Here is a 57,671-nt window from a genome sequence, read left to right as displayed (position 1 = left end):
CCTTTGCTCAGCGATAGCTTTATTTCCTGAGCAGAAATAGAAAGACCGGTTGCGATTAGTGCTGCAATAATCAGTTGTGATTTTCTCATACAATAGTAGTTTTGATTTTTCCTAAAATTGTAATGATAACAAAAACTTGTGTTTAAATGTTTTTGACTGTTATCGTAGCTTATCATTAATTAAAGTGCTAATACCAGCGTCAACGTTCATTTCTCAATATGTAATTTGTTGATATAAAGTTTTTTATTCTGTCTTCGGCACTGTAGTATATTGCTGAAAGTAACTTCCTGCAATATTGAGTCTGGAATGGGTTTGCTATATTTTATCCCCATTTGTAATGAGTCCAGCCCTAAATTTTACCTACTTTCTGCGGTTGTAGTCACTTTTTTGCACACCTACCTTTGCAGCACAAATTTATAATAACTCTACAAAATGAAAAAGATACAAACAGTTGTTTTGATAAGTGGATTATTTCTATCCACGCTGAATGCTTTTACTCTACACGCCGAAAACAATACTCCGGCTATTGGTGAGCGTAAATTTTCGATGGGTGATTCTCTCAGTTCCTACGAGCTGAACGAGGTTGCCGTTATTGCGAAAAGTAAAAAGAATCTTGCGGTAGGTAAAATGAATGTCAACGAGATGGATTTACCACAGGCTCTGACAGTGATAGACGAAAATGCCCTGAAGGTTCAACAAATAAACAATATAACTGATTTGCTGAAAAACGTAAACGGTATGTACATAATGGGTACTACCGGAGGATATCAGGAAGAAATAGCTTCGCGCGGAACAAACCTGACCACCAGCAACACCTTTAAAAACGGAATTCGCTATTACGGAGGTATGAAAACTGAAATGAGTGGTGTTGAGAAAGCCGAAATTCTGAAAGGAAATTCTGCTTTGCTGTTTGGTAATGTAGCTGCAGGCGGTGTTCTGAATCTGGTTACTAAAAAACCAAAATTCGACTTTGGCGGCAATGTTGCAATGACTTACGGAAGCTTCGATCGTTTCAAACCTCAGTTCGACATTTATGGTTCGTTGAACAAGCAAAAGACGATAGCATTCAGATTGGATGGTTCGTACGAACAAGCCAACAGTTTCAGGAAATTCGTAGAATCGAAAACGTATTACATAAATCCGTCGTTGATTTTTCAACTAACTCCTAAAACAACCATTTTGCTTGAAGGCGATTATACCAATAACAAAACTACTCCCGACTTTGGAACAGGCATTGTCAATTACCAACTGGTAGATATACCCAGAGACAGGTTTACAGGCGTGTCGTGGGGGAAATATAAGGCCGAGCAATCGTTTATGTCTGCAAAAATTACCCATGAGTTCAACGATAAATTAAGCCTCTCGTCGCTGACCGGATTGAGATATTATAATACCGACCTGTTTAGCAATGCCCGTCCGAACACCAGCGGAAGTACGATAGCTCAAAACGGTGACTGGAAAAGAAATATTCAGCGTAGTGCGGTGGACGACAATTATTTTATTGAACAAATAGACCTGAATGCCAATTTCAAAACAGGAGCTGTAAGACATCAGGCGTTGGTAGGATTTGATATTGAATCGTCTGAAACACGCACCACCGCTTATAATCCGTTTACAAACTACGATCAGATTAATATCTTCAATGAATACAATCCTTCGTTGGAGCCCACCATTCCTACACTTACTGAAAATACGCTGACTAAGAATCCTCTCGACCGCTATGGAATTTATGCACAGGATTTGATTAGTTTGCAGAAATATGTCAAATTATTGTTGGGTGGTAGGTACTCAAATATCAAATCGACAAGCAATGTTTATACCTATTCTACTCAAAAAACAACGGAAACAAAATCCAACGATAACGTATTTTCGCCTAAAATAGGTTTAACGCTGCAACCCACCAGACAACAATCATTGTTTGCTTCTTACTCAAACTCTTTTGCTTTGAACACCGGAGTAGACATCAACGGTAATGCGCTGGATCCTTCAATTATAGACCAATATGAAATTGGAATTAAAAATAAACTGTTGAACAGTAAACTTTCGGTCAATGCTACTGTTTATCAAATAAACAACAGTAATCTGGCACAGACTTCGCTCGAAAACGGTAATACCAACAGCAACGTAAAGGAGCTGGCCGGAGCTACCAAAACACAGGGTGCGGAACTGGACATGGAATATCTGCCGTTTAATAATCTGAGAATAATGGGAGGATACAGCTTTACAAAGACCACTTACACAAAAAGTAATACCTACGTAGTGGGTAGTGAGTTGAAATACAATCCTAAAAACACAGCCAACCTGAGTGCAACTTACACATTTGATAAAGGCGCATTAAAAAATCTGCAGTTAGGGTTTATTTCTTCTTATGTGGGCGAGCGCTTTGCCGGACGATCTACCCGGGTAACCGTTCAGAACGATGCTTATAAGCTTATTCCGCTTTCGGCTTATTTCACACACGATATTACCCTGGGCTACGATGTAAATAGATGGAACTTCAAAGCCAAGTTCAGCAATATAACCAATACGCTCAGTTATAACGTGCACGATGACAATAGTCTGAATCCGATTGCTCCGTTCAACTTTAGTATTAATGCTCAATACAATTTCAACTAATGATCAACAGAAAGAAAATCAGAAATCTCCATGCCAATCTGGGCTACTTTTATGTCGGGCTAATCATTTCTTTTGCCCTGTCGGGTATATTTATGAACCACCGGCAGTCGTGGCATCCCGACAAATACACCACTGCTAAAAAGGAAATTATGCTTGCTCAGCCTATCGAAGAATCGGCCATCAATGAAGACTTTGTGGCGGAATTGGTCAAGAAACAAGGCATAGACGACAAGGTAAAAAGACACAATGTTCGCAAAGGCGAGTTGAGAATATCCTGCACAAACTGTGATATTGATATAGACCTTAAAACAGGCAAAGGCGAGATTACCGAATTCATAAAAACGCCCGTTATTGGGCACATCATGGATTTGCACAAAAATATCTCCCAATGGTGGATTTATTACTCTGATATTTTTGGTCTGTCGCTTATAATTATAGCAGTCACGGGTTTGATGATGAAATCGCCGTCGCCTGCCGTGAAAAAGAAAATCTGGTTATTAGCCATTTCCGGATTGTTATTTCCTCTTTTGTTTATGTTTGTACTTAGTAGTATTTAGTTTTTACCAAACCTTAATTAAACGAAAACACCTTTGCCCTAAACCGGCAGAGGTGTTTCTTTTTATGGAATAGACTTATGACTCTGATTTGCTGATGTTTGTGGTTGTTTTGTGCACTGTGTATCGGGGCTTAGGTTTTCAGCCTGTCAATACCGAGGCTTTCGGTGTGTCTGAAACGAGGCTTTCATAATCGAACGATCTGAGTATGCTATCTATTCAATTGTACTTTCATTAAACTCCTTCAAAAAAGGCATATCAACATGCAGTTTTTCTCCACACTCAATTATGTCTTCAAGCATTTTTTTCATTTCAGTGGGAGAATGCTTGGTATGTCCATCAAACATAATGGACAATGCTTCATTAGCGTAAATCTTTTTAGCAATAGACACACTAATAAACAGGGGCAAATAATATAGTTTGTTCGCTTTTTCTGTTTTAGGGTTAATTCCTCTTTTTAAACAAACCTCAAGTCCTTCGCGGATAGATTTTATTGTTTCTCTGATAATTTTTGAATTACCGGCAAAAGCTTTACTACCTCCTGCTTTTATTATTCCGGCCGACAGACCTGCTGCAATGGCATAATGAGTAATAAGCCAAACCTTGATTTGAGTTGAAATTACAGGCTTAAGATTTGCTTCTTCCAATGCTTTCGCCATTTTATGTACACGAGCTGTCGTTTTTCCGTTCAATTCTCCGAGTGGAGTGTGAGAGTATTTTAAACCGGAAATTGCGCTGCAAATACTTTTGCTATCCCGACCTCCTCCGACCATAAAAGGAAAACCAAAGAAGTATTGTTCTGGAGAAAGATAGTTGGCTATTTCGTCAAAATCGTTCCACATATTTTGGAAGAATAGAATATGTGCTTTCCCTGCCGATTGACTTAATACTGGTAATATTTCCCTTAAACAAAGGTTATTGGTCGATACGATAATGTATTCAAAATCATTTTGCGAGGATAGTTCCTCAATCACATTGGGGCGGAAAATGATTTGTTTTATCTGTTTCTGACCCCCTCTGAAATCGGCACAATGTATAGCAATCCCATCTTTATCTGCTTGCTCTTTCTTTTCTTTCCGCACTAAAACAGTTACATCATGACCGGCTTCGGATAGCTGCCAACCGTAGGTACAACCAACTATTCCTGCACCGTAAATTAAAATCTTCATACTGAATAAATTTAATGATTATCCTTCGTAATATCTAATTGATATAGCTAAGATTGCTAATGACCGACCTCGTCCAGTGAGCCGAAAAACAAGTGAAGATGGCGTTGAAAATCTTCCTTGCTTGAGCGACGAAGGAGTGAGTTTGGAAGATTTTAGCCATCGAACGTCCGTTTTTCGAGTGAACTGGGCGCAGTCTTGAACTTTTTTGCTTCGTTTTTTGGTTCAAGCCAAAAAATGAAGTGGGGTTTAGGGGCGAAGCCCTTTTAAAACTAGCTTTATCTTCATACTAAATCTACTTTAATTGATACTTTGTATCGATGAAAAATGTTTGAAATAACGACATGTAGTCGGAGTAAGGATCGCAATTGGCGATAAACTCTGTTGGTTTATATCCTGAGAATGTTTTGAAATCTTTGATTAAATGAGACCGATCATAATACCCCTGTTTGTAAGCTAAGTCATCTAAACTAATTAGCGGTTGGGTTTGAAGTGTGTGAGTGGTTTTTGAAAAACGGGCGATTTGTAAGAACTCCTTCGGGTTTAAGCCGACATAGTCTGTAAAAATGCGTTTGAATTGTTTTTGGCTCAAGCAAGCCTCATGTGCCAGTGTGGAAACATTATTTCCGCTATAATTGATAGTTCCGATAGCCGATGTAAGTCGTTTATAGTTGTAAGCTTCAAACCGATAAAGACGATTCAACAAGAACCGTTCAATCTGATGGACGCAAGTTTGATTGTCTGCAATAGCCATTAAGCGATCTTCCAATTCCATAATTTGAGAGTCGCTCAAAGCATCAATCTCTACATTCTGTCCTCTCAATTCGTCCATTGGCATGCTAAAAAATACTTTAGCTCCAATAGGTTGAAATACAACTATAATCAGATCAAGCTTTTCAAAATACATATCAGCATAAGTTGTTGATTGTCCAAAGAGATGTGATCTGGGCTGAAAACCTTTTTCGAATGATGAGTATATTTTGTCTCCACGATTAAAAACAAGTCCCATGCTTCCGCATGGAATAGCACGTTGCGATCCGTTCGCAACGCTATCCACCCATAAAAACCAATATTGCTTAACATAAGGTGCAAGCAACGCGGAAGGTTGTATGATTTGAAACTTATCCATCTTTAGTTATGCAAAAATAAAGATATTGTTTCGTTTGAAGCGTGTAAAAAAAGGACATTTTAATTCAATCGCTGAATAATAAAAAAACACGACCCTGCATAAGCAGAGTCGTGATTGCATGTTTTGTGTCGTAAGTTTAATTTATTGCTTATTTCGAATTCATCTTATAAGTGCAGGCTACAGAGCTGCACAAGCAGGTGATGCGTCTTTTTTGATTTGTTCGCAATCAGTTTCAGTCTCTTTACGGTTTTGGTAGAGCTGATACGAGTTGTACACATTGTGCCAGATACTATAAAAACCACCGGCCATAGAAGTCACCGGACTCATAAAAGTGGCACCTAACCAAATGGAGAAAACGGTGCTTTTCTGTCCAAGACTTTGTCCACCTCCAATTCGGTCATCGTATTGTAATCCGATTTTTTGTCCAAGGGCAAACTGAACTATACAAGTGATAAGTGAAGCCACGGCAATACCAACGAGTAAAGTAATAGCTACATCAGTGTGAACAATGCTTCGTACAGTAACTCCTACAGCTATGGCCAAAGCTACAGCCCATAAGTAGAATGCCAGATCTTTGAAAGTAAGCAGTTTCGCGTGTAGTTTAGGTAAATATACACGAACTCCCCAAGCAGCTACGAACGGAAGCATAAGCAATGGAAACACTCTGCGCAGGATAAGCAGGAACGATGGAAAAAAACTCAATGATGGATTGGGATGCACCATGGGTAATGCCAACGGTATGACAATGGCAGAAACCATGTTGATAATGATGGTGTAACTTACCAGCGATTGCGTATTTCCGCCCAGTTTGCCTGTAATGACGGCTGCGGCAGTGGCGGTGGGAGTAATCATACAAATCATGGCTCCTTCGAGTACAACACGATATTCGGTGTCGGGAAAGAAAACGAGCGGTAAGCCCAATAGACAAAAGGCACCTACCTGAATAAGCAACATCCACAAATGCATGCGGGTGGGATGCAAATCACGCGGATTGACCTTACAAAAGGTGACGAAAAGCATCAGAAAAATCAACGTAGGTTGCGCGAGGTTGATAAATTCGTTGGCAAATGGTTTAACGGGTGCCAACATCGGAATGTTCACAAAAATGAAGTAGGCAAGCGCACCGGTGATCATGGATAGCGGAAGCGTCCAGTTCTTGATAAATCTTATCAGTTGCATGTGTAAATAAATGTTTTTTAGTTGCAGGCAAACTTCTCATAGTTTTAGTATCGTTGTTATACTTTGACTCTTGATGGTTTCCTATTGTTTCTTGTTTCGGGTGCAAAGTTAGTGTGTTCATTTCAACCGATTCTTATTTTTATTAGGGATAAAATCTATGAATTAATCGGTATTACCTATCGATTGTAATATGTGCTAACTAAAAAGTTTCGATTGTGTTTTCAGCCTCAAGATGAATGCCGTATCTTTGTGAAATAAATCCCTGTATATGGAAATAAGACAATTGAAATATTTTATAAAATCGGCAGAATTGTTGAATTTTACGGAAGCAGCAAAGGCTTCTAATATTGCAGAAAGCACACTTTCACAGCAAATTAAACAATTGGAGATAGAGCTGGATATATTGTTGTTTAAGAGGATAAAAAAGCGCATTGAACTGACCGAGGCCGGTGAAATGTTGCTGCCGTATGCCCGAAGAACAGTGGCGGGGTCGGAGGATGCGATACAACGGATGAAAGATTTGCAGAACCTGCATACCGGAACGTTGCGTATTGGCGGTACGTTCAGTCTCTGCTCATTACTGACGGATACGTTGTTGAAATTCTCCCAGAAATATCCCAACATAAAAGTTTCGGTAGAATGTCAGACGGCCAACAAACTATTGGAGCACCTGAAAGATCATAAACTGGATTTGGCACTTTGTTTTGAATCACCACTGCCGTTTGAATCGGTTGAAAGCGAGTATTTGTTTGATTCCCCCATGTGTGTAATTATGCATCAGTATCATCCGTTGGCTGCTTTGAAAGAAATACCCTTGGTGAAATTGAACGATTATCCATTGGCACTTACCATCAAAGAGATGCATGCCCGGGCTATTTTCGATAATTTCTTGCTGGCGAACAAACAGAAGGTGGAACCACAGTTGGAGTTGAACGATATCAATATCATGTTTCAGCTCGTCAAAACCAAGCATTGGGTTACTATTTTACCAAAGTCGACGATTATCAATGAAAAAGAATTGAAAGCTGTACCTATAGCCGAAAAGGGTTTGAATATGCGGGCTGCTCTTATGTGGCTCAAGGATAATTATCAGAAAAAAGCAGTTACCGAGTTCTCACAAATGTTATTGAAGAATCTGAAAGGATAAAAAAATCACGACCCTGCTTAAGCTGAGTCGTGATTACATGTTTTTTGCTGTCTATTCATGATTTAAGACGAATATATGTCGGTGAGCTGCACCTATTTTATTTCTTTTCAACAATATTCTACAAAGAGTTTGGTGCTCTGCACCTTACATTTCGGAGCATTCAAAGGGACAGAGTCCCGAACTATTTGTAGAAACGTAATGATTATTGAATCCTGAGGTGCAGCGCACCGATATATTTTTTTCGGATAATTTATATGCTTAAGGATGAACCTTAAAATATTTTTACCTGTAGCCTCAAGAAAATAGCTGTATTAAGCTATTGCTTTAGCAACAACTTCTGCCAACGGTGTTGTAGGGCGACCAATAAGTTTTGAAAGTACATGCGAATCGTCAAACAATCCACCTTTCGATGCGCCTGTGTCCGAATCGGCCAACATTTTGGCTAAGCCTTCGGGCAAACCAAAGCTTTTCAGAATATCTGTATATTGCGCTTCGGTCAGATTGTTGTAAGGAACGGTTTTTCCGGTTTGCTTCGATATTTCTGCTGCCAGTTCTGTGAGCGTATAGGCTTCGTCACCGGCCAGTTCGTAGGTTTTGTTTTCGTGACCTTCACCCGCCAATACCACAACTGCCGCTTCGGCATAGTCTGCACGTGCTGCAGAAGCAATTTTACCATCACCGGCATTTCCAATGAATGCTCCGGCACTAATGGCACCTTTGGCTGAGCCGGTATAGTTTTCGGTGTACCAGCCATTACGAAGAATGGTGTAAGTTAGTCCTGATTCTTTTAGGGCAACTTCGGTTCCTAAATGCTCTACTGTCAACGAAAGCGGCGAGCTGTCGGCATGTAAAAGGCTTGTATACACAATTTGTTTCACGCCCGCTTGTTTGGCAGCGGCAATCACAGCTTTGTGTTGCGGTAAACGTTGTCCGATTTCGTTACCCGAAATCAGTAACAATTTATCAACTCCTTGCAACGAAGCTGCCAAGGTTTCTGCTTGTGAATAGTCAAATGCACGTGTTTCCACCCCTAAATCAGCGGCTTTTGCCGGGTTCCGAACTAAAGCTACTATTGTTTCGGCAGCTACTTTTTGTTTCAAACCTTCAATCACTAAGCGACCTAATTGACCTGTCGCACCTGTTACTCCAATTTTCATTTTTTTTGTTTCCTTTCTTTATTATAACCGATTTGTATATTAATTTCCAAACTCAAAGTATAAAACAAAATATAGCGTATTTTGATTGATTTGAAATGATTAAATATTGAATGATATTTAATTTATCGAAACACGCTATTGATATTATTCTTACTTTTGTTACGCAAAGTAACTAATAATAGTTTATATAAGAAACAGGTTACTTTCTTGTAACCAATAAAATAGTAGTAACCTACAAGTAACTAATATGGCAAGATTAAAAGAAAAGACTCTCTGTCCGGTAACTGCAACACTTCAACTGATAGGTGGAAGGTGGAAAACCATCATATTGTACTCACTTTCCAACGGCACAAAACGGTTTGGTGAAATAGCCGTTCGTATTCCCGATATATCCCGCAAGGTTCTCACCGAACAGCTTAAAGAATTGGAAGAAGATGGACTTATTCTAAGGGAGCAATTCAAGGAAATACCTCCACGTGTAGAATATTCACTTACCGATATGGGCAGAAGCCTTTCGCCGGTAATTAATGAATTGGAAAAATGGGGATTGGAAAATGTTTTGGCAAGCTGATTTGAGTTTGTATAAAAAAAGTCACGGCCTCACTTATGTGAAGCCGTGATTCTATAATTAAGGACTACCTACTACTTACTAGCAATCGTCTTTTCTACCCATTTCCGGGCATTTACAAACGCTTCCACCCATGGAGTGATCTGGTCGTTGTTTTTGCGGTCGGCAGGGTAATGAGCCCATTGCCAAGGGAACACGGCACGTTCAGGGTGTGGCATCATAGCCAGGTGACGACCATCTGCAGAACAAATACCGGCTACACCGTAGTCAGAACCATTCGGGTTAGCTGGATAGCTTGCATACGAGTATTTAGCAATGATGTTGTATTCGCTTTCCGGTTTTGGAAGGTAGAATTTTCCTTCACCGTGAGCCACCCAAACACCGAGTTTGCTGTTGGATAATGAACCCAGCATTACCGAATTGTTTTCTGGAATAGTTAAGCCCACGAATGCAGATTCAAATTTATGAGAATCATTGTGCAACATGCGTGGTTTCACATCGTGTTCCTGATTTACCAATCCAAGTTCTATCATCAACTGACAACCGTTACAAATACCCAAACTCAGGGTGTCTTGTCGGCTGTAGAATTTATCCAATGCTGATTTTGCTTTTTCGTTGAAAAGGAAACCACCTGCCCAACCTTTGGCTGAACCAAGAACGTCGGAGTTAGAGAATCCACCACAGAACACAATCATATTTACGTCTTCCAGCGTTTCACGACCTGTTGCAAGGTCGGTCATGTGAACGTCTTTTACGTCGAAACCTGCAAGGTAAAGTGCATAAGCCATTTCGCGGTCACCGTTTGTTCCTTTTTCGCGGATAATGGCTGCTTTCACGCCACTAGGTTTGCGATCTTGTGATATGTTGAATTGCGAGAATTTGCCTTTGAAACTATCGGTAAATGCAAATTCCAACGGTTGATTTTTGTAGTTGTTGAAACGAGCCGAAGCGCAGATTTCGCCACTTTGTTTGCGATCAAGCAAGTAAGACGAGCGGAACCAGATATCGCGCAGTTCGTTGATGGAGAATGAATAGGAAGCTGATTTCTTCTTGATTTCCAAACGACGTTCGGCAATAGGAGTAGCTATACGGGCATAACCAACTCCATTTTCTTCAAGCACTTTCTCTACTACTTTGCGATCTTTTACCTGAATCAATACACCCGGATTTTCAGCAAACAAAATGTTTACCAACGATGTTTCGGCGATTCCTTCGAGGTTTACACTTAAACCACCATTTGCATTAGCAAAACACATTTCGAGCAATGCGGTAATCATACCACCTTCCGAAATATCGTGTCCTGCCAGAATCAAACCTTTGTTGATTAATTCCTGAATGCTGTCAAAAGCTGCCTTGAAGTATTCCGCATCTTGCACAGTGGGTACTTCGTCGCCTAACTTGTTAAGTGTTTGTCCCAATACCGAACCACCAAGTTTATGGTTGTCAAAAGAGAAGTCAACGTAATAAATTGCCGATTTAGGGTCGTTTACCACTACCTGACTTACAGTTTTCTTTACGTCCGATACTTCAGCGCCGGCCGAGATAATCACCGTTCCGGGTGAGAATACTTTGTCGTCGCCATATTTTTGAGTCATCGAAAGTGAGTCTTTTCCGGTAGGGATATTGATGCCCAATGAGCAGCAGAAATCGCTACAAGCTTCAACGGCTTTGTAAAGACGGGCATCCTCGCCGGGATTGTTACAAGGCCACATCCAGTTGGCACTCAACGATACGCTGTCCAGTCCGTCGGTCAATGGTGCCCAAACGATATTGGTCAATGCTTCAGCTACAGCCAGTAACGAACCTGCTTCAGGATCTACCATAGCTGCCAGCGGTGCATGGCCGATAGAAGTAGCTATACCTGCATTACCACGATAATCAAGTGCTACAACTCCAAGGTCACTCAATGGCAATTGAATTTCGCCTGCAGTTTGTTGGCGGGCAATTTTACCTGTAATAGAGCGGTCTACTTTATTTGTCAACCAGTCTTTACAAGCTACCGATTCTACCTGCAATACGTTTTGAATATATTCCTGTAATTTTTCTTCGCTGATTTCAACCGGAGCAAATTTTTCTTCAATGGTGCTGTCGGTCATAATCGTACGTGGCGGTTTACCAATCATATAATCCAGACGCAGGTCGATAGGTTTTTCGCCATCGGCTTGTTCGAATACAAATTTCATATCGCCGGTAGTTTCACCCACTACATACATCGGAGCACGTTCGCGTTCGGCAATTCGCTTCACCGATTCGATAGCCGATTCAGGAAGTACAAATCCCATACGCTCCTGACTTTCATTACCCACAATTTCTTTGGCACTCAAGGTTGGGTCACCGACAGGAAGTGCAGATAAATCAATTTTACCTCCGGTCGATTCTACCAATTCTGATAAACAGTTCAGGTGTCCGCCTGCACCGTGGTCGTGGATAGAAACGATAGGGTTTGTGTCGGCTTCAGCCAATGTACGAATTACGTTCGAAACGCGTTTCTGCATTTCCGGGTTGGCACGTTGTACGGCATTTAACTCAATGGCGTTGTCGTATTCGCCTGTCTGAACAGACGATACAGCAGCACCTCCCATACCAATGCGGTAGTTGTCACCACCCATTACCACCACTTTTTCGCCAGCTTCTACTTCGCCTTTCAAAGCATCGCGCATGGTCCCGAAACCAACACCACCGGCCAACATAATTACTTTGTCGTAACCGAATTTCTTGTTGTTTTCTTCGTGCTCAAAAGTCAGCAACGAACCACAAATAAGCGGTTGACCAAATTTATTTCCGAAATCCGAAGCTCCGTTCGAAGCCTTGATAAGAATTTGTTCAGGTGTTTGGTACAACCATTTGCGTGGATTGATAGCATTTTCCCAGCTGCGCGAATTGTCGTTGCGAGCGTATGAAGTCATGTAAACCGCTGTTCCGGCAATTGGCAAACTGGCTTTTCCACCACCGAGGCGGTCGCGAATTTCACCACCGGCTCCGGTAGCTGCACCGTTGAAAGGTTCAACGGTCGTAGGGAAGTTATGTGTTTCGGCTTTCAATGAAATAACCGATTCAATTTCTTTGATTTGGAAATAATCTGGTTTGTCACCGCTTGCCGGAGCAAATTGCTCAATTTTAGGACCGGCGTTGAAAGCCACGTTGTCTTTGTAGGCCGAAACCAGTTTATTTGGATTTTCTTCTGATGTTTTGCGAATCATTTTGAACAGGCTCAGTTCTTTTTCTTCGCCATCGATAACAAACTGTCCGTTGAAGATTTTATGACGGCAGTGTTCCGAGTTTACCTGCGAAAATCCGAAAACCTCACTGTCAGTCAGTTTTCTTCCAATTTTTTCGGCAATTCCGTTTAGATATTCAATTTCATCCGGACTTAATGCCAATCCTTCTTGCGCATTATAAGCAGCAATATCATCGATGTAAATAATAGCATCAGGCTGCTTATTTACAGTAAAAATTTCTTGGTCCAGACCTGTGTATATCCGCTGAAGCATAGGATCATATTCAAGACCTCCTTTAGCAGATGGGGTACTTGGAACCAGACTATACTCTTCTATACGAATAATGCCGGAAATTCCCATATTTTGGGTGATTTCAACGGCATTCGTACTCCATGGGGTAATCATTTCGCGGCGCGGACCGACGTAATTTCCTTCGACAGTTTCGGTTTCGAGCAACTTAGCTTCACCAAAAAGCCATTCTAACTTTCGTACATCGTCAGCCGCTATAGGATGACTGGATTGTACTGCGTAAAGATGTTGGGCGGGAGTTCGGAAAAATTGAATCATTGTTTTATTTTGAAGTTATAGAAGTTTCTTGTTGACTTTAAATGACAGATTCATAAGTGCTTGTGATGCGTTTGAATCTTTCTCCAATTCGAACGCAAAGATAGTCTTTTTATGCGGTTTCTGAAATACATTATTGACTAAAAAGTAGTTGGTAATGGAAAATAACAACCGTTGAAATTATGAATCTTATCGTTTGATTTTAGTGTAAAAATGGAGCTTTTTGTTTGATTCAAATGATGGGTAAATGTAGTTTTTTTGAGTCTGTAGCTCTAAAAATAGAAGTAATTCTTTGAAATATTGCATTTTTTTATAAGTAAATATCTTGTATATCAAAAATATATACTACATTTGTACAATATTAAAGTTGTATTTTAAAATTGTACAGAATGTGGGTAGACAGAGAAATAAAAACAGAATTAGTTGATTTGGCTTTGCACTATCCGGTGGTAATGATAACCGGACCTCGTCAGGCTGGTAAAACTTCATTGGCTCGTCAGGTTTTTCCGGATAAGCCTTATTATTCTTTCGAAAATCCTGACGTGCGTCAACAAATTTTATCCGATCCTCGTGCTTTTTTTACAGCCAATCCTGATGGAGCCATTATAGATGAATTTCAGCGTTATCCCGAAATACTCTCGTATATACAAGGAATTGTAGACGAAAAGAAGCAAAATGGTCAATTTATTTTAACGGGAAGTAATAATGTTTCCATGTTGAGTAAAGTGACTCAAAGTTTGGCGGGTAGAGTGGCATTGTTGAAGTTGCTTCCATTCTCTATAGCTGAACTTGATGCTTTTGGGAAAAATTATTCGGTTAATGATTATCTATTGAATGGCTTTTATCCACGGGTGTATGCAGATAATCTGAATCCTACGAAAGCTTATCGGAATTATTATGAAACCTACGTTGAAAGAGACATTCGTCAAATTTTGCAGGTAAAGGATGTTTCACTATTTCAAAAATTTATGAAATTGTGCGCCGGTCGTGTGGGGCAACTTTTTAATGCAAATAATTTAGCGACAGAAGTTGGTGTTTCATCTATGACTATTCAAGCGTGGCTTTCGGCTTTGCAGGCAACTTATATTGTTTTTTTAGTGCAACCCTGGTCGGCTAATATCAGTAAACGGTTGGTTAAGACTCCTAAGCTTTATTTCTACGACGTGGGGTTGGCGGCTTATCTGTTGGGAATTGAAAACACCTCGCATGTTGAGACGCATCCGTTGCGAGGTTCGCTGTTTGAAAATATGGTAACGCTCGAATTACTTAAAAAGCGGTATAATTCAGGATTAGATAACAATCTATATTTCTATCGCGATAATCACGGTAATGAAGTTGATATTATGCAGGAAGCCGGTTATCAATTGAATTTATTTGAAATAAAATCAGCTGAAACGTTTACACCTCATTTTCTAAAAGGGTTGGATTATTTAAAAAAGATTGTACCCGATCGGGTAGGCAAATCGAATTTGGTTTATGCCGGTAGTGACGAAATGACTATCAAAGAACACCGCATTGTCAACTATAAAAATTTATTCAGCTAAGTTTTACGCTCACACTTTTTTAGGCAGAATAAAACAAATAACAAGAATCGGTTGTTATGTTCTACTCAAATTGAATTAATAAAAAGTAGAACGGGCAAATGTTAGAGAATAGAATTGACAGACGAATTTTAAAAGAAAACCTTCATAACGAGTCATTTAAACGACAAACAATTTCATTTTACAAGTATTTTGAGATAAACAATCCTACTGAATTTCGTAACCAGGTTTATGAGCAATGGTTTGCACTGAATTGCTTCGGGCGGATTTATGTAGCGCACGAAGGCATTAATGCTCAAATGAGTGTACCCGAAGATAATATGGCAGAGTTTTTAAAGCAACTGTACGCCATTCCACAACTTACCAATGTGCCAATTAAACAGGCGATTGAAGATGATGGAAAGTCATTCTACAAACTAACCATCAAAGTGCGTCCGAAAATTGTAGCAGACGGGTTGCCTGACAACACTTACGATTTATCAAAAGTGGGCAAACACCTAACTGCACTTGAGTTTCACGAAGCCATCGAAGAGCCGGAAGCGATTGTTGTAGATATGCGTAACCATTACGAAAGTGAAATCGGGCATTTTAAAAATGCTTTTTGCCCTGATGCAGATACTTTTCGCGAAGAAATTCTGATGGTGCTGGAAAAATATAAGGATGAGAAAGACAAGCCTTTTTTATTGTATTGCACTGGGGGTATCCGTTGCGAAAAGGCAAGTTCATTCCTGATTAACAACGGTTTTGAAAATGTGTCGCAACTCTATGGAGGCATTATCGAATATGCACAGCAAATAAAAAAGCTCGGCATTGAATCGAAATTTTATGGAAAGAATTTTGTTTTCGATCAAAGATTGGGGGAATCTGTAGATGGTCAAGTGATTTCTCATTGTCACCAATGCGGAAAACCTGCTGATACACATACCAATTGTGCCAATGATGATTGTCATTTGCTTTTTATCCAGTGCGATGACTGCAAAACGAAATATGAAGGTTGCTGTTGCGACGATTGCAAAACGGTTATTCAACTTCCACTCGAAGACCGTAAGAAATTGCGCGTTCAGCATCATCAAAAATACGCTGATAGCAAGATTTTTAAAAGCAGATTGCGCCCCAAATTAAAGGCAGATATTTAGCCTGTAGCTGATATTTACTCACTTCGTTCGCGATATTTGCTTCGAAAATAATAAATAGAATTGTAAATATGTTGAATTTCTGGCAATCTCTCCAAAAACCCATCATTGCGCTGGCACCTATGGAGGATGTGACTGATACCGTTTTCAGAGAGGTGATCCGTTCGGTCTCTGAATCGGATGCGTTGCATGTGATGTTTACGGAGTTTACTTCCGCCGATGGGCTTTGCAATGAGAAAGGACGGGAGTTTGTAGCTACCAGACTGCATGTGAGCGAAACAGAACGTGAGTTGCTCAAAGCTACAAACACTAAACTCGTTGCTCAGATTTGGGGATCCGATCCGGTGAAATTTCACGAAAGTGCAAAGTTGATTTCCGCTATGGGACTGTTTGATGGCATTGATATAAACATGGGCTGCCCGGTGAAAAAGGTTGTGAAAAACCATAGCTGTTCCGATTTGATTAATCATCCCGAAATGGCAAAACAAATCGTCGTAGCTACTCGCGAAGGGACTAACTTGCCTGTGAGTGTAAAAACCCGTATTGGATTTAGTTCTATAGTTACCGAAGAATGGATAGGGCAGTTGCTCGAAGTGCATCCGGCAGCCATTACTATTCATGGCCGAACGCGATCTATGATGTCAAACGGTTTAGCGTTGTGGGACGAGATTGGCAAAGCCGTTCAGCTTCGAAATCAGTCAAAAAGTTCTACTCTGATACTGGGGAATGGCGATGTAGATAGTCATGCTACCGCTTTAGCCAAGGTTCGAGACTTTGGAGTGGATGGAGTGATGGTGGGTAGAGGTGTTTTTAAAAATCCATGGATGTTCAATGCTGTTGACAAAGAAATAAGCAGACAAATGCGTATTGATTTAGTTGTAAAGCACATACAGCTTTATGATACAACATGGAAAGAGAAAGGGAATTTCAATGTGCTGAAGCGTTTCTTCAAAATTTATCTCAATGGTTTCGATGGAGCCGCTCAATGGCGCGATCAATTAATGCATTGTAAAAATTGTGGGGAAGCCTTGAACATAATTGAAAAAATGTAGTGTTCCTGATTAAAACCACAATCCCCTTAAGTTGATTGATCAATTTAAGGGGATTTGTTTGAATTTCTTTCTGATAGTTATTTTCCAAAGAACCACTTATGTAATTCTCCGTAATGTTGTTGGTACATTTTATAACTATTATTTAAAATTTCCATTGCCGTCTCTTTATCAAAGAATTTTTCAACTACAACAGTTTTGTTTTCCAACTTAGTATAGTCTTCAAAAAAGCTCATTATTTCAGTTGTCATGTGAGGTGGGAGCTCGGATATGTCATTGTAGTGAGTGACACTTGGGTCGCCGGCTGCTACAGCAATAATTTTATCATCAGCTTCGCCGTTATCCAACATTCTCATTACACCAATCACTTTGGCTTCGACTATACATAAAGGCACCACTTCTATTTGTGAAAGAATAAGGATATCCAGCGGGTCATGGTCATCGCAATAACTTTGTGGTATAAATCCGTAATTATGAGGATAATACATGGATGAAAACAATACTCTGTCTAAACGAAGAAGACCACTTTCTTTATCGAGTTCGTATTTAGCCCGGTTACCTTTGGGAATTTCAATAATACCTTTTACAACATCATTTGCATCAGTATGAGGAGTAACCTGATGCCAGGGATTAAAATTATTACGCATTTAGATTTGCTTTTTTAGTTATGATTTAAATTTTGTGTTTTTTGAGCGTGCAAAAGTAAAAAATAAAACTTACTTACGAACTGAAAGTACAATTTATTTTTATACATATTTTTCTGCGCTTTCTTTGTAATTATAATTGAAATAATCAGTTTACTCTTTATTTAGGTCTAAATTTCAAGAAGCTTTTCAAGATAATGTTTTTCAATACCATAAAGTTCTTTTATTGCACTAATATTTTTAAAAATATCTTGTTTGTTCCGTGGAAACCCTTTGGTTTTACGACCTACGATCATAACATTTTTAGGTGTGTGTTCCAATGAAATGAACTCAAAAACATTGGTTTTATAACCATATGCTTCTAAAATCATTGCTCGCAATGTGTCGGTTATGATTTCAGCCTGTCTTTCTTTAAGTATACCAAATCGGGTGACATTTGCAAGTTCATTCTGTACATGCATAGCTTTTCGAATCTGTTTATGGCAACAAGGGGCACAAACAATTAATTCGGCTTCCGATTTGATACCTCTGAAAATAGCATCGTCGGTGGCAGTATCGCAGGCATGCAGCGCAATGAGTATATCTATTTTATGGAGTTCAGCTTGTTCAATTGTTCCTTTCGTGAAACTAAGACCCGATAAATCGGCTTTTTGTGCAATATTATTGCAAGTATCTACTAATTCCTGACGAAACTCAACTCCGGTAGTTTTAATGTTCACTTTCAGTCTGTTAGTTACATAATCATAAAGGGTAAATGTTAAATAACCTTTACCGGAACCCATATCGGCAATGTGGAACTCATCAGTCAGTTCAAGTTCATTCAAATAGGGGGAAAGAAGCTCTATATACTGGTTTATTTGTTTAAACTTATCGCTCATCTCGCGACGAACATCTCCATTAATATTTGTAATACCCAATTCACGCAGGTAAATGTTGTCTTTCGTGTCAATCAGACGTTCTTTAGGTTTATCGTGAGTAAATGTGAGGTTTGTTGTCATTGTTGGTTTGTTGAATTTCAACAATGTTTTACCATTGGGTAGAGTAGACAAATTAATGTTCTCTTTTGCTGAAAACAAATCGGCATTTAGAAAATCATTTTCTAACAATTTTAGCAGCAGATCAATACCTTCGGTAATTTCAAAATTCTTTGTAATATCTTTTGTGTTATGTCGATAAACGAAATTCAGATAATAACCTTTTTTCAATTCTACAGGACTTACAATTAGTTTTTTGAGATCAGAATTCTTATCTCGTTTTCCGGCCAGTGTCAATTTTACTAACTCTTTATTGTCGATATGTAGTTGAAGTTTTTCGAAGAAAGTTGTTATCTGGCTGTTCTGCATTTTCTTTTTTTTGCAAAGGTACGGAATTATTCTATTTTCCGGAGTAAAAAAAGAGTCTTGCAATTCAGGCAAGACTTCATTTTTTCTAATTCGTTATTTATAGAATTTGAGAGGCGTGTGTTTTTGTATTTACCTCTTTGGGTAGCATAATGCGTGTAATAGTACCGGTTTCGTCGATAATAAATGTTGTACGGAATGTTCCCATGTATTGTTTGCCGTAAAGTGATTTTTCGCCCCATGTTCCGAAAATTTCGGATAGTTTCTTGTCGGTATCGGCAATTAGTTGAAATGGAAGATTTTGTTTTGCAATAAATTTCAGATGCGAAGCAGCACTGTCCGTACTTACGCCAATCACCTCATAACCTGCTTTTTGTAAATCGTCATAATTATCGCGTAAGCTGCAAGCCTGTGCAGTGCAACCTGGTGTATTATCTTTGGGGTAGAAGTATAGAACCACTTTTTTACCTGCAAAATCTGATAGCTTAATTTCTTTGCCATCCTGGTTTATTCCTAATACGGCTGGTGCTTTATCGCCTACTTGTAATGCCATAATAAATTATTTAATGTGTAATAATTAAGTTCTTTATATCTTTAACGGTTTAGTCTAAAAATTGTTTATTGGAAATTAATAAACTGTCTAAGTTTACATCATTCCTTTTTTACGAAGTGCTTTCCCTGCCATGTGTCACGCTCAATTAATCTTTTTTCAATCTTCACCGCAAACTCAAAGTTTTTTAAACCCCATTCAGGAGCAATGATAAGGCTTGGAGGTGACTGAGAAATAAAGCGTTCGATGGCAATCTCAGGATTTAATCTTTCAATAAAATCAATCAGCAAATCGATGTATTCATTGGCTGTATACAAGTTAAACCACTCAGGATGTTCTATATACTGTTTTGCCATAACCGTTTTGCGTATCAATTGAAGTTGATGTAACTTGATAGCTGTCAGCGGTAATTTCGATATTTTGTCGGCATGGCTCAAGACTGTTTCACTATCTTCTCGGGGAAGTCCAAGGATAAGATGTGCCCCGGTTTTGATACCTCGTTTTGCGGTGGAACGTATGGCTTCCTCAGCACAAGCATAATTGTGTCCACGGTTGATAAACTCCAGCGTTTCGTCGTTGGTTGACTCAATGCCATATTCAATCATTACATAAACGCTTTTCGACAGTTCCTCAAAATAGTCGAGCAGTTCATCGTTTACGCAATCGGGTCGGGTTCCTACTACAATTCCTTTTACCTGCGGGTGGGAGAGGGCTTCTTCGTAAATTGCCTTCAGCTTATCCAGCGAGTCGTAAGTATTTGTGTAGGATTGAAAGTAAGCCAGATAAAACTGGTTTTCGTATTTGTGTTTAAAGAAATTGATGCCCTCTTCTACTTGCTGGCTAACTGTTTTTATCGGTTTACAGTATTCTGGACTAAAACTTTGGTTATTGCAATAGGTGCAGCCTCCACGTCCTTTACTTCCATCTCGATTGGGGCAGGTAAATCCTGCGTTGATGGATATTTTTTGAATTCGCTCAGCAAATTCTGATTTCATTACCTGATTGTAATTTAGGTAGCGTTGCTGGTCGGGGAGTTGTATCGGTTTTATTTCTGTCATTTCCACTTGTTCTGTTTGCAAAGATACTTATAACCTTATTTGCTGCAAAATAGTTTTGGCTCTCATTTTTATTGTGATTGTTTCTCCTCTTTTTCTTATTTTTGTAGACGAAATATAGGGCGTTAACTATCATTCGTCAATTATCAACAGAATAAATGTACTGGTCAAACTATCATAGTCACTGCACGTTTTGTGATGGGCGAAGTCCGATGGAGGAATTCGTCAAATTTGCTATTGCTAAAGGAATCAGAAGATATGGGTTCTCTTCGCATGCACCACTTCCTTTTCTGACTAAATGGACTATGCTTGAGGATGATTTTGCTGATTATCAATCCGAATTTTATAGATTGAAAGATAAATATAGCGAATGTATCGAATTGTATATAGCGTTGGAAGTTGATTATATAGATAACTGTTCGAGCATAAATAATGAGTTTTTCCGCGATAAATTTCTCGATTATTCTATTGGATCCATTCATTATCTGGATGAACTCTCCGAGAATAACTACTGGACAATCGATGGTGATTTTTCTGAATTTGACAAAGGATTAAATAAGCTTTTTGGCGGTGATATAAAATTGGCAACGAAACGGTTTTATGATGTTACGTCTAAAATGATTCAGCAAGGAGGGTTTGATATTGTAGGACATTTGGATAAAATAACTCTTCATGGAGTCAATTACAGAGATTTTGATACATCGTCCGGCTGGTATAAAAATCTGATTGGTGATGTTCTTCAATTGATTAAAAATAAGGGCTTAGTCTTAGAAATTAACACGAAATCTATTGCGCAAAAAGGAGTTACTTTTCCTCAACAGGAGTTTTACCAACTTGTCAATGAGTTAAATATCCCAATTGTGGTAAATTCAGATTGTCATTATCCAACTAACGTGATTGATGGTTTTGAGCTTACTTACAGAAAATTAGAACAAGCCGAATTTAAAGCCATGCACCAATATATATCTGGCAGTTGGCAAGCAGTTGAATTTAACAGTGAAGGTTTGATGGGATAATAATCAATAGCTTTGCTTTATTTAATTATTGGCTAATAGCTTTAATGTATGTTCAAATACTGATGTATTGCCTATTTCTCCATGTCCGGGTATTACAATTATAGCATCCTGGTATTTCTTTTTTATGAGTTCCACACTTACAGGCCATGCTTTCAAATCAGCATCTTTTATATTTCCTTTGTCTTTTGCTTCCAACGATTTTAGTAGGCAACCACCAAATAAAATTTTGTCTTCTGGTAGCCATATCACTATATTATCAATGGAATGGCCGGCTCCGGGATAGAATAACTCAAGATGTAGGGTTTGTAAATCAAGGGCAAAAAAACTGGTAAAAAGAAAATCAATATGTTTGTTTTGTGATTTTAATAAGCTCGCAGTTTTGCTAAGTCCAAATGAGTTTATGCCAAGCTTACAGATTTGGCGTAAACCACCTGAACTATCTTCATGAAAATGAGATACAATTACTTTCGTCACTTTTCTTTTAAACTTCTTTTCAATACAAGCGAGAAGAACTGAAGTTAAAGAGTCATTCACAGGAGTGTTAACTAATACAAGATCCTTTGTATCAATAATTAGTAAGTGATTGCAATCCAATTGACCATTTGCAGCGAAAGACGATTGAATCAAAAATGCATTGTTTGTGAGTTGGGTTATAGCAAAGTTTCTGTCAAGCTGATCTGCCTTATTTTTTGTTAGCTGATAATTTGTTTGAGCGAATAAATTTGTAAGAGACAATAAGAAAACAAAGAGAGTTAGATGGATTTTTGGTTTCATGACTATATTAGATTAAATGGATATTTTAGAAAAAACTAAAAACAGCTTTTTGAAACGACTCTCTTTAGGCATTATTTGTGATAATTTAACTCCTAATACGCACGGTATAGAATATTGAGAATGGGAAGCAATAATTTGATTTATAAGAATAAATCAATAATAAAACTTATCATTCGTTAAGTTATTTCTTTATTGGAGTTTCAAAGTATATTTTCAATTTATACAAATTATCAACATATGCTATCTGTATATTATCATAAATAAAACTCAAAGTTACAGATTTTTTTGAAATTATAATCAATTATTAAATGCAATTGGATTTTTTGCTACAATTTTAACGTGGTGGAGTGTAGAATATTAGATAAATATGTACATTAAAAGTTAATATTCAAATAAAAATCTAGAGCTGGAGACACCTTTTTTTTGATAAAATATATCAATAATTAGCCTGTCTTACCAATAAATGAGTATCTTTGTTATTATTAAAAATGTATAAATGAGACTATTACTCTGAGTATAAAAACATAACAAAATTAAGATGTAATATTATGAGAAAAACAACAATCTTTTTAGCCTTTATTGCATTATCTATGTCGCTTTGTGCAATGTCTGAAGAAATAACTACAAATGGTTTTATTTTTCCGGAATATCAAAAAGGCAAAGTTTATTTCAAAAACAAGCAAGTTGTTGAGGCTTTATTGAATTATGAAATGATTTCTAAACAAATGCTTTTTAAACAGAATGATCAGATTTTATCTTTAGGATTGCCAGAAACAACAGACTCAGTTGTTATTGCCGGTAGAGTTTTTGTTTTCTATGAGAACGTTGAGTTTTTTGAGAAGATAACAGCAGGTAAAGAATCTCTTTATATACAAACAAATTCCACGATGGTAATTGATGGAAGAGAAGCTGGTTATGGAGGTTTTTCTCAAGTCTCTAATACGAAATCAGTTAATTCATTTTCTTCTGATGGTGATGGCGGACAACCTTTGACTCATTTAACAGGAAATGTTCAGTATAGAGCCAAAATGAGTTATACTTATTGGGTTAAACAAGGAAATAAATTTTCTAAAATTAGTTCAAAAAATCAGGCATTGAGAATATTTTCTAAACAGAAGCTAGATGTACAGGCTTACCTAGATTCACACAAAGTTGATTTCGATTCACTTAAAGATGTCAAGGATCTGCTGATATATTGTTATTCACTTCAATGATTGATAAACAACTTCTTGTATTTTAGTTCTTATTCCCATTCTGGCTAATTTATTAGTTCCATCTGAGGGATAAGTTCTGTTACTCAAAAAAACGTAAATTAGTTTGTTCGTGGGATCGACCCAACAGCAGGTTCCTGTATAACCTGTGTGTCCGTAAACAGTTTCCGGAGCAGATTCACAACAAGGACTATTAAGCATATGAGGCGTGGGCTTGTCAAAACCAAGACCGCGCCTTTTATTTGCCGAGGTACTTGTAGTGAAAAGATAGCAAGTCTCTTTGCTTAAATAGCGTTTACCATCCAGTTCTCCTTGATTAAGTAACATCTGATATACCCTTGCTACATCTCTCGAATTGGCAAATAAACCGGCATTACCCGATACACCCCCTAAAAGTGCTGCATCCGGATCATGTACAAAGCCCTGTATAATTCCATTTCTCAAGAAATCTTTTTTTAAAGTTGGAGCAATATTTTCTCTTTTAAACTTTCGGAGAGGAAGATATGCTATGTTGTTTAATTTCATTGGAATATAAAATTCTTTGTCGAGATAGGCATCCAATGGTATTGCTTTAATGGCTTCAACAATTTCTTTCAGAAGAATAAAATTTATACAACTATAAACATAGGTTTTACTTTTTAAGCGAGTATTGGCAATCATTTGCATAGCAGCCTGATGAAAATGATTATGTAAATAGAAACTGTCGGAAACTTGCAGAGTAAATTCATTAGTAGGAATATTTGATACCCAGTCGTATTTATATTTCATTGTTTTACTATTCAGCTTGACAGGTTCAGATAGTTTATTAGCTGAATTCAAAACAGGATTGAGTTTTTTTTCAACCACCAACTTATAAAATGGAAGCCCTGCAGGTAATCCACTTTCGTGGAACAATAATTCGGAAATAGTAATACTTTCTTTGTCTGTTCCTTTTAGAAATTCAAGGTATTTGGATGCTTTATCTGTTAGTTTGAGTTTACCTTCGTCATAAAGTTTCATAATCGCAAGTAACGTTCCGGTAGTTTTTGATAACGATGCCAGATCATACATGGTTGCGCTAGTGACTTTTTGCGGGCTCTCGTAGGTGTAGGTTCCAAAGCATTTGTCGTAAAGAGTTTTACCGTCTTTTATAACCAATATCTGACAGCCTGGAAAGGCTTTAGACTGAATACCGCTCTTTACAATAGAGTCAATACGTTTAAGAGCTTCGGCATTAATCTGTACTCCAGGACTGGAATTTGATTGAGATACGGTAGTCGGTTTAATGCGGGCTGGCAGATCGCACCAATCCTGAACAATAACTATTGGCGTTAGAAAAATGAGTAATATAAGTATTTTCTTCTTCATGTAAGGATGTTTTTTCTCTCATAAAGAGAGATAATTATCTTTTCAACGCTTCTCTTTTTATACAATGCTAATCAGCCAAAATTTCCGCCAATACGACTGTACATTCTATCTAGCTTGTAATCAATATCTTTTCCCATAATCATTCTTGTACCAATAGATGCCTCTACGAAACCATTATTCAGTAAAAACTCACGTCCACCAATATTCTCAGATGGAAGCACAGCTTTATCTGTTCTGGAGTATTTAAGCTTCATTAGTTCTAATCCAGCTTCATCATTAATGGCAAAGATTAATCCTTCTTTCAAACCAGGCAAGTAATATCCTTCAACAATATTGTTGCTAACATACAAAATAGATTTTTTTGCGAATACTTCAAGTAATATTTTCTATTTTCGCCGGAAATTTCTCTATCTAAGTCGTATATAGCGTTTCTGTATTTCTCGTCAAAAGGAATTATCTTATTTGAAAAATCAGATTCTATCCAAGGTTTCTCTCGTTTGAAAAAAATATATTCTGATGCAATCTTAAATCCAGACTTAGCGTATATAGGTTTTCCTAAGCTTGTAGCAATAAGTGAGCATGTTTGAATATGCTGTTTTTTTAATGTATCCAACAAATGATTCACTATTTGAAATCCTATGCCGTTGTTTCTATATTCGCTTCTAACAATGATGTGTGCTATCCATGCTGTATTTTCGAAAACAATTTTTGTTCCTATTCCAACTATTGTATTGTCAATTGTAGCTTTTATTGGTTCGCAGAATGGTGAGTTAATGTAAAATTCAATATCGGGGATTATGTCATCCCAATCTGAAGGTTGCAATTCTCGTATTTCATCTAAATCTACTTTTGTTATCTTTTCATATAACATACGCTAAAATATTATTAGGATTAAAGAGGCAATAGCTCATAGATTTTCCCTTTTACAGCAGGGAATTCTAGCGTGTAAAAACTATTATTTTTAGTTGATTTTATAGGTAATCCGTTTATTTTTAATGCAGAAGTAGAACGTATAACACATTTGCTAGTCAAGTTTGGCTTAACCACGATTTTTTGAGGCTTTCCGTTTCTCCACTCAATATCCAGAACAAAACCACCGCGGGCAACCAGACCTTTTACTTCCCCACTTTTCCAAACATCCGGAAGAGCCGGAAGTAGTTCAATATAGCCGTTGTGACTTTGTAATAACATCTCTGCAATGCCGGCAGTACCACCAAAATTTCCGTCAATTTGGAATGGTGGGTGGGCGCAAAACAGATTGGGATAGGTGCCGCCTCCGTTGGACATGTTTAGATCGGCATTGTCGGTAGATTTTAGCAGGTTTTTCAATAACTGATAAGCGCGATTGCCATCTTTTAGGCGTGCCCAAAGGTTTACCTTCCACGCCAACGACCAACCTGTACCAATATCTGTTCTTACATCCAAACTTTTTCGGGCAGCTGCAGCCAGTTCAGGTGTTCTATTCGGGTCTATCTGAGAGCCGGGATAGAGCATATACAAGTGCGAAACGTGTCTGTGATTTATTTCTGTTTCTTTAAATTCTTCGCTCCATTCCATAAGTCGTCCATCGGAACCTATTTTTGGAGTTGCCAGATTTCGTAAAGCTATATCAATCTTGGCCAACAATGGATCTGTGTTTTTTAAAACTTTAGAAGCAGTCAGCACGTTAGTAAATAGCTCATGTATAATTTCCTGATCGTGAGATGGTCCCATGCAAATAGAGCCCCTTGAGCCATCCGGTGCTATAAACGAATTTTCAGGAGAAGTGGAGGGACCTGAAACCAATTTACCTGTTTTAGGATCGGTAACCAGCCAATCGAGATAGAATCGAGCGGCATTTAGCATGACAGGATAAACTCTTTGTAGATAATTTCTATCAAGTGTAAACGTGTAATGATCCCAAAGATGACGGCAAAGCCAGCCGCCTCCGGCTACATACAAACCCCAGTTTATTCCTTCACCAGGAGATGTATATCCCCAAACATTGGTGATTGGTTGTACGCACCAACCCGAAGCGTTGTATTGAACGGCAGCCGATATTTCTCCAGGCTTTACGAGAGATTCAATCAGGCGAGATAAAGGACTAAAACATTCACTGAGGTTTACAATATCTGCACCCCAATAATTCATTTGTACGTTGATGTTCGAATGATAGTCGCAATTCCATGGCGCCTGAATTTTGTTGCACCATATGCCTTGCAAATTGGCAGGAAGTGAGCCTTCTCGGGAAGAGGATATTAGCAAGTACCGACCAAACTGGAAATAAACTTCTTGTAAATGAAGATCATCAGGATTTTTTGTCTGATTGCGTAATCTTCTGTCCGTTGGGATAGTATCTGGATCATTATCAGATAAATTGAGACTGACTTTCCCAAAAAGAGCGGCATAATCTACCGTGTGATTTTTCAAAAGAGTAGGATAGGGTTTAGATGAGGCTTTAGAAAGTTGATTCTGAGTCGTTAATCGTGGGTCATCGCCAACAAAGCTTGGATATTCTTGCTTGTAGTTAGTCGAAGCAGTTAGTATCATAATCACTTCATCGGCTCCTTCCACACGAATTTCGTTGTTTTTGTAATTCAGCTTTCCACCTCTCGTCGTTGCTTTTAGTCGGGCAGCATATTTCATACCATCACCACCTTGGCCATTAGTTAGCGCTCCGGTCATCAGTAAATGATCGTTCTCAACACGTGTTTCAAATCGCTCGGGACGAGTGAGTTCGGTTGTAAAGCTCAGTGCTCCTTTCTTATCAGCAGTAAGGTGTATGATCAATGCACGATCAGGGTAGCTGGCAAATATCTCCCGCTTGTACCTGACTCCATTCTGCGAGTAAGAAACCGTAACTACACCCCGATTCAGATCAAGTTCTCGAACATAATTTTCAAAAGGAGCTGTTTTGCCAAAATCAAAAAAAAGATTGCCCAATGTCTGGTACGATCCATACGGAACATTAGTTCCGCTTCCTGTTCCAGAGCCCACTCCTTTGCAAATCTGGGTCTTGTTGGTTAGTTCATTGGCTTCTTTGTATTTTCCTTCGAAGAGAAAATTCCTAATCTGACTCAAAGCCTCGGCAGCTTGGGGATTGTTGTTGTCGTCCGGACTACCTGACCACAAAGTCTTTTCGTTCAATTGAATCAATTCCTGATTTACATTACCATATACCATGGCACCCAGAAAACCATTTCCAATAGGTAGTGCATTTAGCCATTCGTTGTCATTCTTCCAACTGTTTCTTATGTCAGAGTTTAGAGCAGCTGCAGGCTTATCGTACCATACCCGAACCTTTTTTATGGCTTGTAAGTTGTTGGTCGCTATATGAATAGCAAATAGTAAAAGTGTAAATCTGATTAACCCTAATTTCATTCTTGCGATTAGTTTTTCTGATTGTTTGATTGGATTAAACTGAATTCAAGATGGGACTTGTCTATTCTTTTCGTATTGAAAATTTATAAATTGTTCTTGATTTCATTTTTACTCCGGGGTTTAAAACAGTAGTTGGAAAGGTGGATTGATTTGGGCTATCTGGAAAGTGTTGTGTTTCAAGTGCAAATCCTGAGCGAGTATTAACGCCTTTTGTTCCATTCTCTATTGCTCGTTTCCATTGCATGCTATTGCCAGAATAGAATTGTAATCCCGGTTCATCTGTTATAACTTCCATTACTCGTCCGCTTTCAGGGTCGTATACTGTAGCATCTACTTTTTCTTTGTTGTCGAGCACATAATTATCGTCATATCCCTGAAATGTAGAACTCTCGTATGTTTCTCCTATTTTATAACCAATTGTATGTGGGGTGGTGAAGTCGTAGGGCGTTCCTTTTACCTGTTTGATTTCGCCAGTTGGTATTTTTGTAGAATTTAGGGGAGTATAGGCAGAAGATTTTAGGGTGAGTATGTGATCAAATATATAACCTTTGCCTGCTCCATGCAAATTAAAATAGGCGTGATTAGTCAAGTTTATAACTGTTTTTTTATCAGTTGTTGCAGCATAATCAATGATAATTTCATTTTTGTCTGTCCATGTATAAGTAACTGATACTTGAACAGTTCCCGGAAATCCTTCTTCCATATCAGGGCTAGTGTATGAGAATTTGACTGCTGGTGATTTACTTTTTACGGTTTCGGTATTCCAAACTTTTGTGTACCAACCGTTAGGACCTCCATGCAGCGTGTTAGGTCTGTTGTTTATAGGTAAATTATATTCTACTCCGTCTAGCGTAAACTTTCCGTTAGCAATTCTGTTGGCAAAACGTCCTATAGTAGCTCCTCCAAACGGGTCTCCTTTTACAATTCCGTCAAATTTATCTGAACCAATGGTCACATTGTCAATATTCCCATTTTTATCAGGAACGTTGATTTGCACAATCTTGGCTCCATAATTTGTTACTTTTAATACATTGCCGGCTTTATTCGTAAGTGTATAAAGAATTACTTCCTTGTCTTTGTAGTTGCCCAGTACTTCTTTATTGACTTTTAGTTGCTGACCGAAACTAGCGACGCATATTAGAAGTGCCGCAATAATTAATTTGATGTTTTTCATGTTGAAATATTATATTTAAGATTGTGTTTGTTTAATTGTGAATTTTTTAGCAGCTGTATAAATTTATTTTTAAATAATAAACTTGGATAGAGACTTATAGATTGTGATTTTATCCGGTACGAGCTTTTTATAGCTTTCTGTTTATTTCAACGTCAAAGATAAAAACTATTTTATCTTTAACCTAATGTTCCACAGTATTTATGGGTCAAAAAATATTAATTATTTTTACTTTTTGCCGGAGTTTTATTAGAAACGTACCCATATCTCAATCCACCTTTGATCAGGTAGCTGTGTATAACAGCAAATTAAACGTGGATTTGTTTATTGTCAGCAACGGAATTGAGCACTTTTGCTGTAAAGTAAACACCAAAACAGCACAATATGAGTATTTTTCCCAAATTCCGGACTATTCCGCCATTAAAGGTTGTTAGATTTTATCATTTATATCTATCTGATAATCAGATGTAATTAATAAAAACATGTTATATAACAGTTAAATATGCGTGGTCGAACGAAGATTTAACTCGAAACGTGCTTATTTTATGTTGTAAAACATATAATTTTGCATCGTCAATCAGAGAAGATTTGATAAGACGTATTTAATCTTTATTTTTTCGTTTAATAGGTATAGGTATAAAAGAAGATTGTTATTTAAATTTCCAGGTTATGAAAAAGATTTTAATGTTAGTTTTGGTATTAGTTGCAACTTCAGCTAGTACGTTCGCTCTCAATCCTAAGGATTACTCAGTGTTTTATTCGCTAAACAATAAATCAACTTTCAGCGGTATAGTAAAGTATTTAGAAGCAGATAAAGAACAAGCTGATTTTCTCAAACAAATATTCGATGAAACAACTAAAGAATTGGATAACGCTACAAAAAGCAACAACGAGAAATTAGCAGAAAGCGTAATGAAATACAACTTGTACAATGCCAAATGTGTTTTGTCGCAAGATCAATACGAAAGATATTTGAAAATGCTCAATACATTTTCGTACAACGAAAAATCAGTGTTAGTTGCTCAAAAATAAGCAGGCTAACCATTCAAAAAAGACGTTTTTTTATTAGGTATTATATTTTTATTAAAGGTATTTTAAATTGTATAATTTAATTTTTTAAGGTTATGAAAAAGATTCTTAGTTTAATAGTTATCCTGGTAGCATTTGGCGCCAGTGTCTCAGCAGTAAATCCAAGTGATTACAGTATTTTCTACAAACTTAATAACGCAGGCACTTTCAGCTCGATAGTTCGTTATTTGGATGCAGACAAAGAACAAGCAGATCAACTTAAATATGTGTTTTCACTTACTGAAAACAAGTTGAACTCGTCATTGAAAGCCGACAACGAAAACTCAGCTCAAAAAGCATTGATGTTCAATCTGGCTAACGCTAAAGCTATTCTTTCCGAATCGCAATACAGAAAATATCTGACTATGCTCAATGTATCTGTTTACAATGAAAAAGTAACGTTACTTGCTATCAACGAATAAGCAAGAACTAACTCATAAAAAATGAGGGTGTATCAACTAGATTGATACACCCTCATTTTTTTTGATAAAAACTTATTTTTGTCAAATTCACTATGATGCTTGGAATTGTTATCTAACTATTCCTGTGGAGCCATTTTTACCCGGAATTAATTCATAAACCATATCTGGTTTCAATCCGGGCTCATCACGATGGGACACATAAAGAATTGTAATCTTTTTTTCTTTAGCAATTGCGTTTATCATGTCGATAAACAAAAGGCTATTTTCATCATCCAGCTCAATTGTAGGTTCATCTAAAATTAATAATGGAGGATGTTTTACCAGTGCGCGTACCACCATTACCATTCGCTGTTGTCCAATGGATAAACTTTGGAACGACTTGTTGCAATACGATGCACTTAGCATTAAAATCCATTTTTTAGCAATATCTTTTTGTATATCAGTGGGTTTACAATATAGTCCTACAGAGTCCATAAGTCCGGATATAATCATATTTTCTACTGTATCGTCCCGTGTAAACTGCTGAATCATAGCTGGTGTAAAATATCCGATTTGTCGTTTGATATCCCAAATAGATTCACCTGAACCTTTCTTCTTTCCAAATAAAACCATGTCTTGACCATACCCACGGGGGTTGTCTCCGATAATAATTGATAGTAAAGTACTTTTACCCGAACCATTTGGACCAACCAGTTGCCAGAATTCTCCTTTTTGAATAGTCCAGCTGATCTTGTTTAAAACAGGTTTTTCAATGTACTCAACTGAAACAGAATTAAGCTGAACAAGAGGGTTAATGTCGGCGTGGGTTTCGTCGTAGCCTTGTGGAAAATTCAATGTCAGTTGATTGGTTGACGAAATAGTTTGTTTAGTCTTAAATACTTCAGCATCCTGAACGTCAATTATTGCATTATTTTCATCTACTGTGTAAACAGTTTTAATGCAGGGCAACATATCTCTTTTTCTGAAGAAAAGTTGGATCAATAGGGTGTTTTCTGCCAATTGACTCAATGTGTTGGTTATAGATTCTTGTGTTGCTTTATCTATATTACTATATACATCGTCAAGTACAATGTAATCTGGTCTTTGCAGTATCAGGTAATCTAGCAGAGCTTTCTTTTGCTGGCCGCTGGACATTGAACCAAGACTTTTATTTTCAGAAGTGTATATCGGAAACTTATCATGCCGAATTTCGTCTTCAATAAATCGGTTAATTGTTAGAGTGGAATGTAATAAGCCTTTTAGCGATTCCAGGTTAATATGATCTTTAAGATACTTGTTAGATATTATTTGCTCCAAAATCAGGTTTTTATTCGAAGCATTTGAGAGGTAAAGCCCAATTGAATGTATTGTCATCTTTTATTCTTTTTTGCAACAGCTTTTTCAGTATTCTCGGTTACTCTAAACTGTACTATCTTGGAAATTAAATCTAATGGGAGTGGTTTGTCTATTGGAAACTGAACAGTTCCTTTTGCATTTTTAAATGCTTTGATATCTTCTTTAAAGGCTTCTATGCCAGAAGCTCCGGGGTAAAAACCAATATGATTTTTATATGCAGCAAAATAAACTAACATACCGTGAAATTTGAATGCTGGCATACCATAACTGATAATTTCGCTTGCTTCTGGAGCATTATTTATGATAGTTTGTCTTATCAAGTCAAGCATTTTCTGGATATCAGTTGGAAAGTTAGCAATATATTCATCTATGTTTTTTGCCTGAATCTTGTCTGTTTCCATAATAAATAAGCTATTTAATCATTATTATTTATCAACAATTTCGTGATTAATATGTTTTTAGAATCAAAAACTCATCAGGTCTATAAAAAACTTACTCAGACCACTTACCATATCAGAAATATGCAAGATATTGATTCCCAGTTTATTTTCAGCAACGATTATAAGTATTAAACCTAAGGTTCCCCATTTATACATATTTGTCATGAGTTTAGGATTAATCTCTTTTAAAAATGTCAGGTATATATGAGATCCATCCAACGGAGGAATTGGAATCAGATTAAAAACAAATAAACTAAAGTTGATTATTCCCCAGGTCATGATCAGGTTAATAATTTCTAAATTCGATGTTTGAAAGTAGCTCGTCGAATATAAAACCCGAGCAATAACAAAAAATAAAATGGCCAGTAAAAAGTTAGATATTGGTCCGGCAATGGATATAATAATTTCATCACGATGCTTGTTTTTCAAATTATTCGGATTAAAGCTAACCGGTTTAGCCCAGCCAAAGCCGGCAATGATAATCAGAAAGAATCCTAGCCAATCGATATGTTTCAAGGGATTTAATGTCAGTCGGCCTTCTTCTTTGGCAGTGTTATCACCCAGTTTATAAGCGGCATAGGCATGAGAGAATTCATGCACTGTGAGTCCGATGACTGCTGCAGGTGCAATTTTTAAAATATCAGCTAAATCTAATGCCATATTGATAATTATCATGTTTTCTATTGTCTGCAAATATATTCAATAATAGTTAACAATTTTGTGAAATTGAGTTTTATTACTGAAATATAATGAAGATTCTCTAAATTCATCTTTTGATATCTTCTGTACATAATTCAGTTTGCTTTATCTTTCATTTTTTAGTACTTTTGTAAAGCTTTTCATAACAGTTTAAAGTCGTTCTATTGATTGACTTTGAACATCAAATCTGTAACTTTATAACTCTGTGATTGAAATAATTCCTGCCATTGATTTGATTGATGGAAAATGTGTTCGCCTTTCGCAAGGCGATTATGCACAAAAAATCGTATACAACGAAAACCCGTTGGAAGTTGCAAAAATGTTTGCTGATGCAGGTATTCGTCGTTTGCATTTAGTTGATTTAGATGGTGCTAAGGCTCATCATATAGTAAATCATAAAGTGCTTGAAAAGATTACTTCAGGTACTAACTTGATTGTAGATTTTGGAGGTGGACTAAAGTCGGATGACGATTTGAGAATAGCTTTTGAGTGTGGAGCAAGTATGATTACAGGTGGAAGCATAGCGGTAAAGAACCCGGAAGTTTTTGGCTCTTGGATTAGCCGATTTGGTGGTGATAAAATCATTTTGGGAGCAGATGTAAAAAACGAGAAAATTGCTGTAGGAGGGTGGCTCGAAACCACTGAAATTGATTTGATGCCTTTTGTCGCGAACTACATGTCAAAGGGAGTTAATAAGGTGATTTGTACAGATATAAGTAAAGATGGCATGCTTCAAGGACCGGCTATAGATCTTTACAAAAAGATGCTATCCGAAAAACCCGAGATGTATTTAATAGCCAGTGGAGGAGTAAGTTCGCTGCATGATATCGAACTACTTCAGGAAGCTGAAGTTCCGGCAGTAATAACCGGTAAAGCTATATACGAAGGAAGAATTAAACTAAATGAACTTACTCGCTTTCTAATTAAAAATCAATAATTTGAAGCCGATAAGTAGACAATATGTAGTATATTTGTCAGTTCAGAAAAGAATCTTGTAAATTTGCACTCAGAATATTGATTCAGCGTGAATTGATTCAGATTTTATTTTTGTATTGTATTTGTGAATTATGAATTAAAAAAATTATGTTGAAAGAAATTTTATCCGTAACCGGTAAACCCGGACTTTTCAAACTTGTATCACAAGGTAAAAATATGTTGATTGTTGAGTCATTAATTGATGGTAAACGTTTTCCGGCTTACTCAAAAGACAAAGTTGTATCATTGGGAGATATTGCTATTTTTACAGAAACTGCTGAAGTTCCCTTAGGACAGGTGCTCGAAAGTTTAAAAGCAAAAGAAAACGGTGCGGTTTGTTCTATCGATCCAAAATCTGATAACGATAAGCTTCGTAAATATATGCTCGAAGTCCTTCCTGACTATGATCGGGATCGTGTATATCCTAGTGATATTCGTAAATTGTTATCATGGTATAATATTCTTATTAATGCTCAAGTTACAGAATTTGTTGCAGAAGAAAAAGAAGAAGAGGTTGCGGCGAAATAATTTTTGTGCGTGATTAATCGATTGAAAAACAAAGCTATATGATTGTAAAGTCTGTTTGTGAACTTATTGAAGAGGTTGCTCCACTATCATTGCAGGAAAGTTATGATAATGCAGGATTGCTTGTTGGTGACCCACAAATGGAAGTTACAGCAGTATTGGTTTGTATTGATATAACTGAAGAAGTAATTGAAGAAGCCATCCAAAAGAAATGCAATCTGATAATTTCTCATCATCCGCTTATTTTTACAGGTTTGAAGAGAATAACAGGTCAAAATCTGGTACAACGTTGCGTAATAAAAGCTATCAAACATGATATCTGCATATATGCTGCTCATACCAATCTTGATAATGTTTTATCTGGTGTAAGTGGAAAAATGGCTGAAAAACTGGGACTTACGAACCTTCAAATTCTGCAACCGAAACAAAATTTATTGCTCAAATTAGTTACCTATGTTCCTAACAGTCATGTTTCAGAAGTAAAACAAGCCTTGTTTCAAGCGGGAGCCGGAGTGATAGGTAATTATGACTCTTGTAGTTTCAGTGTTGAAGGTAGCGGAACTTTTCGAGCCAATGAAAAAGCTAATCCATTTGTAGGTAGTATCAATAATTTGCATACAGAGTCGGAGATTCGTTTAGAAGTTATTCTGCCTGAATATCAAAAGTATAAAGTACTTGAGAGTTTGCTAAAAGTGCATCCGTATGAAGAGCCTGCGTATGATTTTATTGCTTTGCAAAATGCCTGGAATCAGGTAGGAGCAGGGATAGTAGGAGAGTTGGCTGATCCGGAGGATGAAAGCTTCTTCTTAAACCGATTGAAGCAGGTATTCAATGTGCAGTCCATTCGCCACACCAATCTTTTCGAAAAAAAGATTAAGAGAGTTGCTTTATGCGGAGGTGCCGGGAGCTCATTTTTACCCGACGCTATTCAAGCCAAAGCCGATGTATACATTTCCGGTGATTTTAAATATCATGAATTTTTCGACTATCAAAAGCAAATTTTGATAGCCGATATCGGACATTTCGAAAGCGAACAGTTCACAAAAGACATTTTTTTTGAGATAATTACAAAAAAAATGCCTACATTTGCAGTCCAAATTTCAGACAGTAAAACCAACCCCATAAATTATTTGTAATCAATATGGCTACAGAATTAAAAACAGAAAAAGAAATTACCGTTGAAGAAAAGCTTAAAGCACTTTTTGAGCTTCAGAAAGCGGTTTCCCAAATAGACGAAATTAAAATTTTGCGCGGCGAACTCCCATTGGAGGTGCAGGATTTAGAAGACGAAATTATTGGTTTAAATACCCGTTTGGAAAATTTTGAAACAGAAATAGCTGAAATTGTTGCTACTATTGCCAGTAAAAAAATTGAGATTGAAGAATCTCGAATGAAAATTGCTAAATACAAAGAGCAACAAGACAATGTACGAAATAACCGTGAATACGATAATTTATCCAAAGAGATTGAATTTCAATCGTTGGAAATTGAACTTTGTGAGAAACGTATACGTGAATTTACAGCAGCACAAGAAACAAAGTCGTCTGAACAAAAAATCACGGCTGAGCATTTAGCAGAACGTAAGCTTGACCTGGAACAAAAGAAAGGTGAGCTAAACGAAATTGTTTCTGAAACAAAGCAAGAAGAAGAAAGACTTCGTGAGCATGCAAAAGAAATTGAATTTTTAATTGAGCCACGTCTGTTAACTGCATTTAAACGTATTCGTAAAAATGCAAGAAATGGGTTAGCAGTAGTATATGTTCAGCGTGATGCTTGTGGGGGATGTTTTAATAAGATTCCAGCTCAACGTCAGCTAGACATACGTCTACGCAAAAAAATTATTGTTTGCGAATATTGTGGTCGTATTTTGGTAGATCAGGAACTGGCAGGTATTGTTGTTCCTGTTTCGGAAGATTAAGCATAAACTTACATATTTTAGAGAGAGAGAGCCTGAAAATTTATTTTCAGGCTCTTTTTTTTTGTCTGAGAATTTAATTATCCCGTCATTTGTACAGTCGTTTTTAATTATTCGATTCTCATTGATTAATTATTGCTGTAAAGTGCTGATTAAAAATATTTTAATCAGCTTTTTTAATTGTTGTTGGTTGATCATTCTGTATAAAATCAATAAATTTCCTGGAAGACTAGGGTTGAGGGTCATATTTTTAGTTTCTCCTCTCTATTTTTCATTCTACTTCTCATATCAAACATTACAGTTTTCTTTCTTGCTATAACTGATGACAATAATTACTAGTTTCTCCTCAATAAAATAATCTTCATAAATTTATTTGATTCACATATGTATTATTTGATCGAGTTCACAAATATATTTGAGACTTCACAAAAATAATTTTTAAAAATGTATGTACTAAATTACGCATGTAACGTCGATAAATTCATACATGTAATTATATATACAAAAATGAATGTATAGATATGAAGTAAATAAACATAAGAAAAATAGTCATATAATATACTTATAATCATTATTATACACTTAATTTCTATATTTATAATTCATCTGTATGTTCACTAAAGTAATATAGTTGTCATATTTAGTCATTTAAGACATATATATGTAATCAATTAATTGATAATCAATATATATAAGCTTATATATCTGATTTTATGATTTAATTAAATTCATACTTAAAATAATATGAATATATGCTTTAAATAAAGAGTATAAACATATATTATATACAAAGTACAAGGTACTATGCGTATATACATTTGTGTAATTACAAAAGTAACATATTACAACTGTGATTAATTTGCATATGTGAGTCAATTCACATATCTTTGTAAAGTAATTATAATTGTACACTTCACACATATATTGCTTTATTATGGATGAAAAAGAAAGAATTGAAAAGATTATGCAGCAGGAAGAAATGAACTCTGCTGTATTTGCCGCCGAAATAGGTATTCAAGGCTCTACTCTATCCCATATTTTAAATGGAAGAAATAATCCAAGTTTAGATGTACTAAAAAAAATTCTGAATCGCTTCCGTACGATTAGCTCAGATTGGCTTATTTTGGGTGTTGGATCAATGTATCGCTCAGAAAAGCAATCTCAGGCGCCCACATTATTCGATTCTATTGATGAAAATGTCTATAAATCAGGTGATTTAGACTTAAAAACGGATGAAAAAAAAGCATCACAATCTTTATTCATCCAGCAAAAAAACTCTCCTGTTGCAGAAACTGTGTCCGAAATTCCGCAGGAGCCAACAATTCCTGTTAATTATCCTTCTGTGGAATCTGTCTCCAAGTCTGTCAAAAAAATTATTGTGTATTATACTGATAATACATTTCAGGAATTTGACTCAAAGTGAATTTGAAATAATTTCAAACATTTGAACCTTTAAGTGCTATATTTGACTGCCGTGTCAGGAAAATTATGTAATTTTGTACTACATAATAATTGTTTTTCCTCACCTGTATCAATTTTTATATTCTATTGATACATAATATATTACAAACGATGAAGAAATACATGCTTGACTTGATTATAAAGGAAAACAAGCAATTAAGCAATCAATATTCACTCCTTATTCTTACTTCACCAGATAAACTACCAGAAATATTACCAGGACAATTTGCAGAAGTGCGTGTTGATGGTTCTCCAACTACTTTTTTACGTCGTCCAATATCTATTCATTATGTTGATTATAAGCTTAATGAGTTGTGGATATTGATTCAAATTGTGGGTGATGGAACGAAAAGAATGGCTGAAATGAATGTGGGAGAATCATTAAATATGCTTATACCACTGGGAAACAGTTTCAACTTTCCTGAAAGAAAAGATGCTAAAGTGCTTTTAGTTGGTGGAGGCTGTGGCGTGGCTCCTTTGTTATATCTGGGTGCTCACTTGAAAAATGCAGGTTTTGAAGTTAATTTTCTACTAGGCGCCCGCTCTAAGACCGATTTATTGCAGCTTTGTGAATATGAGCGATTCGGGAATGTGTATACCACAACAGAAGATGGAACTCATGGAGAACGAGGTTTTGTGACCCAGCATTCTGCTTTAAACAACTCTAATTTCGATTATATTTATACTTGTGGACCTACACCTATGATGAAGGCTGTGGCTGCCTATGCGCTTAAAATAGGGGCTAATTGCGAGGTGTCACTTGAAAATACCATGGCTTGTGGTATTGGTGCCTGTCTTTGTTGTGTGACCGATACAACAGATGGACATCTGTGTGTGTGTACTGAAGGACCTGTTTTTAATATTACAAAGCTGAAATGGCAAATTTAAACATCAATATTGGTAAATTACAATTGAAAAACCCAGTGATGACTGCATCTGGGACATTTGGTTATGGAACTGAGTTTTCGGACTTCATGGATGTGTCGCGAATAGGCGGTATATTTGTGAAGGGCACAACTCTTCGGGATAGACAAGGTAACCCATATCCGCGTATGGCTGAAACTCCGTCAGGCATGCTAAACGCTGTGGGACTGCAAAATAAAGGTGCTGACTACTTCATAAACCATATTTATCCAACTATAAAAGACATCGATACAAATATAATTGTGAATGTCTCAGGTTCTACGATAGAAGACTATGTAGAAACGGCTGAAATGCTAAATTCTTTAGAAAAAATCCCTGCAATTGAATTAAATATATCTTGTCCGAATGTAAAAGAAGGCGGAATGGCTTTTGGAACAAGCTGTTTGTCTGCTGCTCAAGTAGTTAAAGAAGTGCGAAGGGCTTATAAAAACGAATTAATAGTAAAGCTTTCGCCAAATGTAACGGATATTTCAGAGATTGCACTGGCTGTAGAGGCCGAAGGAGCCGATTCTGTTTCTCTTATTAATACGCTTTTGGGAATGGCTATTAATGCAGAGAAGAGAAAGCCAATTTTATCTACTATAACAGGGGGTCTTTCTGGTCCTGCGGTTAAACCAATAGCTCTGCGTATGGTTTGGCAAGTGGCACAGGCGGTGAAAATACCGGTGATAGGACTTGGAGGCATAATGAATGCGGCAGATGCTATTGAGTTTATGCTTGCCGGGGCTTCTGCAATTCAAATTGGTACTGCAAATTTCATTGATCCTACAGTTTCAATTAAAGTTGTTGATGGGATAAATGATTATCTTGATCGGCATGGATATAAATCAGTTAGTGAGATCGTAGGTGCATTGGAAATTTAAACACATTATTAGTGAAAATCAGTAATAAAAAGTCTTGATTGTCTGTGATTTAATCGGATAGCTTACTTGAATATTGTCTAATGCTTTCATTTAGAATTTTATGAAGAAATACTTTCTATTGTTTGCATTTTTATTTTTATACATCAATTTGCTGCATAATTATAGCAATGTTCGGCTTTTTTCAAATAAGAAAGAGTTGGTTTCGCTAATATTTGTTGGAGATATTATGGGCCATTCTCCCCAATTTCACGCTGCCTATAACGAAAACACTAATACATATAACTACGATGTTTGTTTTCAGCAGGTTAAGCGCTATATTCAATCGGCAAATTTTGCTGTTGCTAATTTGGAAGTCCCAATTGCCGGCAAGCCATATAGTGGTTTTCCTTATTTTTCCAGCCCCGATGAATTGCTTGATGCAATCAAAAAATCAGGATTTGATATCCTGCAAACAGCTAATAATCATATTTTAGACAGAGGTAAGATTGGATTAGAACGAACTCTGGTGCAGATTGATAGAAGAAAATTACATTCTATTGGGAGCTATATTGATGGTAATCAACGAAATAAAACTTACCCACTTATTTTGGAATCTAACGGATTGAAGCTGGCTTTTTTTAATTGCACTTATGGCACAAATAGCATAAGAGTGGTTAAACCAAATCTTATCAATTATATTGATACGCTGGAGATTATAGAGGATATTGAAAAAGCGAATAAACTTGGTGCTGATGTGCGGATAATGACTGTTCACTGGGGCAATGAGAATGAATTAAAGGCTAATGTTGTCCAACGGAGCCTGGCAAAATTCTTTGTAAATCATGGTATTAATTTAGTTGTAGGTTCACATCCGCATGTTATACAAAATGCTGAAATTATGAGAAATAAGGATGGAAAACAGGTTCCGGTGTTTTATTCGCTGGGAAATTTCATATCCAATCAACGAGAATCTAATAATAAAGGTGGTTTAATGTTGAAGGTTGATATTAATTCTCATTCCAAAAAAATCACCAGTGTTTCGTATTTGCCTGTTTATGTTCATCGCGGGAGGTTGAATGGTGATTTTCAGTTTCATTTGATTCCAACAATCGATTTTGAGAAAAATCCTTCTGCATTTGCATTAAACAAAGAGGATAGTGCTTCTTTGATACAGTTTGATATAAAAACGCGTGATAGATTATCCAATATCAAATTAATTCAATAGATGATGAAATCAACTGTAAATGAGATTCTTGACGAATTGAAGTTGTTGGTAACCGCTGATCATTATGCTAAACTCTCACATTTTGGCATTAATGCAACTAAAGCTTACGGTGTTAAGATACCGTTGCTGAGGCAATTTGCAAAGAAGATTGGGAAGAATCACGAATTGGCTTTAGCACTTTGGGATACCGATGTGCATGAAGCGCGTCTGCTGGCTTCAATGATTGAGCTGCCTGAATTGATTACTGATAATCAGTTTGATAGCTGGGTTAATGATTTTGATTCATGGGATATGTGTGATCAATGCTGTGGATTATTGGGAGATAGTCCGTTAGCCCTTCAGAAAGTAGATGATTATTCTGTTCGTACTGAGGAGTTTGTAAAAAGGACGGCTTTTGTTTTGATGTGTCAGTATGCTGTACATCATAAGAAAATGGAGGACGATCAATTCTGCTATTTTTTGAAAATCATCGAACGTGAAGCCTGGGATGAACGAAATTTTGTGCGAAAAGCTGTAAATTGGGCTTTACGACAAATAGGCAAGCGCAATGAATTCTTGCGGTTAAAAGCTATAGAATCCGCAGAAGCAATTTTGAATCAGAATTCTAAGTCAGCTCGTTGGATTGCGACTGATGCATTGCGGGAACTGAGAAGTCAGAAAGTAATTGATTATATAGAAAAGCATCGGAAATAAGTTTTCATCAAAAAAAAATGAGGGTGTATCAATCTAGTTGATACACCCTCAATAGTTTATGAGTTGGTTCTTGCTTATTCGTTGATAGCAAGTAACGTTACTTTTTCATTGTAAACAGATACATTGAGCATAGTCAGATATTTTCTGTATTGCGATTCGGAAAGAATAGCTTTAGCGTTAGCCAGATTGAACATCAATGCTTTTTGAGCTGAGTTTTCGTTGTCGGCTTTTAATGATGAGTTCAACTTGTTTTCAGTAAGTGAAAACACATATTTAAGTTGATCCGCTTGTTCTTTGTCTGCATCCAAATAACGAACTATTGAGCTAAAAGTGCTTGCGTTATTAAGTTTGTAGAAAATACTGTAATCACGTGGATTTACTGCTGATACACTGGCGCCAAATGCTACCAGGATAACTATTAAACTAAGAATCTTTTTCATAACCTTAAAAAAATAAATTATACAATTTAAAATACCTATAATAAAAATATAATACCTAATAAAAAAACGTCTTTTTTGAATGGTTAGCTGCTTATTTTTGAGCAACTAACACTGATTTTTCGTTGTACGAAAATGTATTGAGCATTTTCAAATATCTTTCGTATTGATCTTGCGACAAAATACATTTGGCATTGTACAAGTTGTATTTCATTACACTTTCTGCTAATTTCTCGTTGTTGCTTTTTGTAGCGTTATCCAATTCTTTAGTTGTTTCATCGAATATTTGTTTGAGAAAATCAGCCTGTTCTTTATCTGCTTCTAAATACTTTACTATACCGCTGAAAGTTGATTTATTGTTTAGCGAATAAAACACTGAGTAATCCTTAGGATTGAGAGCGAACGTACTAGCTGAAGTTGCAACTAATACCAAAACTAACATTAAAATCTTTTTCATAACATGGAATTTAAATAACAATCTTCTTTTATACCTATACCTATTAAACGAAAAATAAAGATTAAATACGTCTTATCAAATCTTCTCTGATTGACGATGCAAAATTATATGTTTTACAACATAAAATCAGCATCTTTCGCGTTAAATCTTTATTCTGCCATACATATTTAACTGTTATACAACATGTTTTTATTTATTACAACTGATTATCAGCAATATAAAAATATTAAAATCTAACAACCTTTAATAGCAAAATAGTCCGGAATTTGGGAAAAATACTCATATTGTGCTGTTTTGGTGTTTACTTTGCAGCAAAAGTGCTCAATTCCGTTGCTGACAATAAACAAATCCACGTTTAATTTGCTGTTATACACAGCTACCTGATCGAAGGTGGATTGGGAAATGGGTACGTTTGGAGCTTTAAATTCAATAATCATGATGGGGGCAGCCAGGCTATTATATAATATGGCATCGCATCGTTTTTTCATACCATTTACCACCAACTGCTTTTCTATGGCAAGATATGCGGCAGGATATCCTTTCTCTTCGATAAGAAAACGAATGAAATGCTGGCGTACCCATTCTTCGGGGGTGAGTGAGACGTATCTTTTACGTTGAGCATCAAAAATTAGAAGTTTTTCGTCTTGTTTTTTTATTCGAAAATTATACTCAGGTAGGTTTAGTTGCCACATTTTTTCAGTATTTTTGTTTCCAATTATTAATTATTACGTGCAAATAGCGCTTATTTTTTGAAGTCAACTTCTTATAAAATAGTGTTTTTCAGCTATGATGATGTATTGTATGCTGGTAATTGTGCGAAATTACAAAAACAAACTATAATATTGTAGGTTATGAAAACAAAAAAAGAAATAGTTGAAAATTGGTTACCTCGTTATACCAAACGTCCACTGAATGAATTCACTGATTATATATTACTTACCAACTTTAATAATTACGTAGAATTATTTGCAGAATGGTATAATGTGCCGGTTGTGGGGAGAGATGGCAATATGCCAAATGCTTCGGCAAATGGAATTACGATCATTAATTTTGGTATGGGAAGTCCAAATGCGGCCATAATCATGGATATTTTATCGGCAGTTAACCCAAAAGCGGTTCTGTTTCTGGGTAAATGCGGAGGACTCAAGGATAAAAACAAGTTGGGAGACTATATTTTACCGAGTGCTGCCATACGAGGCGAAGGAACATCCAATGACTATTTCCCACCAGAGATACCGGCTCTTCCGGCTTTCAGCTTGCAACGTGCTGTGTCTTCGAATATTCGTGACTTTGGGAAAGATTACTGGACCGGTACAGTCTATACCACCAACCGACGTGTGTGGGAACATGATGAAAGCTTTAAAGACTATCTGCGTCAGACACATGCATTGGCTGTGGATATGGAAACTGCAACTTTGTTTTCGGTTGGTTTTTATAACAGTATACCTATTGGAGCTTTACTTTTGGTTTCGGATATGCCTTTGCAGGAAGATGGAATTAAAACCAGTGAAAGCGATAAGAAAGTAACTGTCAACTTTGTGGAAGAACATATAAAAATAGGAGTAAAGTCCTTATCTTCATTGATTAATAACAGTAGAACTATCAAGCATTTGAGATTTGAATAGTTTTTTATCTCAGAAAAATACTTTTCCAACAACCAAAAAGTGGCTAAACAAGAAACAACATACGATCAAATTCTGACAGATCTCCGTAAGAAAGAGTATAGTCCGGTTTACTTCCTGATGGGAGAAGAACCTTATTATATTGATGTAATATCTGATTTTATTCAGAAAAACGTGCTTGATGAGACAGAGAGAGAGTTTGATATGACCATTTTATATGGAAAGGATATTGATATCACGACGGTGATAAATGCGGCTAAACGCTACCCCATGATGGGAGCTTATCAGGTATTGATTATAAAAGAAGCTCAACTGATTAAGGATTGGGATAATTTTGTTCACTATTTGTCTAATCCGCTAAAATCTACAATATTAGTTCTGTGTTATAAATACGGTATGCCCGATAAGCGTAAGAAATGGTTTCAGGAAGTTCTGAAGGTTGCCACAGTATATGAATCAGCCAAATTACGTGATTATGAAGTTGGGAGCTGGATTACAAAGTATTGCAAATCGAAAAATGTGGCTATTGACGAAAAAGCAGTAGCAATGATTGCTGAGTTTCTAGGGACTGATTTGAGCAAGTTGGTGAACGAACTTGATAAACTCTTGTTGACAAAACCAGCTGATATGCAACGGTTAACTCCCGAACTGGTAGAAAAGAATATTGGAATAAGCAAAGATTTCAATGTGTTTGAATTACAGGCAGCACTGATTAATAAAGATGTGGTGAAGGTGAACCGTATAATACGCTATTTTGCTGAAAATAAAAAAGCTAACCCGATGGTAATGGTGTTGTCGCAGCTATTTAAATTTTTTAGCGATTTGATGATATATCATTATCTATCAGATAAAAGTCAAGGTGCAGTGGCTTCTGAACTGAGGATAAATCCCTATTTCGTAAAAGATTATCAAAAAGCAGCTCAGAGCTTTGGAGCCTGGAAAACCATGAATATCATATCATGGATTCGCGATACGGATGCAAGGTACAAAGGGATTGATAATCCAAGTACCGACGAAGGCGACTTGATGAAAGAGCTGGTTTTCAAAATTCTGCATTGAGATGACCCTAACGCCTAAAGGAGCTCAAACTTTATAAACTTTCAACTTTACAAATTCATTTCCAATGTCAACCGAAACGACTCAAATTCCGGCTAAATTTATATCACTTATAGCTAATTCGCTTCAACTCGCTGAAAAACAAATTCGAAATACCATTCAGTTGCTCAACGAAGGTGCTACCATACCTTTTATCAGTCGTTACCGTAAAGAAATGACCGACGGATTGGATGAAGTACAAATAGCCAATATCAGTGAGCAATACGATAAATTGTGCGAACTGGCCAAACGGAAACTGGCTGTCCTGAAATCGATAGATGAACAAGATAAGCTGACAGAAGAGCTTAAGGCCAGAATTGACAACTGCTGGAATATAAACGAGCTGGAAGACATTTATCTGCCTTACAAACCCAAACGCCGTACAAGAGCTGAGATTGCCCGTGAGAAGGGTTTGGAACCTTTGGCCAAGATGATGATGAAACAGCAATCCAACGATGTGGACCGTTTGGCGCAACCGTTTGTCAAGGATAAGGTTGAAAATGTGGAAGAAGCCTTGGGAGGTGCCCGCGATATTATGGCCGAGTGGATAAACGAAAGTGAAGCTGCCCGAAATGCTATACGTCAGATATTTGCCCGCGAAGCTGTGATAACTTCAAAATTGATTAAAGGAAAGGATGAGGAAGCTCAGAAATACCGTGATTATTTTGATATGACCGAAAAACTGGCACGTTGTTCGTCGCACAGGTTACTGGCTATGCGTAGGGGTGAGGCTGAAGGTTTTTTACGTGTGGGTATTTCGCCCGATGACGATAAGTGCTTGGAAAGATTGGATCGTATTTTTGTAAAAGGAGAAACAGAATCATCGCAGCAAGTGGCTGATGCTGTTACCGATGCTTACAAACGATTATTAAAACCCAGCATTGAAACCGAATTTGCTGCTGAAAGTAAAACGAAAGCCGACACAGAAGCTATACGTGTTTTTGCCGAAAATCTTCAGCAGTTATTGTTAGCACCGCCTTTGGGACAGAAACGGGTACTCGGTATCGATCCCGGTTTTCGTACCGGTTGTAAAGTAGTTTGTCTTGATGCTCAGGGGAATTTACTGCACAACGAAACCATTTACCCCCATCCACCTGTGAATGAAACTTCGCAAGCCATGCGCAAGGTACAGAAAATGGTAGAAGCCTATAATATTCAAGCGATTGCCATTGGTAACGGAACGGCTGGACGCGAAACCGAGCAATTTATTCAAAACACCCGATTTGACAGGGAAGTAAAGCTCTTTGTGGTGAGTGAAAACGGAGCATCCATTTATTCGGCTTCCAAAATTGCCCGGGATGAGTTTCCCGAGTATGATGTAACGGTACGTGGAGCAGTTTCGATAGGACGTAGATTGATGGACCCGTTAGCTGAACTGGTAAAAATTGACCCAAAATCAATTGGAGTAGGTCAGTATCAGCACGATGTAGATCAAAGCCAATTAAAAAAAGCGCTGGATCAAACGGTGGAAAATGCAGTGAATCGGGTAGGAGTGAACCTCAATACTGCCAGCAAGCATTTATTGACCTATGTTTCGGGGCTTGGGCCGCAACTCGCTCAAAATATTGTGGACTTCAGAGCCGAAAACGGAGCTTTTAAAAGTCGTAAACAGTTGATGAAAGTGCCCAAGATGGGTGCAAAAACCTTTGAACAGTGTGCAGGCTTTCTACGGATACCCGATGCGGAACATTTGCTGGACAATTCGGCTGTACACCCTGAGAGTTACGGTATTGTTGAGGCAATGGCCAAGGACTTGAAAGTGGATGTAAAAGAATTAATCCAACAAAAAGAACTCCGGAAAACTATTGATTTACAGAAATATATTAGTCCTAAAGTAGGATTGCCCACACTGAATGATATTTTGTATGAGTTGGAAAAACCCGGACGTGACCCACGTAGTGCCATTCAGGTTTTCGAGTTTGATGCCAATGTAAAAAACATTTCCGATTTGCGAATTGGCATGGAATTACCCGGAATCGTTACCAATATCACGAACTTTGGAGCTTTTGTAGATATCGGTATTAAAGAAAACGGGTTGGTACATATCTCTAATATGTCTGACAAATTTATTTCTAATCCGGCCGATGTAGTGTCGGTTCACCAGCATGTGAAAGTACGGGTTTTGGAAGTAGATGCTGTTCGTAAACGTGTTCAATTGAAACTGTTATAGATTATATTTCACCTGAATGTTATTGAGAGATAAAATTTTAAAAGCCCATTAATTTACGAACAGAGTCGGCATTACTTTTTGTTGTCAGGTGTTCCAGCAATAGTAATGCTACATCCACAGCTGTGGACGGATTCCAGGAGGTAATTATATTGTTATCTTCCACAATCGGTTGATGTATTACCTGAACACCAAATTCTGCCAAGGCTTTTCGTCTGATATCGCTATTGTAGGTAGTGGCTTGTAGCCCTTTCAATATACCGCTTTTTCCAACAGGCAAAGCACCTACGCATATCGATGCAATAATCTTATTCTGAGCTTTAAAACTCCGGATTATATCCAGAAATTTGTCGGCATACGCATCGTTATAAAAACCGTATACCTCAAAACCACCTGGAATAGCTAAAGCATCAAATTGGTTGACGTCAATTTCATCTGCCACGTAATCCACTATAAATCGCTGATTAAATGAGCTTTTTATTTCCTTTTTCAGCCCGCAGGTAAACAATTGAGTAGAACCATCGCCTTCCTCCATATTCCAACCGATAACATCAATAAAAACACTAGCTTCAAAAGTCTCAAATCCGTCGGCCAATAGCAGTAATACCTTTTTCATATTTCATCAAATTTATAAATCAAAGTTTTATCGGGTAACTAAGTCAAGTTATAAATAAATCAGATACTTACGCACAGATATTTTATGGGTTAGTTCCAGATTTCGTTCATTTCGGTGAGTATAATCGGTTTTCCATCGGTCACCAGAATAGTATGTTCGTGCTGAGCCATAATCCCGCCTTTATTCCCAACCATAGTCCAACCATCGCCCAGTGTTTGAGCATAAGTCGAAGTTGTAGAAATAAAAGTTTCGATAGCAACTACCGAGTTCTTACGAAACCGCGCGGTATTCCATTTGTCCTTAAAGTTAGGGATTTCATCCGGTGCTTCATGCAGTTTTCTACCTACGCCGTGACCAGTAAGGTTTTTGATTACCTTGTAGCCTCGCTTTTTCGCTTCGGTTTCGATGATAAAACCGATATCCGAAATGCGTACTCCACCTTTTATATTATAAATGGCCTTATGAAGAATATCTTTTGAAGCATCAACCAGTTGCTGATACCGGTATTTGTCATCACCCAATACAAATGATCCGCCGTTATCCGAAAAAAATCTATCCAACTCGGCCGAAACATCTATGTTAATCAAATCACCTTCTGCCAATACCCTGCTGTTCGACGGGATGCCGTGGCAAAACTCATGATTTAAACTTATGCAAGTCCAGCCCGGGAAACCATAACTTACAAAAGGTGCCGATTTGGCACCCAGCTCCATTAATAGCTTTCCTCCAAAATCATCCAACTCTTTGGTAGTCATGCCCGGTTTGGCATAGTTTCTCATTTCCCGGAGCGTATAGGCTACTGCTTCGCTTGCTTTTTTTATTCCAATTAATTCTTCTTCTTTGGTTATCGACATGTTGTTTCCATTTTTAATTTGGTCTTAATAAAGAGCTTCCAATAACTCTTGTATAAGATCGACTGTAGACCTCTAAAACAAATAATAGGCTGTTTAGATTTTGGAAATGATTATTTTAATAAATAAAAGTATAGCAATCAAGCTCACCTCTCAAAATTCTAATTTCGGTGCATAACTAAAAGAGCTTGTATTACAGCTAGTTAATTGTTTTTCCAATCCATTGTCATTTCATTAACCGTAATAGCTTGTCCTCGTAATAAAACACGGTTATTATCTAAAAGCTCACATTCCATTATCCCTGTTCTTTCTGAAGCCTGAAATGCTAACATCTTTGATTTATTTAATCTCTTTGACCAATATGGAGCAAGATAACAGTGAGCAGAACCAGTTACTGGATCTTCGTTTATTCCAACACCTGGAGCAAAAAATCTTGAATAAAAATCATAATTGTCATCTGATTTTGCTGTTATTATAAACCCTCCTCTATCTGACTTTTGCAACAACTGAAAGTCTGGTTTTATTGTCTTTAGTCTTTCTATACTGTCTATTTCAATCAAATATCTTTTGTCATTTTTTCCTACGTAAACGGGTTTAATATCAAATGCCTTTTCAATAATCTCGTTACTTTCACAGTTGTCGACAAACATCTGAGGAAAATCTAATTCAATCATATCATTAGTAATCCTTGCCGTCAAAATCCCGCTTTTGGTATCAAACTTTATCTGTTCATTACTCTTTAGAAATCCTTTCTCATATAAAATGTGTGCAGTAGCAAGAGTTGCGTGTCCGCACAAACTAACCTCAGTTTTTGGCGTGAACCATCTCAATCTATATACATTATCTATTTTATGTAGGAATGCTGTCTCAGAATGATTTATTTCCCTCGCAATCTTTGCCATTAAATTATCTGGTAATTCGTAATCTAAAATACAAACTCCTGCTGGATTTCCAGAATATGGAATTTTAGTAAAAGCATCTACAATGTATGTTTTCATATCTTTTCTTTAATTTGATCTAACACGTATATATGCTTAGTTGAGAATATTTATACCCAACCAACTGAACATATATCGCATTTATCTACTGTGCTCCTGTTTTCTAAATCGTTTTATCTTTTTGAATTCCAAAGATAGGAACTATTTCTATAATTAACGAGATGTGATTTGATTTATTTTTAATAGATTTGTCATCTGCTTTAGAATGGTATAAATTTCCCCTCGTAGGTGTTGTATTCAGCGATTATAAAGTGTTTTTGATATAAACCAAGCAGAAATATATGTATCTTTGTGCTGCAGAATATAGAAAATGCCGTGCAAAGGCCCGCGTAATTCATCCACTGTAAAACAACTGCCGGATACATCAAAATTTGTATAGAAAACCGATGTTGCTTAGTCTAAACATGCAGCTTAACCTGTTTCCATTCCAAATAAAGGTAGTGGATTAAACTTATGCCGACATCAGTTGTCTAACGCATAGAAAGTAACAATACATAACCAGAAAACATTTAAAAATATTCAACAATGAGAAAAACAATTGCCATCTTTTTCCTTTTAGCTTCATTTTTTGCGCTCAATGCGCAATCAGGGAAATCAGTCGAAGTTGCCCGTAAATTAAAAAATGCTCCAGTTCGTAGTATCGGTTACGGTAAAGAACTTGGAGATTTTAAAAGTGGTATTTATACCATGACCAGTGCTGGACTTGAACGTCAATACACCATTGACATCCCCAAAAACTACGACAAAAACAAAACTTACCGTTTGATTTTCACCATGCACATGATGGGCGGAAGTATGAAAACAATGGTTGATAATAACTATTATGGTCTTAAAACGTATGCCGAAAAAGAGAATGTTCCTGTTATTTTCGTTGCACCTCAGGGATATACCGACGGTTCACCATGGCGTACACGCGATGACAAAGACCATATCTACTTTACCGATATGCTTAAATTCTTTAAAGATAAACTAAGCATTGACACCTCTCGCATATTTTGCTGTGGATTTAGCTTTGGTGCGATGTTTACCTACTCGCTATCATTAGAATTTCAGAGCGATCTTCGTGCTGTGGCTTGTTATGCTCCGGCTAACTGGAACATTTATCTTCCTGAAAACAAACACAAACCGCTGGCTTACTTTAGCACAACAGGTACTCAGGACGGTCTTTGTAAATATGTCAACTCTGATGAGAAAAAGCAAGGTGGTAAGTACTGTGTTTTGACTCATGCCGAAGATAACGGATTAAAACAATTGCCGGAATTACCATTAGCTACAACTCCTACTCATGTCACTACTGAACTTAAAGGACTTCCTGCTGAATATCCTGTAATGTTTGGTTCATTCGTAGGCGGTCATACCAATGAAGCTAAAGATCCCGGATCTGATGTCAACTGGATAGCAAAAGAAACATGGGATTTCTTTATGCGCTTCTAGTACATTTTATTTAAAATAATCGTCGGGGGTATTTACAGTTTATTTGTAAATACCCCCGATTGTTTTCTTTAAACTCATATTTCTAAAAAAAACAACAGTTTCTCTTGTTGGTGCGAATTTCTTTACCTATATCCACGGGGTGACTTTAATACACCCCGTGAGTTACTTATCATATGTTGACATTAGTTTAGACGAAAGAAATAGGCCACGACAACGTCTATTTACAATGTTTTTGGTATATACTTACACCGAAATAGTAGTATCTTTGCCCTGTAAAAATGGAAATAAGTAACCCGAAATCTTTTATAAATATTGAATAATGAAAAAAACACTCGTCATCTTTCTCCTTTTAGTTTCATTTTTTTCGTGCAATAAATCAGATAATCCGGTTGATGTTGCCAGTACTACAACTCCCACTACCGGTTCTACTAAAGAACCTACAGATTTGAAGAGTGGGACGTATACCATCACCAGTGCAGGACTTACCCGCCAATATATCATTGATATCCCTAAAAACTACGACAAAAGCAAAAAGTATCGTTTAATTTTCGCTATGCACATGATGGGGGGAAGTATGCAAACAATGGTTGATCAAAACTATTATGGTCTTAAAACGTATGCAGACAGAGATAATGTTCCCGTTATTTTCGTTGCACCTCAGGGATACACCGATGGTTCTCCCTGGCGTGGAGGTGATAACAAAGATCATATCTTCTTTGCCGATATGCTTAAATTGTTTAAAGAGAAATTGAGCGTAGACAGCACTCGCGTATTTTGCTGTGGCTTTAGCTTTGGTGCCATGTTTACCTACTCGTTATCATTGGAATTTCAAAGTGATCTTCGGGCGGTGGCTTGTTATTCTCCGGCCAACTGGAATATTTATCTTCCGGAAAATAAACACAAACCGATAGCATATTTTAGCACAACAGGTACTCAGGACGATCTTTGTAAGTATGTCAACTCAGATGCACTAAAGCAAGGTGGTAAGTATTGTGTATTAACACACATTGAAGATAATGGATTAAAACAATTGCCGGAATTACCATTAGCCACAACTTCTACTCATATCACCACTGAAATTAAAGGACTTCCTACTGAATATCCTGTCTTGTTCGGTTCATTCGTAGGGGGGCACACCAATGACGTTAAAGATCCGGGGTCTTCTGTCAATTGGATTGCCAAAGAAACCTGGGATTTCTTTATGCGTTTCTAAGCGATATATTTTATTGAAATAATAGTCGGGGGTATTTACAGTTTATTTGTAAATACCCCCGACTTTTTTTACTTGTATTTCCGGTAAAAATCTAACTGCTTCTTGTTTTATTCATTCTTTATACCGTAAAGCAAAAGTTCCTCCTTTTCATTTGGGAGTATTGTTGTCCCTTTTAATTTCAATCCCAGCTTCTCTAACAGTTTTTGGCAGTTGATATTTTCTTTACTTGTGATGGCATTCATCTCTTTTATCCCAAACTCTTCAAACGCCACCTCTTTCAACTTATTGGCCGATTCAAAACCATAACCTTGCCCTTCGTATCCGGGGAGGAATGCGAATCCTATGTCTATACCCTCTAATCCTTCTCTGTCGAAGAGTCCACAGGTTCCAATTTTTACGTTGTCCGATGTCCTTACGACCGTATAATTACCATATCCAAGCCTTTCGAGTTGTGGAAGCATTCTGGTTTTAATGTATTCTGCTGCATCTATAGATGAATTTACGTTTCTATCACCTATAAATTTCAGCCATTTGGGTGTGTTTAAGAGTTCGAATATAAATTCTGCATCTTCTTCTATAGTTGGCTTTAGTATAAGCCTTTCAGTAAGTATTGTTTTACGTATAATCATTCTTGTTTTCTATTTGATTGTTGAATTAATTTTCATTTCTCGTCCGAGAATTTGGCGAAGGTTTCTTCTTCGCTAAGAGAAATGCTCCTGCTTTCCATATTCTATTTATGATATGCAAGGCAAGAGTCTTGCTTTTAGCACGACGATGTTTGGAGATTTCGCCAAACTGATCTATCACCGTCTGAACCACGATTTTATCAGATTAAGTGATGAATCAGATTTCAGAGCGTTCTTTTTTATCTGATTAATCAGCTGAATCCAAGTTCAGACAATATTCAACCAAGTGAATGCACGTTAGCCAGCCAATGAACATATGAGCGTGTATTAGGCGTTCGTTTTTTTATTCACAAGTTGACTTTAATTTAGTCAACCCATTTTCTTTAATCATTTCAAACCCATTTTCTAGTAAATCTTTCATGTTTTTACGTCCATTAAAATGCCATAACATGTGACCATAAACACAACGACTTATTCGTCCTTCAACTAATTCCTTTTTTGTTAATTCTTTCAATTCAATCCAATATGCTTTTGGAGCATGAACTAAAAGTATATATGGGTTAAACTCTGGATCTATAAAATCTTTTTTATAGTATTTTCTGATTCTTTCCAAGCTAGGAAATCCATATTTTTTTGTAATCTCTATAATTCTTGCTGTATGCACAGCATCTTTTGGGTTTATGTAATTTTTAAAAATAAAATAGGCAAGACTATCTGAAGCAAATTTTCTTTTGTCAATCTCTTTTTCCTTTAAGCTATCTGTAAGGTTTTCAATTTTGTCTGTTACGTTTTTATCAAAAGTCTGATATATTGTATATTCACGCATTGCTTGATCATATCCGTACATAAATTCCATTTCTTCAACCAAAGGAACAATATCCTTTTTAAATAAAGAATCTTTTTGAGTTTGACCATAAGTCGAGCTTATGACTAAAACCAGTAAAATACAAATTGTTATTCTCATTGTTTTTTTCTTCTAAAATTACCTTTAACTCCCTATGCTACGACCTTTTTGCCAATTTACTCCCGTTTGTCGTGACAGTTAGTTACGGGCTTGTCTGCGGAAGGAGCAAAGCTGCCGGAATGCACGCCAGTCGGCCAAAGAAAATGAGGTCGTTATTTTTTCGGTATTAAAGTCCATTTTTTTAAGCATCCAAAAAGGAATAAAAGTCCGATAGCTAATGCAATAAGCGAATATGTTGTTTCAATCAAAGAGTTCGTTCCTTGTATTGTATTAAGCAATAATCCACCAAAACCACGAAATATATAAATTCCTGATATTCCGAAAATACCAATTTTCAGAAATGGTAGTTTCTTTATTTTGCCATCAGCAGACAGGCCATAAAGTCCAAAAATAAGAAATGCTATTGCAACAATGATTGTCAGAATATACGGCAACAAGGGATTAATTTGAGCTAGTTCTTTCATGTCATTTCCAATCCCAGTTACTTCAAACATTGCGTCAGCCCAAAATAGACCGATAATGTGTCCTCCCGCAATGATAATATTTAAATACCCACCAAGTTTAAGCATAATTCGTCAATTTTTTCAGTTAGTTCCTAGATAAATAAGCCCACTTATAATTAAAAGTAAAATCCATTGTCCTAGTTTTAAATAGTTTTTCGGAAATTGCTTTGAAATAACAATGGTCAACCCCCAAACAATGGCATATCCCAAAAAATAGGTTGACAAAATCTGGAGTAACACTTTCTCATTGTCGAAATAGCTGGTGAAGTTTATTAGCCCAAGTCCGATTGTCGCAAAAAGCAAGTCGAATGAAACCCAATGCCAACCACAACGCGACATTGTCCATTTTTCTCGTTTTTGGAAACTATCATCAAGGTCATCAATCGGCTCATTTATTTTTAGTTCTTTGTCACCAATAAAAGTGTGTATGATAAAAGCTAAAAATGTCAAAATGTTTGCTATCAAAATTAGTACGTTCATTTTTCTTTTACTTTTCTTTTATATTATATTATATACTTACCCTTAATTCCCAATCCTACGACCGTTTGCTAATTTACTCCCGTTAGTCGTGACCGGAAGACAGGAGCAAAGCTACCGGAATACACGTCAGCCAGCCAATGAACATAGGAGTTTGTTAGCGGTAAGTTTATTTGTTTTATTGAATATGTCTTACTTAACTCGTTGTTCTACTAAATAAAATATACAGTAAATCATTCCTAAGTTAAAAGCAGAATGGCAAACTATCGCACCCAAAATTGACCCTGAATACTTTCTTGAAGCATAGAATAACAAGCTCACCAAAAACATACTTGTTACCCATATTATAGTTGGAATAGAAAAAAAATCCCACTTGCTATTGACGAACACTAAACCAAAATGCGAAATGTGTGTTAGTGCAAATGCAGAACTGTCGACTATTGATGCTTTTTTCTCTCCAAATGATTTCGCAAAACTTGAATGTACGATTCCTCTAAAGAAAAGTTCTTCGCCTATTGGGCTAAACGTCATACCAGTAAATGCCATAATAGCAAATAATATCATTTTGTTATTCGGGCTTATTATAGTTGGAATTTTATATGACTTTCCTATGTATTCATACCAATTCTCATACGAGTTTCCATATAATGTTTGTCCTAATAAATAAAGGAAAATACTTGCAAACAGTCCCAATACAAAAGCTATAGCAAACCAGTTGTATTTTCTGGTCTTTGTCAATCCTATTTCTTTAAGTCCGTATTTGCTTAGAAAAATGAATGGAGCAATTGCAGAAATAGTCATTATCAATCCAATGGAGCTGTAATTTCCTGTTTTGTTTGCATTTAGGACTAAAATAAATCGCGGAATACAAACTGCTAGGATTAAAAAAAGTCCAAACTTCCAATTAAATCTAAATATTCTTCTCCATAAAGGTTTTAGCTCGTTATTCATAGTTATTGTCAAATGTTGTTTGTCAGTAAATGCTTATCTTTTCTAATCTACCGCCGCTCCCGCACGACTGCATCGCGCGGGAGCAGTGCATACTCAACCTCTTACATTCAAGCTGTCTCGGTTTCGGCTTTTAGTACTTCTAAAATAATCGGAAATTAAAAGTAGCAATTTATTTGTAATGGTTTTCTCATCATCGTTGGGCGACAAAACAATATGAGTATTGCAATACATTATGCATTTATCTAAGTCATCACCTGTTAGTTTACTTATTTCTTCAATTAACTGGCGATTGATTTCCCAGTATATATTTTCTGAGAAAAAGACACTGTTCGACTTGAGTTTTGCATGTCTGCGCTTGAATCTTTCTTCTTTACCGAAATAAGTGAAGGGGTGCGATACGTCAGACAGTAAATCCAAAGCCTTTGAAATTTTAGTTTTCTTTTTTTTAGCTGTTACCTCTGCCGAATGAAGTTGATAAATAGCCGGTTGCATAAGCACTTTACACTTTGACGAATCGGTAAGCAAATCATGAACGCGCAACAAACGAGGATAATAACCTATTGCAGTGATCATAAAAGTATCTTCGCGCAAACAGCTGAATTCGAACTTTCCATCAATCTTAGCTGTAGTTATCCTATTTTTCGATAACTTGATTGTTGCATTAGGAACAGAATTTTTAGTCATTCCATCCAACACAACCCCCTTGATTGTTACGAGTTTTTGAGCAGAGACAGGATCTACTAAAACAATTTGTCCAATTAGAAATAAAATGCATGTAAAAATGACTGCCCAACGACTACTTACTGAATTCATATATACTTTTTGATGTTTATTTAGGGTCTGCTGAAAAACTATAGTACTATTGGTCTACAATAGGATAATGTCATATTTTTAAATTTATGTGCAAGCTTATTGAATATAGTTGTTTGTTTTCCGTGTACTAGTTTATTTTTTTCAATCAAAAATCCTGAAAGGATTTAATGTGAACTGGCGGTCAGCTCCCATGCTGCCGCACGATTCTATCGTGTGGCAAACCATCTTCTAACCGACTATTCCTTTTAGCATTCCCACGAGATGCAATCGCGCGGGAGCTGGGGTTAGGGGGTGTTTTTTTAAAATCCAAAGGTCAATATTCTCTGTTTAAATTTTCCATTCACGATAATCCATAAAACCTCGTAACTACCTGCTCCGTCACTATTAGACGCGGAAATATAAATTGTTTTACTTTTTGTGTCAATATTTACTTT

Annotated in this window: 57 protein-coding genes and 1 pseudogene (2 of these 58 running past the window's edge); 26 read left to right on the top strand and 32 right to left on the bottom strand. The window is 36.9% G+C overall.

Annotation, left to right across the window (positions count from 1 at the left end; all coding sequences use genetic code 11):
• Positions 1-89, bottom strand: the 5' end (the start) of a protein-coding gene (locus PALPR_RS03810; protein ID WP_013444296.1) for a hypothetical protein. It extends 1,765 nt beyond the left edge of the window; only the first 89 of its 1,854 coding nucleotides appear in the window; the start codon lies at positions 87-89; its stop codon lies off the left edge, out of view.
• A gap of 343 nt (positions 90-432) precedes the next feature.
• On the opposite strand from PALPR_RS03810, the gene PALPR_RS03805 reads away from it, so the two are divergent.
• Entirely contained in the window at positions 433-2,616 is a 2,184-nt protein-coding gene (locus PALPR_RS03805) for a TonB-dependent siderophore receptor (protein ID WP_013444295.1), read from the top strand.
• On the top strand, positions 2,616-3,173 hold the full coding sequence (locus tag PALPR_RS03800) for a PepSY-associated TM helix domain-containing protein (RefSeq protein WP_013444294.1): 558 nt from the start codon (positions 2,616-2,618) through the stop codon (positions 3,171-3,173). Before PALPR_RS03805 ends, PALPR_RS03800 begins: the two co-directional genes overlap by 1 nt.
• A gap of 212 nt (positions 3,174-3,385) precedes the next feature.
• On the opposite strand, the gene PALPR_RS03795 is transcribed toward PALPR_RS03800, so the two are convergent.
• The 3 genes from PALPR_RS03795 to PALPR_RS03785 all read right to left on the bottom strand — a co-directional run bounded on the left by PALPR_RS03795 (position 3,386) and on the right by PALPR_RS03785 (position 6,644).
• Positions 3,386-4,339, bottom strand: a complete 954-nt coding sequence (locus PALPR_RS03795) for a ketopantoate reductase family protein (protein WP_013444293.1) — start codon at positions 4,337-4,339, stop codon at positions 3,386-3,388.
• A gap of 292 nt (positions 4,340-4,631) precedes the next feature.
• Positions 4,632-5,465: a helix-turn-helix domain-containing protein gene (locus PALPR_RS03790; protein WP_013444292.1), complete on the bottom strand. Its 834-nt coding sequence runs from the start codon at positions 5,463-5,465 to the stop codon at positions 4,632-4,634.
• 177 nt (positions 5,466-5,642) lie between these two features.
• On the bottom strand, positions 5,643-6,644 hold the full coding sequence (locus tag PALPR_RS03785; protein WP_013444291.1) for a bile acid:sodium symporter family protein: 1,002 nt from the start codon (positions 6,642-6,644) through the stop codon (positions 5,643-5,645).
• A 268-nt stretch (positions 6,645-6,912) separates the two neighbouring features.
• Between PALPR_RS03785 and PALPR_RS03780 the strand changes: the two genes are divergently transcribed.
• Positions 6,913-7,791 carry a LysR family transcriptional regulator gene (locus PALPR_RS03780; protein ID WP_013444290.1) on the top strand — a complete coding sequence of 293 codons (879 nt, stop codon included), beginning with the start codon at positions 6,913-6,915 and terminating at the stop codon, positions 7,789-7,791.
• A gap of 311 nt (positions 7,792-8,102) precedes the next feature.
• On the opposite strand, the gene PALPR_RS03775 is transcribed toward PALPR_RS03780, so the two are convergent.
• Positions 8,103-8,948 (bottom strand): SDR family oxidoreductase, encoded by an 846-nt coding sequence (locus PALPR_RS03775; RefSeq protein ID WP_013444289.1) that lies wholly within the window; start codon positions 8,946-8,948, stop codon positions 8,103-8,105.
• Positions 8,949-9,195: 247 nt separating this feature from the next.
• Between PALPR_RS03775 and PALPR_RS03770 the strand changes: the two genes are divergently transcribed.
• Positions 9,196-9,519 carry a winged helix-turn-helix transcriptional regulator gene (locus PALPR_RS03770; protein WP_013444288.1) on the top strand — a complete coding sequence of 108 codons (324 nt, stop codon included), beginning with the start codon at positions 9,196-9,198 and terminating at the stop codon, positions 9,517-9,519.
• A gap of 71 nt (positions 9,520-9,590) precedes the next feature.
• Here the strand turns inward: PALPR_RS03770 and purL are convergent, their stop codons facing one another.
• Complete coding sequence (gene purL / locus PALPR_RS03765) at positions 9,591-13,301, bottom strand: phosphoribosylformylglycinamidine synthase (protein WP_013444287.1); 3,711 nt, start codon at positions 13,299-13,301, stop codon at positions 9,591-9,593.
• 386 nt (positions 13,302-13,687) lie between these two features.
• Between purL and PALPR_RS03760 the strand changes: the two genes are divergently transcribed.
• The 3 genes from PALPR_RS03760 (at position 13,688) to PALPR_RS03750 (ending at position 17,024) form a co-directional block, all read left to right on the top strand.
• Positions 13,688-14,842: an ATP-binding protein gene (locus PALPR_RS03760; protein WP_013444286.1), complete on the top strand. Its 1,155-nt coding sequence runs from the start codon at positions 13,688-13,690 to the stop codon at positions 14,840-14,842.
• 98 nt (positions 14,843-14,940) lie between these two features.
• Entirely contained in the window at positions 14,941-15,975 is a 1,035-nt protein-coding gene (gene trhO / locus PALPR_RS03755; RefSeq protein WP_013444285.1) for an oxygen-dependent tRNA uridine(34) hydroxylase TrhO, read from the top strand.
• A gap of 68 nt (positions 15,976-16,043) precedes the next feature.
• The gene (locus PALPR_RS03750) at positions 16,044-17,024 is read left to right on the top strand and encodes a tRNA dihydrouridine synthase (protein WP_013444284.1); all 981 of its coding nucleotides are present in this window, start codon (positions 16,044-16,046) and stop codon (positions 17,022-17,024) included.
• A gap of 77 nt (positions 17,025-17,101) precedes the next feature.
• Here PALPR_RS03750 and PALPR_RS03745 read toward each other — a convergent pair whose 3' ends face one another.
• From PALPR_RS03745 to mnmL, 4 genes are all read right to left on the bottom strand, one after another.
• Positions 17,102-17,668 (bottom strand): inorganic diphosphatase, encoded by a 567-nt coding sequence (locus PALPR_RS03745; RefSeq protein ID WP_013444283.1) that lies wholly within the window; start codon positions 17,666-17,668, stop codon positions 17,102-17,104.
• A gap of 167 nt (positions 17,669-17,835) precedes the next feature.
• On the bottom strand, positions 17,836-19,008 hold the full coding sequence (locus PALPR_RS03740; RefSeq protein ID WP_013444282.1) for a class I SAM-dependent methyltransferase: 1,173 nt from the start codon (positions 19,006-19,008) through the stop codon (positions 17,836-17,838).
• Between the two features lie 97 nt (positions 19,009-19,105).
• The gene (gene bcp, locus PALPR_RS03735) at positions 19,106-19,558 is read right to left on the bottom strand and encodes a thioredoxin-dependent thiol peroxidase (protein ID WP_013444281.1); all 453 of its coding nucleotides are present in this window, start codon (positions 19,556-19,558) and stop codon (positions 19,106-19,108) included.
• A gap of 98 nt (positions 19,559-19,656) precedes the next feature.
• Positions 19,657-20,613: a tRNA modification radical SAM protein MnmL/YtqA gene (gene mnmL / locus PALPR_RS03730; protein ID WP_013444280.1), complete on the bottom strand. Its 957-nt coding sequence runs from the start codon at positions 20,611-20,613 to the stop codon at positions 19,657-19,659.
• Between the two features lie 155 nt (positions 20,614-20,768).
• On the opposite strand from mnmL, the gene PALPR_RS03725 reads away from it, so the two are divergent.
• Positions 20,769-21,626, top strand: coding sequence for a histidinol-phosphatase (locus PALPR_RS03725; RefSeq protein WP_013444279.1), 858 nt, complete (start codon positions 20,769-20,771; stop codon positions 21,624-21,626).
• Between the two features lie 21 nt (positions 21,627-21,647).
• On the opposite strand, the gene bla is transcribed toward PALPR_RS03725, so the two are convergent.
• Positions 21,648-22,400, bottom strand: coding sequence for a subclass B1 metallo-beta-lactamase (gene bla / locus PALPR_RS03720; RefSeq protein WP_013444278.1), 753 nt, complete (start codon positions 22,398-22,400; stop codon positions 21,648-21,650).
• Positions 22,401-22,948: 548 nt separating this feature from the next.
• Between bla and PALPR_RS03715 the strand changes: the two genes are divergently transcribed.
• Positions 22,949-23,614, top strand: coding sequence for a hypothetical protein (locus PALPR_RS03715; protein ID WP_013444277.1), 666 nt, complete (start codon positions 22,949-22,951; stop codon positions 23,612-23,614).
• Here the strand turns inward: PALPR_RS03715 and PALPR_RS03710 are convergent.
• The 5 genes and pseudogenes from PALPR_RS03710 to PALPR_RS03690 all read right to left on the bottom strand — a co-directional run.
• Positions 23,603-24,814, bottom strand: a pseudogene (locus PALPR_RS03710) (serine hydrolase domain-containing protein); the annotation flags it as partial. The gene PALPR_RS03715 and the pseudogene PALPR_RS03710 sit on opposite strands and share 12 nt — an antisense overlap.
• Before the next feature lie 215 nt (positions 24,815-25,029).
• On the bottom strand, positions 25,030-25,263 hold the full coding sequence (locus PALPR_RS03705; RefSeq protein ID WP_041620190.1) for a hypothetical protein: 234 nt from the start codon (positions 25,261-25,263) through the stop codon (positions 25,030-25,032).
• Entirely contained in the window at positions 25,260-25,829 is a 570-nt protein-coding gene (locus PALPR_RS03700) for a GNAT family N-acetyltransferase (protein ID WP_041620188.1), read from the bottom strand. The genes PALPR_RS03705 and PALPR_RS03700 overlap by 4 nt, the downstream gene beginning before the upstream one ends.
• A gap of 20 nt (positions 25,830-25,849) precedes the next feature.
• Entirely contained in the window at positions 25,850-28,318 is a 2,469-nt protein-coding gene (locus PALPR_RS03695) for a glycoside hydrolase family 95 protein (protein WP_013444275.1), read from the bottom strand.
• A 61-nt stretch (positions 28,319-28,379) separates the two neighbouring features.
• Positions 28,380-29,492: an aldose epimerase family protein gene (locus tag PALPR_RS03690; protein WP_013444274.1), complete on the bottom strand. Its 1,113-nt coding sequence runs from the start codon at positions 29,490-29,492 to the stop codon at positions 28,380-28,382.
• 200 nt (positions 29,493-29,692) lie between these two features.
• On the opposite strand from PALPR_RS03690, the gene PALPR_RS03685 reads away from it, so the two are divergent.
• From PALPR_RS03685 to PALPR_RS03675, 3 genes are all read left to right on the top strand, one after another.
• On the top strand, positions 29,693-29,923 hold the full coding sequence (locus PALPR_RS03685; protein WP_245544423.1) for a type I restriction enzyme HsdR N-terminal domain-containing protein: 231 nt from the start codon (positions 29,693-29,695) through the stop codon (positions 29,921-29,923).
• A 235-nt stretch (positions 29,924-30,158) separates the two neighbouring features.
• Positions 30,159-30,521, top strand: a complete 363-nt coding sequence (locus PALPR_RS03680) for a hypothetical protein (RefSeq protein ID WP_013444273.1) — start codon at positions 30,159-30,161, stop codon at positions 30,519-30,521.
• A gap of 92 nt (positions 30,522-30,613) precedes the next feature.
• A complete protein-coding gene (locus PALPR_RS03675) occupies positions 30,614-30,979 on the top strand; it encodes a hypothetical protein (protein WP_013444272.1) in 366 nt (121 codons plus the stop codon).
• A gap of 108 nt (positions 30,980-31,087) precedes the next feature.
• Here PALPR_RS03675 and PALPR_RS03670 read toward each other — a convergent pair whose 3' ends face one another.
• The 3 genes from PALPR_RS03670 to PALPR_RS03660 all read right to left on the bottom strand — a co-directional run bounded on the left by PALPR_RS03670 (position 31,088) and on the right by PALPR_RS03660 (position 33,414).
• A complete protein-coding gene (locus PALPR_RS03670) occupies positions 31,088-32,332 on the bottom strand; it encodes an ATP-binding cassette domain-containing protein (RefSeq protein ID WP_013444271.1) in 1,245 nt (414 codons plus the stop codon).
• Positions 32,329-32,715: an iron chaperone gene (locus PALPR_RS03665; protein WP_013444270.1), complete on the bottom strand. Its 387-nt coding sequence runs from the start codon at positions 32,713-32,715 to the stop codon at positions 32,329-32,331. Before PALPR_RS03665 ends, PALPR_RS03670 begins: the two co-directional genes overlap by 4 nt.
• A 63-nt stretch (positions 32,716-32,778) precedes the next feature.
• Complete coding sequence (locus PALPR_RS03660; RefSeq protein WP_013444269.1) at positions 32,779-33,414, bottom strand: site-2 protease family protein; 636 nt, start codon at positions 33,412-33,414, stop codon at positions 32,779-32,781.
• A 244-nt stretch (positions 33,415-33,658) separates the two neighbouring features.
• Between PALPR_RS03660 and hisA the strand changes: the two genes are divergently transcribed.
• The 9 genes from hisA (at position 33,659) to PALPR_RS03615 (ending at position 42,013) form a co-directional block, all read left to right on the top strand.
• Positions 33,659-34,390, top strand: a complete 732-nt coding sequence (hisA, locus tag PALPR_RS03655) for a 1-(5-phosphoribosyl)-5-[(5-phosphoribosylamino)methylideneamino]imidazole-4-carboxamide isomerase (RefSeq protein WP_013444268.1) — start codon at positions 33,659-33,661, stop codon at positions 34,388-34,390.
• Positions 34,391-34,536: 146 nt separating this feature from the next.
• Positions 34,537-34,956 carry a DUF5606 family protein gene (locus tag PALPR_RS03650; protein ID WP_013444267.1) on the top strand — a complete coding sequence of 140 codons (420 nt, stop codon included), beginning with the start codon at positions 34,537-34,539 and terminating at the stop codon, positions 34,954-34,956.
• Positions 34,957-34,994: 38 nt separating this feature from the next.
• Positions 34,995-36,089 carry a Nif3-like dinuclear metal center hexameric protein gene (locus PALPR_RS03645; RefSeq protein ID WP_013444266.1) on the top strand — a complete coding sequence of 365 codons (1,095 nt, stop codon included), beginning with the start codon at positions 34,995-34,997 and terminating at the stop codon, positions 36,087-36,089.
• A 5-nt stretch (positions 36,090-36,094) separates the two neighbouring features.
• Positions 36,095-36,871, top strand: a complete 777-nt coding sequence (locus PALPR_RS03640; protein WP_013444265.1) for a zinc ribbon domain-containing protein — start codon at positions 36,095-36,097, stop codon at positions 36,869-36,871.
• A 931-nt stretch (positions 36,872-37,802) separates the two neighbouring features.
• Entirely contained in the window at positions 37,803-38,291 is a 489-nt protein-coding gene (locus PALPR_RS03635) for a helix-turn-helix domain-containing protein (protein WP_013444263.1), read from the top strand.
• A gap of 149 nt (positions 38,292-38,440) precedes the next feature.
• On the top strand, positions 38,441-39,217 hold the full coding sequence (locus tag PALPR_RS03630; RefSeq protein ID WP_013444262.1) for a dihydroorotate dehydrogenase electron transfer subunit: 777 nt from the start codon (positions 38,441-38,443) through the stop codon (positions 39,215-39,217).
• The gene (locus tag PALPR_RS03625; RefSeq protein ID WP_013444261.1) at positions 39,205-40,116 is read left to right on the top strand and encodes a dihydroorotate dehydrogenase; all 912 of its coding nucleotides are present in this window, start codon (positions 39,205-39,207) and stop codon (positions 40,114-40,116) included. The genes PALPR_RS03630 and PALPR_RS03625 overlap by 13 nt, the downstream gene beginning before the upstream one ends.
• A gap of 100 nt (positions 40,117-40,216) precedes the next feature.
• Entirely contained in the window at positions 40,217-41,320 is a 1,104-nt protein-coding gene (locus tag PALPR_RS03620) for a CapA family protein (RefSeq protein WP_013444260.1), read from the top strand.
• Positions 41,321-42,013, top strand: a complete 693-nt coding sequence (locus PALPR_RS03615; RefSeq protein WP_216086315.1) for a DNA alkylation repair protein — start codon at positions 41,321-41,323, stop codon at positions 42,011-42,013.
• A 74-nt stretch (positions 42,014-42,087) separates the two neighbouring features.
• Here PALPR_RS03615 and PALPR_RS03610 read toward each other — a convergent pair whose 3' ends face one another.
• The 3 genes from PALPR_RS03610 to PALPR_RS03600 form a co-directional block, all read right to left on the bottom strand.
• Complete coding sequence (locus tag PALPR_RS03610; RefSeq protein WP_013444258.1) at positions 42,088-42,453, bottom strand: hypothetical protein; 366 nt, start codon at positions 42,451-42,453, stop codon at positions 42,088-42,090.
• Between the two features lie 91 nt (positions 42,454-42,544).
• Positions 42,545-42,907 carry a hypothetical protein gene (locus PALPR_RS03605; protein ID WP_013444257.1) on the bottom strand — a complete coding sequence of 121 codons (363 nt, stop codon included), beginning with the start codon at positions 42,905-42,907 and terminating at the stop codon, positions 42,545-42,547.
• 233 nt (positions 42,908-43,140) lie between these two features.
• Positions 43,141-43,599 (bottom strand): type I restriction enzyme HsdR N-terminal domain-containing protein, encoded by a 459-nt coding sequence (locus tag PALPR_RS03600; RefSeq protein ID WP_013444256.1) that lies wholly within the window; start codon positions 43,597-43,599, stop codon positions 43,141-43,143.
• Between the two features lie 159 nt (positions 43,600-43,758).
• Between PALPR_RS03600 and PALPR_RS03595 the strand changes: the two genes are divergently transcribed.
• From PALPR_RS03595 to PALPR_RS03585, 3 genes are all read left to right on the top strand, one after another.
• Positions 43,759-44,532: an AMP nucleosidase gene (locus tag PALPR_RS03595; RefSeq protein WP_013444255.1), complete on the top strand. Its 774-nt coding sequence runs from the start codon at positions 43,759-43,761 to the stop codon at positions 44,530-44,532.
• Positions 44,533-44,571: 39 nt separating this feature from the next.
• Positions 44,572-45,588, top strand: a complete 1,017-nt coding sequence (gene holA, locus PALPR_RS03590) for a DNA polymerase III subunit delta (protein ID WP_013444254.1) — start codon at positions 44,572-44,574, stop codon at positions 45,586-45,588.
• 64 nt (positions 45,589-45,652) lie between these two features.
• Entirely contained in the window at positions 45,653-47,794 is a 2,142-nt protein-coding gene (locus PALPR_RS03585) for a Tex family protein (protein WP_013444253.1), read from the top strand.
• 37 nt (positions 47,795-47,831) lie between these two features.
• Here the strand turns inward: PALPR_RS03585 and PALPR_RS03580 are convergent, their stop codons facing one another.
• The 3 genes from PALPR_RS03580 to PALPR_RS03570 form a co-directional block, all read right to left on the bottom strand.
• Positions 47,832-48,407 (bottom strand): DJ-1/PfpI family protein, encoded by a 576-nt coding sequence (locus PALPR_RS03580; protein WP_013444252.1) that lies wholly within the window; start codon positions 48,405-48,407, stop codon positions 47,832-47,834.
• An 89-nt stretch (positions 48,408-48,496) separates the two neighbouring features.
• Positions 48,497-49,261, bottom strand: coding sequence for a type I methionyl aminopeptidase (gene map / locus PALPR_RS03575; protein WP_013444251.1), 765 nt, complete (start codon positions 49,259-49,261; stop codon positions 48,497-48,499).
• 200 nt (positions 49,262-49,461) lie between these two features.
• Positions 49,462-50,256, bottom strand: a complete 795-nt coding sequence (locus PALPR_RS03570; protein ID WP_013444250.1) for a PhzF family phenazine biosynthesis protein — start codon at positions 50,254-50,256, stop codon at positions 49,462-49,464.
• Between the two features lie 525 nt (positions 50,257-50,781).
• Here PALPR_RS03570 and PALPR_RS03565 point away from each other — a divergent pair.
• Positions 50,782-51,690: a CE1 family esterase gene (locus PALPR_RS03565; protein ID WP_013444249.1), complete on the top strand. Its 909-nt coding sequence runs from the start codon at positions 50,782-50,784 to the stop codon at positions 51,688-51,690.
• A gap of 319 nt (positions 51,691-52,009) precedes the next feature.
• Positions 52,010-52,903, top strand: coding sequence for a CE1 family esterase (locus PALPR_RS03560; protein ID WP_013444248.1), 894 nt, complete (start codon positions 52,010-52,012; stop codon positions 52,901-52,903).
• Between the two features lie 107 nt (positions 52,904-53,010).
• Here PALPR_RS03560 and PALPR_RS03555 read toward each other — a convergent pair whose 3' ends face one another.
• The 7 genes from PALPR_RS03555 to PALPR_RS03525 form a co-directional block, all read right to left on the bottom strand.
• Entirely contained in the window at positions 53,011-53,532 is a 522-nt protein-coding gene (locus tag PALPR_RS03555) for a GNAT family N-acetyltransferase (RefSeq protein ID WP_013444247.1), read from the bottom strand.
• 340 nt (positions 53,533-53,872) lie between these two features.
• Positions 53,873-54,493: a hypothetical protein gene (locus PALPR_RS03550; RefSeq protein WP_013444246.1), complete on the bottom strand. Its 621-nt coding sequence runs from the start codon at positions 54,491-54,493 to the stop codon at positions 53,873-53,875.
• 152 nt (positions 54,494-54,645) lie between these two features.
• The gene (locus PALPR_RS03545) at positions 54,646-55,062 is read right to left on the bottom strand and encodes a hypothetical protein (RefSeq protein ID WP_013444245.1); all 417 of its coding nucleotides are present in this window, start codon (positions 55,060-55,062) and stop codon (positions 54,646-54,648) included.
• A gap of 15 nt (positions 55,063-55,077) precedes the next feature.
• On the bottom strand, positions 55,078-55,476 hold the full coding sequence (locus PALPR_RS03540; RefSeq protein WP_013444244.1) for a hypothetical protein: 399 nt from the start codon (positions 55,474-55,476) through the stop codon (positions 55,078-55,080).
• A 189-nt stretch (positions 55,477-55,665) separates the two neighbouring features.
• Entirely contained in the window at positions 55,666-56,424 is a 759-nt protein-coding gene (locus PALPR_RS03535; RefSeq protein WP_013444243.1) for a CPBP family intramembrane glutamic endopeptidase, read from the bottom strand.
• Positions 56,425-56,517: 93 nt separating this feature from the next.
• Entirely contained in the window at positions 56,518-57,237 is a 720-nt protein-coding gene (locus tag PALPR_RS03530; protein WP_013444242.1) for a peptidase associated/transthyretin-like domain-containing protein, read from the bottom strand.
• A 299-nt stretch (positions 57,238-57,536) separates the two neighbouring features.
• Positions 57,537-57,671, bottom strand: partial view of an SH3 domain-containing protein gene (locus tag PALPR_RS03525; protein ID WP_013444241.1) — the 3' portion only. 558 nt of this gene lie beyond the right edge of the window; the window shows 135 of its 693 coding nt (coding positions 559-693); its start codon lies off the right edge, out of view; the stop codon is at positions 57,537-57,539.

This window comes from Paludibacter propionicigenes WB4 (genome assembly GCF_000183135.1).
GTDB lineage: Bacteria > Bacteroidota > Bacteroidia > Bacteroidales > Paludibacteraceae > Paludibacter > Paludibacter propionicigenes.
Note: the sequence above shows the minus strand (reverse complement) of the source record. Positions and strands in the feature narration are given on the sequence as shown.

Bases quoted from the DNA above. Each gene is read 5' to 3' on its own strand.
- PALPR_RS03805 (WP_013444295.1), top strand. From the start codon at position 433: ATGAAAAAGATACAAACAGTTGTTTTGATAAGTGGATTATTTCTATCC.
- PALPR_RS03800 (WP_013444294.1), top strand. From the start codon at position 2,616: ATGATCAACAGAAAGAAAATCAGAAATCTCCATGCCAATCTGGGCTAC.
- PALPR_RS03795 (WP_013444293.1), bottom strand. From the start codon at position 4,339: ATGAAGATTTTAATTTACGGTGCAGGAATAGTTGGTTGTACCTACGGT.
- PALPR_RS03790 (WP_013444292.1), bottom strand. From the start codon at position 5,465: ATGGATAAGTTTCAAATCATACAACCTTCCGCGTTGCTTGCACCTTAT.
- PALPR_RS03785 (WP_013444291.1), bottom strand. From the start codon at position 6,644: ATGCAACTGATAAGATTTATCAAGAACTGGACGCTTCCGCTATCCATG.
- PALPR_RS03780 (WP_013444290.1), top strand. From the start codon at position 6,913: ATGGAAATAAGACAATTGAAATATTTTATAAAATCGGCAGAATTGTTG.
- PALPR_RS03775 (WP_013444289.1), bottom strand. From the start codon at position 8,948: ATGAAAATTGGAGTAACAGGTGCGACAGGTCAATTAGGTCGCTTAGTG.
- PALPR_RS03770 (WP_013444288.1), top strand. From the start codon at position 9,196: ATGGCAAGATTAAAAGAAAAGACTCTCTGTCCGGTAACTGCAACACTT.
- purL (WP_013444287.1), bottom strand. From the start codon at position 13,301: ATGATTCAATTTTTCCGAACTCCCGCCCAACATCTTTACGCAGTACAA.
- PALPR_RS03760 (WP_013444286.1), top strand. From the start codon at position 13,688: ATGTGGGTAGACAGAGAAATAAAAACAGAATTAGTTGATTTGGCTTTG.
- trhO (WP_013444285.1), top strand. From the start codon at position 14,941: ATGTTAGAGAATAGAATTGACAGACGAATTTTAAAAGAAAACCTTCAT.
- PALPR_RS03750 (WP_013444284.1), top strand. From the start codon at position 16,044: ATGTTGAATTTCTGGCAATCTCTCCAAAAACCCATCATTGCGCTGGCA.
- PALPR_RS03745 (WP_013444283.1), bottom strand. From the start codon at position 17,668: ATGCGTAATAATTTTAATCCCTGGCATCAGGTTACTCCTCATACTGAT.
- PALPR_RS03740 (WP_013444282.1), bottom strand. From the start codon at position 19,008: ATGCAGAACAGCCAGATAACAACTTTCTTCGAAAAACTTCAACTACAT.
- bcp (WP_013444281.1), bottom strand. From the start codon at position 19,558: ATGGCATTACAAGTAGGCGATAAAGCACCAGCCGTATTAGGAATAAAC.
- mnmL (WP_013444280.1), bottom strand. From the start codon at position 20,613: ATGACAGAAATAAAACCGATACAACTCCCCGACCAGCAACGCTACCTA.
- PALPR_RS03725 (WP_013444279.1), top strand. From the start codon at position 20,769: ATGTACTGGTCAAACTATCATAGTCACTGCACGTTTTGTGATGGGCGA.
- bla (WP_013444278.1), bottom strand. From the start codon at position 22,400: ATGAAACCAAAAATCCATCTAACTCTCTTTGTTTTCTTATTGTCTCTT.
- PALPR_RS03715 (WP_013444277.1), top strand. From the start codon at position 22,949: ATGAGAAAAACAACAATCTTTTTAGCCTTTATTGCATTATCTATGTCG.
- PALPR_RS03700 (WP_041620188.1), bottom strand. From the start codon at position 25,829: ATGTTATATGAAAAGATAACAAAAGTAGATTTAGATGAAATACGAGAA.
- PALPR_RS03695 (WP_013444275.1), bottom strand. From the start codon at position 28,318: ATGAAATTAGGGTTAATCAGATTTACACTTTTACTATTTGCTATTCAT.
- PALPR_RS03690 (WP_013444274.1), bottom strand. From the start codon at position 29,492: ATGAAAAACATCAAATTAATTATTGCGGCACTTCTAATATGCGTCGCT.
- PALPR_RS03685 (WP_245544423.1), top strand. From the start codon at position 29,693: ATGGGTCAAAAAATATTAATTATTTTTACTTTTTGCCGGAGTTTTATT.
- PALPR_RS03680 (WP_013444273.1), top strand. From the start codon at position 30,159: ATGAAAAAGATTTTAATGTTAGTTTTGGTATTAGTTGCAACTTCAGCT.
- PALPR_RS03675 (WP_013444272.1), top strand. From the start codon at position 30,614: ATGAAAAAGATTCTTAGTTTAATAGTTATCCTGGTAGCATTTGGCGCC.
- PALPR_RS03670 (WP_013444271.1), bottom strand. From the start codon at position 32,332: ATGACAATACATTCAATTGGGCTTTACCTCTCAAATGCTTCGAATAAA.
- PALPR_RS03665 (WP_013444270.1), bottom strand. From the start codon at position 32,715: ATGGAAACAGACAAGATTCAGGCAAAAAACATAGATGAATATATTGCT.
- PALPR_RS03660 (WP_013444269.1), bottom strand. From the start codon at position 33,414: ATGGCATTAGATTTAGCTGATATTTTAAAAATTGCACCTGCAGCAGTC.
- PALPR_RS03650 (WP_013444267.1), top strand. From the start codon at position 34,537: ATGTTGAAAGAAATTTTATCCGTAACCGGTAAACCCGGACTTTTCAAA.
- PALPR_RS03645 (WP_013444266.1), top strand. From the start codon at position 34,995: ATGATTGTAAAGTCTGTTTGTGAACTTATTGAAGAGGTTGCTCCACTA.
- PALPR_RS03640 (WP_013444265.1), top strand. From the start codon at position 36,095: ATGGCTACAGAATTAAAAACAGAAAAAGAAATTACCGTTGAAGAAAAG.
- PALPR_RS03635 (WP_013444263.1), top strand. From the start codon at position 37,803: ATGGATGAAAAAGAAAGAATTGAAAAGATTATGCAGCAGGAAGAAATG.
- PALPR_RS03630 (WP_013444262.1), top strand. From the start codon at position 38,441: ATGAAGAAATACATGCTTGACTTGATTATAAAGGAAAACAAGCAATTA.
- PALPR_RS03625 (WP_013444261.1), top strand. From the start codon at position 39,205: ATGGCAAATTTAAACATCAATATTGGTAAATTACAATTGAAAAACCCA.
- PALPR_RS03620 (WP_013444260.1), top strand. From the start codon at position 40,217: ATGAAGAAATACTTTCTATTGTTTGCATTTTTATTTTTATACATCAAT.
- PALPR_RS03615 (WP_216086315.1), top strand. From the start codon at position 41,321: ATGATGAAATCAACTGTAAATGAGATTCTTGACGAATTGAAGTTGTTG.
- PALPR_RS03610 (WP_013444258.1), bottom strand. From the start codon at position 42,453: ATGAAAAAGATTCTTAGTTTAATAGTTATCCTGGTAGCATTTGGCGCC.
- PALPR_RS03605 (WP_013444257.1), bottom strand. From the start codon at position 42,907: ATGAAAAAGATTTTAATGTTAGTTTTGGTATTAGTTGCAACTTCAGCT.
- PALPR_RS03600 (WP_013444256.1), bottom strand. From the start codon at position 43,599: ATGTGGCAACTAAACCTACCTGAGTATAATTTTCGAATAAAAAAACAA.
- PALPR_RS03595 (WP_013444255.1), top strand. From the start codon at position 43,759: ATGAAAACAAAAAAAGAAATAGTTGAAAATTGGTTACCTCGTTATACC.
- PALPR_RS03585 (WP_013444253.1), top strand. From the start codon at position 45,653: ATGTCAACCGAAACGACTCAAATTCCGGCTAAATTTATATCACTTATA.
- PALPR_RS03580 (WP_013444252.1), bottom strand. From the start codon at position 48,407: ATGAAAAAGGTATTACTGCTATTGGCCGACGGATTTGAGACTTTTGAA.
- map (WP_013444251.1), bottom strand. From the start codon at position 49,261: ATGTCGATAACCAAAGAAGAAGAATTAATTGGAATAAAAAAAGCAAGC.
- PALPR_RS03570 (WP_013444250.1), bottom strand. From the start codon at position 50,256: ATGAAAACATACATTGTAGATGCTTTTACTAAAATTCCATATTCTGGA.
- PALPR_RS03565 (WP_013444249.1), top strand. From the start codon at position 50,782: ATGAGAAAAACAATTGCCATCTTTTTCCTTTTAGCTTCATTTTTTGCG.
- PALPR_RS03560 (WP_013444248.1), top strand. From the start codon at position 52,010: ATGAAAAAAACACTCGTCATCTTTCTCCTTTTAGTTTCATTTTTTTCG.
- PALPR_RS03555 (WP_013444247.1), bottom strand. From the start codon at position 53,532: ATGATTATACGTAAAACAATACTTACTGAAAGGCTTATACTAAAGCCA.
- PALPR_RS03550 (WP_013444246.1), bottom strand. From the start codon at position 54,493: ATGAGAATAACAATTTGTATTTTACTGGTTTTAGTCATAAGCTCGACT.
- PALPR_RS03545 (WP_013444245.1), bottom strand. From the start codon at position 55,062: ATGCTTAAACTTGGTGGGTATTTAAATATTATCATTGCGGGAGGACAC.
- PALPR_RS03540 (WP_013444244.1), bottom strand. From the start codon at position 55,476: ATGAACGTACTAATTTTGATAGCAAACATTTTGACATTTTTAGCTTTT.
- PALPR_RS03535 (WP_013444243.1), bottom strand. From the start codon at position 56,424: ATGAATAACGAGCTAAAACCTTTATGGAGAAGAATATTTAGATTTAAT.
- PALPR_RS03530 (WP_013444242.1), bottom strand. From the start codon at position 57,237: ATGAATTCAGTAAGTAGTCGTTGGGCAGTCATTTTTACATGCATTTTA.